Source organism: Nitrobacter sp. Nb-311A (genome assembly GCF_000152905.1).
Taxonomy (GTDB): domain Bacteria; phylum Pseudomonadota; class Alphaproteobacteria; order Rhizobiales; family Xanthobacteraceae; genus Nitrobacter.
Genome location: NZ_AAMY01000007.1, coordinates 1 through 56,806, shown reverse-complemented (window position 1 = coordinate 56,806; position 56,806 = coordinate 1). Strand labels below are relative to the sequence as shown.

Below are 56,806 nucleotides of genomic sequence, written 5' to 3'. Positions count from 1 at the left end.
CCTCGCTCGAGAAAGTGATGCGCGGTACGGGCAATACGGGCGCCAATATCGAGGCGGCCAAGGAGGTTGGTAAGCTGTTGGCGGAACGGGCGGTGAAGAACGGCGTCACGGAAGTTGTTTTTGATCGTGGCGGCTATCTCTATCACGGTCGCGTCAAGGCGTTGGCTGATGCCGCTCGCGAAAGCGGATTGAGCTTCTAGGCGCGTGGTCCGCAAAAGCGAATCCGGTTTTGCGACAAGACTACGCGTATTGAGATTGGTATCGAACGGATAGGACCGGGGCGAAAGCCTCACAAGGATCGGAAAAACACCATGGCAGGTGAACGCGAACGCGGCGGACGCGAACGGAGCAGGGATCGCGAGGAGCGCGACAGCGAGTTCGTCGACAAGCTGGTCCACATCAACCGCGTGGCGAAGGTCGTCAAGGGCGGCAAGCGCTTCGGTTTCGCGGCGCTTGTCGTGATCGGCGATCAGAAGGGCCGCGTCGGGTTCGGGCACGGCAAGGCGCGTGAGGTTCCGGAAGCGATCCGCAAAGCGACGGAGTCGGCGAAACGCAATCTGACCCGCGTGGCGCTCCGTGAGGGCCGGACGCTACACCACGATATCGCGGGCCGTCATGGGGCGGGACGCGTTTATCTGCGCGCCGCGCCGGCCGGTACCGGCATCATCGCCGGCGGTCCGATGCGCGCGGTGTTCGAGACGCTCGGTATCCAGGACGTGGTGGCGAAGTCGATCGGCTCGTCCAATCCCTACAATATGGTTCGCGCGACGTTCGACGCGCTGAAGCATCAGGATTCACCGCGCTCGGTTTCCGCGCGCCGCAACATCAAGGTATCGACCCTGCAATCGCGTCGTGTGGGCGGTGATGCGGAGGCTGTTGCCGAATAAGCGGATCCGGGTTGGGCCGAATGGTTGCTGCCTGCCCATTCAACCCGCCAGGCGAGACAGGATTTGGAGTGACGACGATGGCCAAGGCCGCAAAAACAATCAAGGTCGAGCAGACCGGCAGCGCAATCCGCCGCCATCACTCGCAGCGCTCGACGTTGGTCGGGCTCAAGCTCAACAAGATCGGCCGAACTGCGGAGTTGCAGGATACGCCTGAAATTCGCGGCATGATCGCGAAGGTTCGGCATATCGTCCGGGTGATCGACGAGACGTAACATTTTGCTATTTATGTCCGGCCTGTGCCGGGGGCCATGGTCTGGAAAACGCCGGTTTCGGCACAAGACGTGGAAGGCCGGAACAATGCTGGCACGACGAATACGATGAGGACGCGACCATGAAACTTTGCGATATCGCCGACAACGCAGGCTCGCGCAAAAAGCGCATGCGGATCGGCCGGGGTATCGGCTCCGGTAAGGGCAAGACCGGTGGCCGTGGCGGCAAGGGACAGACCGCGCGCTCGGGTGTACGCATCAAAGGCTTCGAGGGAGGTCAGATGCCGCTGCACCGGCGGTTGCCGAAGCGGGGCTTCAATAATATTTTCCGGGTGGAGTTCGCCGAAATCAACCTTGACCGGCTTCAGGCGGCGGTCGACGCCGGGTCGATCGATCCCAAGGATACCATCAACTCCGAGTTGCTGGTGAAATCTGGCGTCGTGCGCCGCAGTAAGGGTGGCGTTCGCCTGCTTGGTCGTGGGGAGATCAAGGCGAAACTGACGATTGAGGTTCACGGTGCTTCGAAGTCCGCGATCGCGGCGATCGAGAAGGCGGGCGGCACAGTGAAAATCCTTGCGCCGAAGAAAGATGAAGGTGAGGCAGCTTAACATCTGTGTCATCGCCCGCTTTGGTGCATGACAGGGACTTGCGGATGTTGGATTTATCAAAATCGAGCATCATGAGAGGTCTGGCGTCTGCTGCTGGCCCGTTCTGGCGGAGCGTGACGGCACCATTGGCGCGGGAGAAAGCTGAATATGGTCTCAGCAGCGGAACAACTGGCGGCTAACCTTAACTTCTCGGCGTTTGCAAAAGCGGACGAGCTGAAAAAGCGCATCTGGTTCACGCTCGGCGCCCTGCTTGTCTATCGGCTGGGTACCTATATCCCGCTGCCGGGCATTGACCCGACGGTCTGGCAAAAAGTGTTCAATTCCCAGGCTGGCGGCATCCTCGGGATGTTCAATATGTTCTCCGGCGGCGGTATCGACCGCATGGCGATTTTCGCCCTGAACATTATGCCGTACATTTCGGCCGCGATCATCCTGCAACTTTTGACCTCGGTATCGCCAAAGCTCGAAGCCCTCAAGAAGGAGGGCGAAGCCGGCCGCAAGGTCATCAATCAATACACCCGCTATCTCACGGTGGTGCTGGCGTTCTTCCAGTCCTATGGCATTGCCGTCGGACTTCAGGGCGCTGGCAACGTCGTCACTAATCCCGGCATGTTTTTCCTGGTCTCGACCGCGATCACATTGACCGGCGGAACCATGTTTCTGATGTGGCTTGGAGAGCAGATCACATCGCGAGGCATCGGCAACGGCATTTCCCTTATCATCATGGCCGGTATCGTCGCCGAGCTGCCATCCGCGCTCGCCAACATGCTGGAACTCGGCCGGCAAGGCGCGCTGTCCACGGGGATCATCCTGATCGTTCTGATCATGGTCGTGGCGGTGATTGCCTTTATCGTGTTCATGGAGCGCGCCCAGCGCAGGTTGCTGATCCAGTATCCGAAGCGTCAGGTCGGCAATAAGATGTTTGATGGGCAATCTTCCCATTTGCCGCTGAAGCTCAATACCTCGGGTGTGATTCCGCCGATTTTCGCTTCGTCGCTGCTGCTGCTGCCGACGACCGTCGCGAATTTCAACGCGGGTAGCGGACCGGAATGGTTCCAGTGGATCAATACCCAACTCGGTCACGGCCGGCCGCTGTTTCTGGTGCTGTATATCGCGCTGATCGTGTTCTTCACCTTTTTCTACACCGCGATTGTATTTAATCCGACCGAGACAGCCGATAATCTCAAGAAGCACGGCGGCTTCATTCCGGGCATCAGGCCAGGTGAGCGGACCGCCGAGTATATCGACTACGTGCTTTCACGCATCACGGTGCCCGGGGCCGTCTATCTCGCGGTTGTCTGCCTTATCCCTGAGATTCTGATTTCCTACGCAGCCGTCCCCTTCTATTTCGGCGGCACGTCGCTTCTGATCGTGGTCAGCGTCACGATGGATACGGTGTCGCAGGTGCAGGGATATCTGCTGGCCCACCAGTATGAGGGCCTGATCAAGAAATCCAAGCTGAGAGGCCGCCGTCGGTGACGTGAGGCGTTTTCTCGCTTGCGGAATCGGTTATCTCGGCCGTGTACCCATAAACCCAGCGGCGTGATGCGAAGGCAATGTCTGCTTTGCCCCCAAGCGGCCGGAGTTGTGCGGCAGCGGGCCATAAACTGCCGTTGAAGACGAGGGCACGATTTTTACTCGATCCTGACCTGCTTTCTTTCTGATGCCCCAAAGTCTGTCTGAAAAGACACGAGAGGCAGCGACATGCGACCGGCACCAATCGCTTATGGCTTCTACCGTTGTCGCGGGCTCTGCCTTCACACTTGGGTCGTCGCGACTTTCGCAATCATGATGGCCTCAGCTCCGCTGCAGGCTTTAGCAGCACCAAAAACGTCAGCGTGCGGATACCTCGCTGGTCTAATTGATAAGGCGCCGCCATCAGAGCAGTTGTTCCTGCCCAGCTATCCGACCGTCGAATCGGGGCCTCTGCATGGCGCCGCCTATGTCTATGACAATGCGGTAGCCGCCATCGCATTGGTCGGTTGCGGCGAGCAAGACAAAGCGTATCGGATTGGCTCGGCGATTCTATGGGCCATCGACAACGACCGCACCTGGCATGATGGACGGCTCAGGAACGCTTACGCCGCGGGTGGGGTGGCGAATGGCCCTGTCAAACTTCCAGGGTGGTGGGACAATACTCAGAACAAATGGTTAGAGGATCGATATCAGGTGGGCAGCGATGTTGGTAACATGGCATGGGCCATGTTGGCGTTGCTGTCGATTGATGATGTGAACACCGGCTCTCGGTTTCGCGACGGTGCAGCGCGGCTTGGCGCCTGGGTCGCGCAATGGGCCGATACGCGCGGTCCTGGCGGCTTCACGGGTGGTACGTTTGGGCACGAACCGACACCGGAAGTGCGGACGTGGAAATCGACTGAACATAATACGGACCTCGCCGCCGCGTTTGGCCTCCTTGCGATCCGCGCAGGCGATTCGCGCTGGCGCGAGAAGGCGACGGTTGCTGAGGCCTTCGTAAATACGATGTGGAATCCGGCATGCGCCTGTTTCGCCGCAGGGACCGCCGAAGACGGCGTCACGCACAATCCGATTTTGGCTCTGGATGCTCAGATCTGGCCTTTAACAGCGCTTCACGGAGCCGCCGGGAAATTTGCATCGGCAATGACGACCGCCGAACAGCGAATGAGTGTCGGCGGGGGCTTTTCTTATAGTGAAGACCGGGACGGTGTATGGACCGAAGGGACGGGCCAAGTGGCTCTCTTGATGAAATTGCTCGGCAGGACTGAGAGGGCCGAGTCGTTGCTCGCTGTCATCGAATCCCAGAGGTCGCCCGATGGTGGGTTCTATGCCACGACTGTCCGCGAATTACCGACCGGGTTCGTGTTGGACACCGACCCGACCAAGCCGCGAGTCTATTTCCGATTGTCACATCTTGGCGCAGCTTCGTGGGCCGCCCTTGCGGAGCATGGCTTCAACCCCTTTACGATGACAAAGGGACTTCCGTAGTGAGCCGCAGCGCTCCTCGTCTCGGCCTTTTCGGTCCTTTTTGATTTCGGTATGTCCGCAAAGGATCATTGGCGGAAAGAACTCAGGGCAAGCATATCGAGTCCGCTGCGCTCTGGAGCACTGCGGTGTCTGCCGGCTGCGCGTTAATGAGATCCGCTTTCTAGCGAGAAAAATCGTCCTCCGTCAATAACTTGTGCTATTCCGTTTGCGACGGTGTATCCGCTTTTGCGGAGTGCGTATCAGGCCTGCCAACCAGTTTTCACTCCGGGGATTCTTCGTTTGAGATTCGTATACGATATTCGCCGCCGCGATCTATCTGCCGCCCGTGATTCTTGTCTGAGGCATTGATCGCCTGCGGCGGGATGCCCTATGAGTTGCCGTGAGGGGCGCGGACCGTGTCTTGCTCTGTGCCTGATATCGAAGCTCAGGTGCACGGCTGCCCGTTCACCCGGCGATGGGGCAATTCTTTATGAGACTGATTTTTCTCGGGCCGCCGGGGGCGGGAAAAGGAACGCAGGCGCAACGTCTGGTCCGTCACTACGGAATCATTCAGCTTTCCACCGGCGACATGCTGCGCGCAGCCGTTGCCGCCGGCACACCGGTCGGCCTCAAGGCCAAGGACATCATGGCGAGCGGGGGGCTGGTCCCGGACGATGTCGTGATCGGCATCATTTCCGACCGGCTGGAGCAGGCGGACGCGAAGATGGGATTCATCCTCGACGGCTTTCCGCGTACGGTGCCGCAGGCTGAGGCGCTGGATCGTCTGCTTCAATCCAAAAATCTCGTGCTCGATGCCGTGGTCGAGCTTCGCGTCGACGAAAGTGCGCTGCTGCAGCGCGTTGAAAGCCGTGTCGCGGAAATGACGGCGCGGGGCGAGCAGGTGCGGGCCGATGATCGGCCTGAGGTGCTCGCGAAGCGGCTGGCCAGCTATCGCGCACTGACGGAGCCGCTCATTCGCTACTATTCGGAGCGCGGCAAGCTGCTGACTGTTGACGGCATGATGGCCATCGACGACGTCACGCGGGATATTCGCCGCGTCTTGAGGCGCTCGGGAGTTCCGATGTCAAAGTTCGGCGTCCGCCGATGGTAAGGCGGGGCCAGAAATCGATAGCTGGAGCCTTTCTGCCTCTGACTGAGTCAGAAGCAGGGCCCCATGATTTCGATTTGGCGCGTTTCTCTTCACGCGAACCGGTGTCCACTTCGCTCGAAAACGCCCTATAAGCCGAGAAAACCAACAAATGATGGTTGGGGGGCCGCCGTTGGATGGAAAGCGGGGCGCCTTGGAACGCGACAAGAATGGCAGCCTGAAAGTCACGAAATAGCGAACAAAAGCGGGGGAACGGTTGACGGAATGCCACCGAGTCCTTAATAAACAAGCATCCAGCGGATCGTTTCAGACGATGCCGGACCCCGCAGAGGGTCGGGCGTCGTTCTTGTGTTTGAGGATACCCGCCTGAAATAACAAGGGAAAGGCCGGCTCCCCACGAGTCGGCAAGAGGAGAGAAGTCTGTGGCCCGCATTGCCGGCGTGAATATCCCGACCAACAAGCGCGTCGTTATCGCGCTTCAGTATATCCATGGCATTGGTCAAAAGAATGCCGCTGAGATCATCGAGAAGGTCAAGATTCCGGCCGATCGCCGGGTTTCGCAGCTGACCGATCAGGAAGTGCTTCAGATTCGGGAAGTCATCGACCGCGACTACCTCGTCGAAGGCGATCTTCGTCGTGAGGTTGGTATCAACATCAAGCGGCTGATGGATCTCGGTTGCTATCGCGGCTTGCGTCATCGCCGCGGACTGCCGGTGCGCGGCCAGCGCACCCATACCAATGCGCGCACCCGCAAGGGGCCGGCCAAGTCCATCGCCGGCAAGAAAAAGTAAGAGCGCGGTCAGGATAATGACGAATAGCGAATAGATTCGGGTCGCTACTCGCTTCGTCGGTGGAGCCGCTGGCATTACGGCGGCGTTGAGATCACAGGAAAGGCTGACAATGGGTAAGGAAGCTACGACACGCGTTCGCCGCCGCGAGCGCAAGAACATCGCGTCCGGCATCGCGCATGTCAATTCGTCGTTCAACAACACCACCATCACCATCACCGATGCGCAGGGCAATACGATCGCCTGGTCATCGGCCGGGACAATGGGGTTCAAGGGATCACGCAAGTCCACTCCCTACGCGGCACAGGTGGCGGCGGAAGACGTTTCCAAGAAGGCGCAGGAGCACGGCATGCGCACCCTCGAGGTCGAAGTGGCCGGTCCGGGCTCGGGCCGCGAATCGGCCTTGCGCGCGCTGCAGGCCGCAGGCTTCACCGTTACCTCGATCCGCGATGTGACCGCGATCCCTCATAACGGTTGCCGTCCACGCAAGCGACGGCGCGTTTGATATTCGACGGCGGCATTTGTCGCCCCCGTCAGTTCGAAATCTTTATTTTCTTATTGCGCGGATTGATCCGCGTCCTCCAACGCCAATGACGTTGATGGCATGGGTGAAACAGTGACGATCCAGAAAAATTGGCAAGAGCTCATTCGGCCGAACAAGCTGCAGGTCGTTCCCGGCAGCGATCCTTCGCGCTTTGCGACCCTGGTCGCCGAGCCGCTCGAGCGCGGTTTCGGCCAGACGCTCGGTAACGCGCTGCGCCGCATCCTGCTGTCCTCGCTGCAGGGAGCTGCGGTGCAGTCGGTGCATATCGATGGCGTTCTGCACGAATTCTCCTCGATCGCGGGCGTTCGCGAGGATGTCACGGACATCGTGCTGAACATCAAGGACATTGCGATCAAGATGCAGGGCGAAGGCCCCAAGCGCATGGTCGTGAAGAAGCAGGGTCCCGGCAGCGTCACCGCAGGTGACATCCAGACCGTCGGCGACATCGTGGTGCTTAATCCGGACCTTCAGATCTGCACCCTCGACGACGGCGCCGAGATTCGCATGGAGTTCACGGTCGCCGCCGGCAAGGGCTACATTGCCGCCGAGCGCAACCGGCCCGAGGATGCGCCGATCGGACTGATACCGGTCGACAGCCTGTATTCGCCGGTGCGCAAAGTATCCTACAAGGTCGAGAATACGCGTGAGGGTCAGATCCTCGACTATGACAAACTGACCATGACCATCGAAACGAATGGCGGGGTGACACCCGAGGACGCTGTGGCCTTCGCCGCGCGCATCCTTCAGGATCAACTCAACGTCTTCGTCAACTTCGAGGAGCCGCGCAAGGAAGTCGCCACCGAGATCATTCCGGATTTGGCGTTCAATCCGGCCTTCCTCAAGAAAGTGGACGAACTGGAATTGTCGGTGCGCTCCGCGAACTGCCTGAAGAACGACAATATCGTTTACATTGGCGATCTGGTGCAGAAGTCGGAAGCAGAGATGTTGCGCACGCCGAACTTCGGACGCAAGTCGCTAAACGAAATCAAGGAAGTGCTGGCCCAGATGGGGCTGCACCTCGGCATGGAAGTGCCGGGCTGGCCGCCGGAAAATATCGACGAGCTGGCAAAGCGCTTCGAGGACCATTACTGAGCTTTTGATCTCTTCTCCGCAGCGGAGAGGACCTCAAAGCAGGGCGAACGCAGGCAGCCCACCTGAGCAACGCGACCGCCGGGTAGTCGCGACGGACAAGACTGAGGATCACATCAATGCGTCATGGTAAGGTTCACCGGAAGCTCAATCGCACCGCGGAGCATCGCAAGGCCATGTTCGCCAACATGGCGGCGTCGCTTATCAAGCATGAGCAGATTGTCACCACGCTGCCGAAGGCAAAGGAACTGCGTCCGATCGTCGAAAAATTGGTCACACTTGGCAAGAAGGGTGGTCTCGACAAGCGCCGTCAGGCGATCAGCGAGATGCGTGACGTCGGTCAAGTGAAGAAGCTGTTCGATGTGCTGGCGCCGCGCTACAAGGACCGTCATGGCGGTTATACCCGTATCATCAAGGCTGGCTTCCGTTATGGCGACAACGCCCCGATGGCGGTGATTGAGTTCGTCGATCGCGACGTCGATGCCAAGGGTCAGGACTCCGGGCCGGTGCAGGCCGAGGCTTCGGAAGCTGCGTAAACGCGATATCTTTTGAAAACTATTTGAAAACTAAAAGGGCGGCGCTGTGGAGCGCCGCTTTTTTGTTGGTTTGAGCGAGCCCTATAGAGCGTTTTCGACCGAGGGGATACCGGCTCCGCGCAAAGAAAACGCGTCAGAACAAAATTATCGAGCGTCGTTTCCAGCACGCGAATTTACTTTTTGCAGATCTCGACCTGCGCCGGGCACGGGCTGACCGCTCGCGTGTGCGGCGTCGACTGCGCCGACGAAAGCGATTGCTCCCGCGAGCAACGATAAAAACTCTTATCTTTGGTTGAGACACACCAACGCTTCCCGCGAATTTCTGTCGCAGGATCAACGCCTCGTTTTGGATTGACGCCCCTCGGGCAAGTAATTATAAGTAAACTAGATTACAGAAATATGACAGGCTCAGACTCCAATGTGAGATGATCTCAGTCCCCTTTAATCGTGATGGAGCATGGTAATGAAATACCTATTGATTGCGATTTGTGCGGGAACGATGCTAAGTACTTCGGCGCTCGCATTTTCGGGGAAAAGCGAAAGCGGCAGAGGTGATCGGGGTTATGAAGGTCGCGGCTACCTGGCCTATGACTCCGGCGGCGATTATACCCCTACACGCTATAACAACAGATATGCGCCGGCTTATAGCGGCCCTCGCTATCGCCTCGGCTTCCACGAACGCTGCTCCTTCACGAATGACCCGAGCTGTTAGAGCTTGGCTCTCGGCTCTGAGCGCACATGCTCAGAGCCGATTTTAGTGAATTGTGTTCTCCATCACGCTGGGCTGCGATTGGTATCAAGCGCTTGGTTGTCAAGGTTTAATGGACCTTGCCAGGGCTAAACATCAACGATCGCATCAGTAACGAACGTGATACTTTGCAAGGAGACCCGCGACTTAACGAAGTCGTCGCGGGGCGCGTTAGGGCCTTTCACCATTTTCGTGAAGTTGGAAAGGCCTCATGTGGGTTTCAAAATGCCCACTGGGTGCGCATCGCGAAGGCGTCATACTTGGCGCCGAGATCCTGATTGGCAAGGTTGGTTTTCGCTACTGTGCCGTGGACCCAGTTGAACATCAGGCGCATATTGTCGTTGAGATACCAGTTGAGACCGACCACGATGTTCTCCTGCTTTCCGCCGAACACCAGGTTGTCGTTGAGATCCATGTAGCTGTAGCGCGCCGCGATCTCCCAAGCGCCGATGCCGCCAGCCATATCCCAGAAGAAGGGATGGCTCGGATGCACGCCGCCGAACGCAGCGTCATGTTGGAGATATGTGCGCCTCTCGCCGGTAAGAATATAACCGGCCTGAACATAGCCCCCCTTGAAATGAAGGTCGGAACCCCCGGACCGGGAGATGCTGTAGTCGAAATATTCGCCCTGGCCATGGAAAGGGCCGATGGCGCCGCCGACTTCGCCGCTCAGCACCCGCACGTCATCGACATTAGCAATGGTATGAGTGTCGAGCACCCGGGTCGGATCGATGCGAAGTTCGATGCGTTCGCGCAATCGGATGTCATTAACGCCAGGGGCGCCTCCGGTGTCGGCAAGATAGAGCACCTCGCCGCCGAACAGGAAAGTGGCGACATCGGTGTTGATCGGCGTGAAAACCAGACGGCCAACCGCTGAATAGGGGACGCGCAGCGAATGATCATAGGCGCGCTCGGGTCCCGTCAGGTAGGCGGCGGCCCACCACCACTTGTCGTAGCTGATGACCCCGACGGCCGCGCGTTGGCCGCCGGCGCCGAGGTCGGCAGCCATCACTTGCGCGGAGGAGCGTTCCATGAATGTGATGTTGTTGGAACTGGTGGCCTGTTCGAGGCTCCACATCACTTTCATGTAGCCGAGGTCGATGCTCGTGTGCTCGAAGCCCTTGTAGGACACAAAGGCGTTGTTGATGGTCCCCGAGCCGTCCTGGGAGCCGCCGAACTCGCCGATCAACGCATAGAACCAATCGCGTGCGAATTTGCCCACGAGACCGATACGGGCGCGGCGTGCGTTGACGCCGTCCTGCAGATCCTGCGGCACGGTTGCGGCCGAGTTCGGCGTGTAGTTGTAGCCCCCGACATCGAAGTGCAGGCGGCCGGTGATGCCGACGCAGTTGAATCCATCCGCGGTGCAGATGCGGGGGGAGCCACCCTTCATCGACACCAGAACGTCCGGCGGCGCAAACGTCCCTTTTGTCGGCATATAGCCGGCGCTGGCATTCAGGAAGGTTTTCTGTCGAACGCTTTCGAGCTTCTTTTCCAGCACGCGAATTTGCTTTTGCAGATCTTCGACCTGTTCTGGAGTCACGGTCTGTCCGCTTGCCTGTGCGGTGCTGACTGCGCCGGCAAAAGCGATCGCTCCGAGAACTGCCGACAAAAATTTTTGCCTGTGATTGAGACGCGCCAACCCTTGCCGCGCCATTGCTGTCGCGGGCTTATTGGCCTTTGTTTTGGATCGACGATTGTTTTGGTTCTCGCCCCACGGCAACATCAGATACTCTCCCCGCTTCATCCTAAGCTTGGGCGGACGCTTAGTGGAGTTCCATTGCAAGGATATGACAGGCAGTCCGGCCTACGTCGTATTTCGCCGCGTCTGGTGAGGGAATCACCGCGATGCATGCGGCCGAACTGTCCCAATGGATGGTACGTTAGACGATGATGTGTGCGCCAATCCTTAGAATCCGCGCAATGGGCCTGATTGGGGAGGGCTGAAGTGGCGCAAGGGCAGAAGGCAGGCCGTGCGCACACCGGCGGCGGAGCCGCTCGGGGAAACCCGGAAACACCGTCGCGGACGTGAAAAGAGCGTCTTTTGCTTCTCTTGAAGGGTCGAGACGCCTATATCTGCGGTCCTGATCCTGGGAATCAATTCATGACGTTGTTCCGCCTGTTCGCTCCGCTATTCCTCGTTCTGACAATGATGGCGCCTGGTTATGCCCAGGACCGCCATGTGCCGGCCACCGAGGCCGAGTTGCGGCTTTCCTATGCGCCGATCGTGCAACGGGTGGTCCCGGCCGTGGTCAATGTCTATGCTGCCAAGGTGATCCAGCATCGCCATCCGCTGCTGGATGACCCGATCTTCCGCCGCTTCTTTGGCGTTCCTGGCGGGCAGCCGGAACAGATGCAGCGCTCGCTCGGCTCAGGCGTGATGGTCGATCCGTCCGGCCTTGTCGTGACAAACAATCACGTGATCGAGGGCGCCGATCAGGTCAAGATCGCGCTGCCGGACAAGCGTGAGTTCGAGGCCGAGATCGTACTCAAGGATAAACGGACGGATCTCGCGGTCCTGCGGCTGAAGGATGTACACGAGAAGTTTCCGACGCTTGATTTCGCGAATTCAGATGAGTTGCAGGTCGGAGACCTCGTGATGGCGATTGGGAACCCGTTCGGCGTCGGACAGACGGTGACGCACGGTATTGTTTCGGCGCTGGCGCGCACACAGGTGGGAATTACAGACTATCAGTTCTTCATCCAGACCGATGCGGCGATCAATCCGGGGAATTCGGGTGGGGCACTGGTTGACATGACGGGCCGTCTCGCAGGCATCAACACCGCAATCTTTTCGCGCTCCGGCGGATCGCAGGGCATCGGCTTTGCCATTCCTGCAAACATGGTTCGGGTCGTCGTGGCGTCTGCCAAGAATGGCGGCAAGGCGGTGCAGCGGCCCTGGCTTGGGGCGCGACTGCAGGCGATAACCCCCGAGATTGCCGAAACCATCGGCCTTAAGGCGCCGGCGGGTGCACTGGTGGCCAGTGTTGCGGCTGGAAGTCCGGGGGCGCGCGCCGGTCTCAAACTGTCCGACCTGATCGTGTCGATCGACGGCCAGCCAGTCGAGGACCCCAATGCGTTTGACTATCGGTTTGCGACGCGTCCGCTCGGCGGCACCGCGCAATTGGAAGTCCAGCGCAATGGGAGGCCGGTCAAGCTCACCGTTCCGCTCGAGGCTGCGCCGGACACCGGCCGCGACGAGATTGTGATCACCGCGCCATCGCCATTCCAGGGCGCTAAGGTTGCGAATGTCTCGCCGGCGCTGGCCGACGAACTTCATCTTGATTACGGCGCCGAAGGAGTCGTGGTTATCGCATTAGCTGAGGATGGCATGGCCGCGACTGTCGGCTTCAGGAAAGGCGACATCATCCTCGCGGTCAACAACAAGAAGATCGTCAAAACGACCGATCTCGAACAGGCCGTTCGCGAAGCAAGGCGGCTCTGGCGTATCACGCTGATGCGTGGCGGCCAGCAGATTCAAGTCATGCTATAGGGGGATGAGCCCGAAACGCCAGCGCGACTCAGGGAGCCTGTTCGCCGCGGCGGGCCTGGAGCGTGATGCGCCGCATCCACTGCCGGACAGGCTGCGCCCGCAGACGCTGCCGGATGTCGTCGGGCAGGATCACATTCTGGGGCCGGACGGCGCGCTGACCCGCATGCTGGAAACCCGCTCGCTGGGCTCGCTCATCTTCTGGGGGCCGCCGGGGACCGGCAAGACCACGGTGGCGAGGCTGCTGGCGGATGCGACCGCGCTGCATTTCGAGCAATTGTCGGCGGTGTTCTCCGGTGTCGCCGATCTGAAGAAGGTGTTCGACGCCGCCCGCGCGCGCCGCGAGTCGGGGACGGGAACGCTCCTGTTCGTCGACGAGGTGCATCGTTTCAATCGCGCGCAACAGGATTCGTTTCTGCCTGTCATGGAGGACGGAACCGTTGTTCTGGTCGGCGCGACCACTGAGAACCCGTCATTCGAACTGAACGCGGCGTTATTGTCGCGGGCGCGCGTGCTGGTGTTCCGTTCGCTCGACGCGGCGGCGATCGAGAAATTATTCGTCCGCGCCGAGCTAGTCGAGGGCAAGCCGTTGCCTCTCGACGAGGAGGCGCGCGCCGCGCTGGCGCGCATGGCCGATGGCGACGGCCGAGCGGCGCTGACGCTGGTCGAGGAAGTCTGGCGGTCGGCGCGTGAGGGCGAGGCCTTCAATGCCGGGCAGTTGCAGAGCGTTTTGCAGCGCCGCGCGCCGATCTACGACAAATCCGCCGACGGCCACTACAACCTGATTTCTGCCTTGCACAAGTCGGTGCGGGGCTCCGATCCCGATGCGGCGCTGTACTATCTGGCGCGGATGCTTGAGGCCGGCGAGGATCCGTTGTTTCTCGCGCGCCGCGTGATGCGGATGGCGGTGGAGGACATCGGGCTTGCGGATCCGCAGGCGCTGGTGATCTGCAACGCGGCCAAGGATGCCTATGATTTCCTCGGCTCGCCGGAAGGCGAACTCGCGATCGCGCAGGCGGTGATCTATCTCGCGACCGCGCCGAAGTCCAACGCCGCCTACAAGGCGTTCGGCGCGGCGATGCGCATCGCGAAGGACGCCGGCTCTCTCTTGCCGCCGAAGCACATCCTCAACGCGCCGACCGGGCTGATGAAATCCGAAGGTTACGGCGGCGGCTATCAATACGATCACGACATGCCGGACGCGTTTTCCGGACAGGATTACTTTCCGGAGACGCTCGGCCGTCAGACCTTCTATAATCCGCCGGATCGCGGGTTCGAGCGCGAAATCCGCAAGCGCATGGATTACTGGGCGAAACTGCGGCGGGAGCGCTCGTCGTGACGGGCCGGATCGGCGCCAGTATCGGGCTGCCGTTCCATGACCCTGACATATTCGCGCGACGGTGCACGTTCAAAGACTGTTTCAGAACGGAGCGGCTTATGATGCTCCGACAAGAAGGTGCGAGGCGCAAACAGGTGCAGACGATGCGAAGACATATGACCCGATGGCTGTTGGCGCTGGCGCTGCTTGGCATGACGAACGCCGCGCGCGCCGAGATGGTGGAAGTTGCTCCCGGCGTGACGGTCACGAAGAAGACGTTCCCGGCGCGGATGGATGAACAGCCGTTCTACGGTTTCGCGGAGAAAACGGCCGAACAGCAAAAGACCGATGCCGACTTTCTGGCGGAGTCGGATAAGATGGGCTCGCGCGAGGCGGTTTCCGCTGCCGCCATTGAGCGTGGATGGGGGCATCTGGATCGCGGTAACTTTCCGGAAGCGACCAAACGGTTCAATCAGGCGTGGCTGCTAGCCCCCGAGCGGAGCGCGATCTACCAGGGTTTCGCGGTGATCAGCGCGGCGCGCTTCGGCGATCTCGAATATGCCGACGAACTGTTCAAGGTTGCGTTGCGGCAGCCGAAGCAGCGGCGAACGCTGAAAGCTGATTACGGACGCCTGCTGCTGAAAGCCAAGCGTCCGGCCGCGGCAAAGGCGATCCTGGAAGAGGGTGTGCGTGACGCGCCGGACTTCGCCGATGGATGGGTCAGCCTCGGACTTGCGCGGCTGCAAACGGGCGACGCCGCGGGCGCATGTGCGGCTGCAGGCGAAGCCAACAAGCTCAAGCTCTCACGCGGGGCGATGATCGACCTGTTGTTGCTAAAGAGGCAGGGGGCTTGCCATTAGCGGTCGGATGCCCGGCAAGTGACTTGATTCACCGTGACGCTGCCTGGCTTCTACGCTACCCACGCTGTTGCTGATGAGCCCGAACCTGAAAGGGTGCGGTTTCGGACAGGATCCGTGCTTGCTCAGATGAATAGGACCAGGGCTTAAGGTTGATTCTATAGCGTTTTCGAGCGAAGTGGAATCCGGTTCACGTGAAGAAAACGCGTCAAAGCATAAAGATAGAGACTTTCACCGTTTCCATGAAGCGGTGAAAGTCTCTGGAGCCGAAAAGTTGAGGAAACGATGAGCCGGCGCGTCAGGCGACCTTTTGCGAAATCCGGCAGTCGCGGGAGCGAACGCCCTAAAGGTGCTCCGGCCAGAGTTGCCCGTCCGGAAAAAGGGATGCGCCCGAAAGGCCGCGGCATGGCTGAGCGATTGCCGGGTGAGCAGTGGCAGGAGGCTCGGACTGGCCGGCCGCAGCGCGCCGGCGCGCCGCGCGACTCCGCCCATTCCGCCGCCGAAAAGCCGGCCAAGCCCGCGCCGGCGCCGCTGCCGACGAGGGTCCAGACCGTTGCGGTGACGGCCGATGAAGCCAACATGCGCGTCGATCGCTTTCTTGAAGCACGCTTTCCCGGCCTGTCGTTCTCCCACATTCAGCGCATCGTCCGCAAAGGCGAGTTGCGCGTGAACGGCAGGCGCGCCGACAGCAAGGATCGCGTCAGCGAAGGCGACAAGGTCCGCATCCCGCCGCTCAGGCTCGACACGCCGAAGGCCGCGGTTGGCCTATCGGACGCCGAGACAAAGATTCGCGACGAACTGCGGAAGATGGTGCTGTTCGAGGATGCGGACGTCATGGTGCTGAACAAGCCGGCGGGCCTTGCGGTGCAGGGCGGCTCCGGCCTGTCACGGCACATCGACGGGATGCTGGAAACGATGCGCGACGCCAAAGGGCAGCGACCGCGCCTCGTGCACCGGCTGGATCGCGAGACGGCTGGCTGTCTGCTGATCGCCAGAACGCGTTTCGCGGCTACGGCGCTGACCGGCGCGTTCCGCCATCGCTCGGCGCGCAAGATTTACTGGGCGCTGGTTGCGGGCGTGCCGAAGCCGAAGCAGGGCCGCATTTCGACCTATCTCGCCAAGGAAGAGAATGAAGAGGAGTCAATCATGCGGGTCGCCGCGCATGGCGACGAGGGGGCCAGTCACGCCGTGACCTACTACGCGGTGGTGGAGACCTCCGCCCAGAAGCTGGCGTGGGTGTCGCTGAAGCCGGTGACGGGACGGACCCATCAACTGCGCGCGCACATGGCGCATGTCGGTCATGCCATCATTGGCGATCCCAAATATTTCAATAAGGAAAACTGGCAGTTGCCGGGAGGTCTTCAGAATCGGCTGCATCTGCTGGCGCGCCGCATCGTGATACCGCATCCGCGCGGCGGCGTTATCGATGTGAGCGCGCCGCTGCCGCCGCATATGCTGCAATCCTGGAATCTGCTCGGCCTCGAAGCAAACCGCTTTGACCCTATCGAAAATGCGCCGGAAGAGTAGGTTGTCGCCATGACATCAGAAATTGCTGCGGGGTTGAGCCGCTATAGGCGGCTATAGGCGAATGTGACATGCGTGAACTAGATGAAGGCTCCGGCAAGGCGGCGCCGGACAGGGAGGGAACGGCGCGCAACTCCGCGCGGTCCGGGCAGCGCCAGCGCTTCTATGCCTGCGCAAGCGTCAAGGAGACGCCGGAAGGATTTGCCATTCTGCTCGACGACAAGCCGGTTCGCACGCCGTCCCGAAACGTACTGGCGGCGCCCGCGCGCGCGATTGCCGAAGCCATTGCCGTGGAATGGGACGCGCAACGTGACGTCATCAACCCCATGACCATGCCGCTGACGCGGCTCGCCAACAGCGTCATCGATGGTGTGGCTGGTCGCGTCGACGTTGTGGTTGAGGATATCGCGAAATATCTCGAAACAGACCTCCTGTTCTACCGCGCCGGCCACCCCGATGGGCTGGTGGCTCGTGAATCCGTCCATTGGGATCCCGTGCTGTTATGGGCAGCCGAAGCGTTGGAAGCGCGTTTCATTCTGTCCGAGGGCATCGTGCATGTCTGTCAGCCGGATCAGGCCGTCGCGGCCGCCCGCAAGGCGCTGCCGTCAGATCCCTGGATGGTCGGGGCGCTGCATGTCGTGACGACGTTGACCGGCTCGGCGCTGCTTGCGATCGCCTTGATGCGGGGACGGCTGGACGCGGGCGAGGTCTGGGCTGCCGCCCATGTCGATGAGGACTGGAATAGCGAACAATGGGGGGTCGATGAGGAGGCGGCTGTCCGGAGGGCCTCTCGCCTGGTCGATTTCCAGGCCGCCGCGACCGTTCTTCGGGCGCGCATTGAACTAACCGGTTAAGGAGGGGTTTAGACACCGAAGTTAGCCTGACGGGTGAAACGAGGCTTCATGGCGATCTCGATCAACCCGATTTTCCCGGTCATCGCGACGCAAGGCGCAGCGTCCGAAACCATGCTGCAGCCCGGCATGGTGGTGGATGCGAAGGTCCAGGGAATCCTTGCCGACAATCTCGTCCGTATCGCCATCGCCAATCTGACGATCGAGGTACTGTCGGAAATTCCGGTTCAGGTCGGCCAGAGCCTGCGGCTTGTGGTCTCGCAGACTGAGCAGGGGCTTCGGCTCGCGGTTGTGGGGCAGGGCGGGTCATCAAATCCGACGAGCGCCGCCACGGCGACGGCAATGGATGCCGTGACGCTCACAACTGACGTTGCTACCGCAAAACCTGATGTATCGATCCCGGCCTCAAAACCCACGCTGACCGCGCTTGAAGCCCTTGCCATATCGGCCGCGGCGCAAGCGGCGGCGACAAGGCAAGGCAGTTTGTCGCCGCTCTACGCCAATCTGCTGGTCGCCGCCGGGGCCGGCACTCTGCCCCCTCACGTGCGACAGGTCCTGGACCGGCTGCTCGCTATGCGCGTCGGTCTCGATCCGAATCTAACCGGTAATGACATCAAGACGGCGCTCCGGAATTCCGGCCTTTTTCTCGAAGCATCGCTGGCGTCCGGTCTGAAGACGGGACAGCCTGCGGCCTCGGCCAATACCCAACTTCCCGATATGAAGGCCGTGTTGCTCGTGCTTCGCGAGGCGCTCTCGGTCGTGGTCGGGGACGGGTCTCACGGGGTGCCGCCCGTCGTGAGGGCAGGATCGCAGCAGGCGCAGCAGACGGCTCCGCCGATGGCATCGACCGCGCCGCCGTTATCGCCGGATATCGACGCGCAGGATGTGTATCTGCCGCAGGCACGCCTGGCCGTAACCGATGATCCGGAAACCCTCGCGAGCCAGATATTGTTGCCTCGAGGATCGGATCCAGGTCTTCGCGCCGCCGTCACCGGCGCAGCCCTGAATGCTTTGCAGGAGGTGCTTCAGAACAGAGGCATTAATGGTCTCGGCGCAGAACCCGGACAAGGCGGCGATCCCGAGGCCGCTCCGCCGCTCAGGACCGGACCGGCGAGCGGATTCACCGAGAACAATGTTTTTGTCGTGCGCACGAGCACACCGCCGCCGCCCTTTGGCGGCGCGTTGCCAACCGCGCAGCCCGTCGCATTGCCGGGACTGTCATCGGCTGCACCGCCGGAAGAGATCGCGCGACGACTGCTTGATGATACCGATGCGGCGATTTCTCGTCAGATGCTGCTGCAGATCGCCTCGCTGCCGGATCGGGTCGATACAGCGGGAGCGCGGCTCGATCAGATCACGCCGCGCTGGAATTTCGAGATTCCATTTGTCGTTCCGGCCGGTACGGCCATCGCACAGTTTGAGATTTCGCGCGATGCGGCCGATCACAATACAGAGACAGCGATGCGGGTCTGGCGCGCGCGATTCTCGGTCGATGTCGAACCCGCGGGGCCGGTTCACGCGCTGGTGTCGCTGGCCGGTGATGCTACGACGGTGCGGCTCTGGGCTGAGCGTCCTTCCACCGTGAGCCGGTTGCGCGCAGGCGCGTTGCAGCTCACTCAGGCATTGAGCCGCGCCGAGTTGCAGCCGGGAGATATCATCATCGGCGAAGGCGCGCCGCCGCAGCCGAGTCCCGCGCCTGCCGGCCACTTTCTGGATCGCGCCCTATGAGTGCGGAGCCCAAGAAACAGGTCGCCGTCGCGCTTCACTATGACAAAGGCAGCGGCGCGCCGCGCGTGGTCGCCAAGGGCAGCGGATCGCTCGGCGCGAAGATCATCGAGGTGGCCAAGGAGCACGATATCCCGATCGAGGAAAATGAGGTGCTGGCCGGCGCGCTCTCGCATGTCGAACTCGGCGACGAGATTCCGGCCGAATTGTACAAGGCGGTCGCGGAAGTCCTGGTGTTCGTGCTGCGGATGTCGGGGCGCGCACCTTGATCGACGTTGGCTCTTCGCCGCGCCTGTCGGTGGCAGCCCTACAAGCCGCGTGCTAAAATCGCATCATGATGCAGCGGACCTCGCATATTCTTCAGGCCGACCGGAGCCGTTTCGCTGCACGCCAAAGCCCGGGCGGCAGATCATGAAGGACATTCGCGAAACGCTCGATGCCCGGCGGGCGGCTGCAAAACTCGGCGGCGGCGAAAAACGCATCGCGGCGCAGCACGCGCGCGGCAAATTGACGGCCCGCGAACGCATCGAGATCCTGCTCGACAAGGGTTCGTTCGAGGAGTTCGACATGTTCGTCGAACATCGTTCAATTGAATTCGGCATGGAGAAGTCGAAGGTGCCGGGCGACGGCGTCGTCACCGGCTGGGGCACCGTCAACGGCCGCAAGATTTTCTTATTCGCGAAGGATTTCACGGTGTTCGGCGGCTCGCTGTCGGAAACCCATGCGTTGAAGATCACAAAAATCCAGGACATGGCGTTGAAAGCGAGAGCGCCGATCATCGGTCTCTATGACGCCGGCGGCGCGCGCATCCAGGAAGGCGTCGCCGCACTCGCAGGCTACTCCTATGTCTTCCGCCGAAACGTGCAGGCCTCGGGCGTGATCCCGCAGATCAGCGTCATCATGGGGCCCTGCGCAGGCGGCGATGTCTATTCGCCTGCCATGACAGACTTCATCTTCATGGTGAAGAACACGAGCTACATGTTCGTCACCGGTCCCGAGGTGGTGAAGACCGTCACCAACGAGGTGGTGACGTCGGAAGAACTCGGCGGCGCGAGCGTACATACGACGAAATCGTCGATTGCCGACGGCGCGTTCGAAAACGATGTCGAGGCGCTCTTGCAGATGCGCCGCCTGATCGACTTCCTGCCGGGCAACAACGCGGATGGCGTGCCGGAATGGCCGAGCTTCGATGACGTCGAGCGCACCGACGACTCGCTCGATACGCTGGTGCCGGACAATCCCAACAAGCCCTACGACATCAAGGAGCTGATCCTGAAGGTCGTGGACGAAGGTGATTTTTTCGAGATTGCGGAGACGTTTGCGAAAAACATCATTATCGGTTTCGGCCGCATCGCCGGGCGCACCGCCGGCTTCGTCGCCAACCAGCCGATGGTGCTGGCGGGTGTGCTCGACTCGGATGCATCACGCAAGGCCGCGCGCTTTGTTCGCTTCTGCGATGCCTTCAATATTCCGATCGTGACCTTCGTGGACGTGCCGGGCTTTCTGCCGGGCACCGCGCAGGAAAGCGGCGGGCTGATCAAGCACGGCGCGAAACTCCTGTTCGCCTATTCGCAATGCACGGTGCCGCTCGTCACCGTCATCACGCGCAAGGCCTATGGCGGCGCGTTCGATGTGATGGCTTCCAAGGAGATCGGCGCGGACATCAACTACGCCTGGCCGACGGCGCAGATCGCGGTGATGGGCGCGAAGGGCGCGGTGGAGATCATCTTTCGCAGCGACATAGGCGACGCCGAGAAGATCGCCGCGCGCACCAGGGAATACGAGGATCGCTTCCTGTCGCCGTTCGTCGCCGCCGAGCGCGGCTACATCGACGACGTCATCATGCCATCCTCGACGCGCAGGCGCATCGCACGCGCGCTGGCGATGCTGCGGGACAAGAAAGTGGATGTGCCCACCAAGAAGCATGACAATATTCCGTTGTGAGGCGTCGATGAAATCCCGAAGGCGCCGGCGCAACATACGCGGCCATGTCTGCCTGGGATTGAGCGCTGACAGCGCCGGCCATGAGCGTGAACAGCATCGCCAATAAGATGGAAAGAGCGTGCATCATTCCTGATTCAATCAGAAGCGAGTCCCTAGAGTCTGTTTCAACCGCTTTGAATCAGACTCGTCGCTTATCTTTTTGTGTGAGCATGATCTTTTCCGAAAACCGGTTTCCACTTTTCGGGATCATGCTCTAGCCGCCACATGCGCGGACTCATCTTTCAGCGGTTCCACCAAATCACGCCACCACCAAATCACCCGAATGGGTATCACCAGGAACGGGAGCGGATCACGTATGTCTATGTCTGGATGTATGGGCGCCCTTGATCATCATGATGCGTCCTTAACATAGCCAGTTGCCGGGTCCGAACGCATCCGGCCAGCTCGAGACGGATGCGACCCGTCGTCACAGATCATTGCGCCGCACCCGCCACCTGAAGGTCTCCGCTGCCACCGACATCTGCGACGAAGAGAAGCAGCGAGGGCGCCTGTCCGGCACTCGCCAGACCGCGCAAAGCGCTGGTTGAACTCCGGTTGCTGGAGTTCAGCTAATCGTTGTCGTCCAGTTCAGCGTCCCAGCCCAGCGACCTTGCACGGGCTATGGCCTCGGCATAGACGCGCTTGTGACGATCGGCCAACTCCGGCGGCAACGCGCTGGGAACGTTGCCATATTGATCCCAAAGTTGCTCTACCTTGCTCATCAGAGCCTGCATCTGGCCGGCGTCCCAATTCGCGCAATCCTGTGTCTCGGGAATGAGACCGAACACGCGCGCATCGAGCACGGTTCGCCCGAGCGGGGTCATCCCATGTCTGTCTTGGTCGAGTCCGACGTATTTGGCCATGAGGGTTCTCTTGCATGAAAAACGATTCGCCGAGTGCTAACGGCAAGCGTTGTTATCAGCTCGCCTTGGGGACTGAATAAGAAAATCAAATTTGCTAATTCAATCGATCCTTTGATGATGTTGCGGTCGGCCCACTCGGCCAGCCGGAGCAACGGGGGTTCTCGACTGCTTCGGCATCGCGCTATCCCGATCGAACAAGGAGTGTTTGCCGTGGACCAGTGGGTCTCTTGGTGTCTCGTGTTGTTGCCGGCGCTACCGGCACTATCGGCGATCGTCGCCCCGCTAGGCGGAGCCGGTCGGCCGGCACGGGCGGCGCGCATCAGCGTGACGATGACCGCTGTCACCTGTGCGGTTGCACTGGCGTTGCTGGTGGCAGTGCTGCAAGTGCCAAAGAGCGTCGTAGCGCTCGCGCAGCTTGGACCGGCCACTCTGTTGCTTGACCATCTGGCCGTGGCTATGGCGGTGCTGGTAGCGGCTATCAGCCTGGTGGTGCACGTCTACTCGGTGCGCTACATGGCCGACGAGCCCGGCTACGTGCGTTTCTTTGCCAAGTTGGACCTGATGACGGCCGTGATCCTGCTGATGGTGACCGCCGCCGATCTGGTCACGCTGATGGTCGCCTGGTTCCTGATCGGGGTGTTGTTGTTCTTTCTGCTGGGCTTCGACACCAGCCGCAAGGCAAGCGGCCGCTATGCCTTGTGGACGTTTCTGACCTATCGCATCGGCGATCTGCCGCTGGTAGTTGCGGCGTTACTGTTGTGGCATGGCTATGGCACCGCCCAGTTGCCGGAACTGTTCGCGCGGGTCAACGCCGATCCGGGCATGCAGCTCGGCGGGATGGCGGTGGTCCCGACGGCGGCGCTGCTGCTGGCGCTGGCGGCGTTTGCCCGTTCGGCGCAGTTTCTGCTGCATACCTGGTTGCCTTACACAATGGATGGTCCCACGCCGGTGTCGGCGCTGATGCATGCGGGCATCGTCAACGCCGGGGGATTTTTGTTCAATCGCTTCGCGCCGGTCTTCGTTCACGCGCCCGACGCACTGCACCTGGCCTTTATCGTCGGGCTGGTGACGGCGCTGATCGGCTCGGCGCTGATGCTCACGCAGAATGACGTCAAGAAATCCCTGGGCTATTCCACCATGGGGCAGATGGGCTTCATGATCATGGAATGCGGGTTGGGCGCATTTTCGCTCGCTGTCTATCATCTCATCGCACATGGGTTGTTCAAAGCCACGCTGTTTCTCAACGCGGGCAACGTGATCGGCGACAGCCGCCGTGAAGATGGCGTGCCGCCCGACGATATCTACAGCTTCGTGGTCGAGCGTCGTCCCCTGCGCGCAGTCAAGAAAGTGCCCTGGCTGCTCACCGCGCTCGCCACCGTATTGGTGCCGGCGCTGGTGTTGGGCCTGTCACATGGAATGGTGGCGGCGGATTTCTTCCACAAGCAGGGCTCGGTGGTGCTTCTGTTCTTCGGTTGGGTCACCGGCGCACAATTGTTCTTCTCCATTCACAAGATGCCCAGCGAGAGTCCCTTGCGCACGCTGACCATGGTGCTTTTGTCCTTCTTCATCGTGGTGGTGGGCTACACGCTGATCGCGCATACGTTCGAGGCCTTCCTCTACCCGGATGAAGAGCTGCGCGACGCCATCTATGCGGCGGCGAGTATCAATGTCCTGGCTTTCGACACTCTCGTGGTGCTCCTTACCATGGTGCTGGTCGGTGCCTGGCTGGCTACTTTTTATGCGCAAACGCTCGAATTTGTGGGAAAGCCCGGCACTCTCTGGAATGCCGTTTATCTCAATCTCTACGCCCTGTTTTCACGCGAGTTCTATGTGTCCGTCATTTACACTCAACTGGCGCGGGCCACACTGAGCGCGACCAAGCGGGTGAACATTTGGCTACGGTGGGTGTGAACGCCATGATCACTCTGCTCCTTGCCTTGATCCTGCTGCCGCTGTTTCCCCTGAGCATGTTGTTCAACGCCGGGCTCCAGGTACTGCCCGTGTGGCTGCGTGTTCCGGCGCTTCTGGCGTTCCCCATTGCAGGCGCGCTGCTGCTCAACCGGGCGGCCATGCCGCCCGAGCAATATGTCACCGCGCTGCAGCTATTGGCGGCGTTCACCGCGCTGCTCTATGCTTGGCGGCTGCTTGCGGTGCAGGAGGTATTCATCTGGGCCCGGTTGCAGGCCACTTCGGCTTGGCCGCTGGTGTGGCTTGCGTGGCTGCACGGCCTGCACGGCAAGACCCTCGTGTTCGTGGCTCTGGCGGTGACAGTCCCCGCTGCGGTGCTGATGCTTCTCGGCTCCAGCCTGTGCCACCGCCTCGGAGGAGCGTATCTCGGCCTGCGTGGACGGATCGGTCCGGCCTTTCCCCGCCTGACCGGCGCCTTGGTGATAACTCTGCTTGCGGCTTTGGCGGCGCCTCCGTTCCCCGGGTTCTTCGCCATGCTTGCGGTGCTGCAGCAGATTCCCGCTGGTCTGGCGGCAGTGGTGCTGGCGGTTTGGCTGCTGTGGAGTTGGGCGGCCGCGATATTGTGGCAGCATGGCCTGTTCGGGAGCGAATGGCCGCGTCCGGCGGGCGCAGTCGATTTGTCGCACAGCGCCGCCGGGTTGCTGATGCTCGCTGCCGCTGCCGCAGTGCTGGGTTCGATCGGAGGATGGTCATGGTGGATGCATTGAACCTCGGCCGGCGCCTGCGGGTGCGCTCGACCGCCTACGTGGCGGGTGAGCCGGTCCCGTTTTTCTGGCCGATGCGCACCTTCATTCACCACAACCCGCTTTACGGCCTCGAGGACATGCCGTTCGAGCAGGCGGTGCGCCGCGGCGCGGAGCTGTTCCACGCACGCATGTTCCTGCCGCGCAGTAATTACCAGCACTGGCAGCGCGAAGGCAAAGTGCGGCAGGAAACCCTGACCGAGGAGATCGTGCGACGCTCGCAGGACTTGCCGCCGGTCCCCGGCATCGACTGGCCGCGCTGGCTGCAGGCGCTGATGCAGGCGGCGCACGACCGCGATGTAGTGGTGCGGGGCGTACGGGCGAAGGATGTCCACGCCGCACTGCACGGCCAGCCGCATTCCAAGGAGGCTGTAGACGTTGCCGCGCTGCTGCCGGATCTTGAACAGCGCTTGCACGCGCGCACATTGCCTGAGGCGATCGATGCATTGTGGGGCACCGGCCTCGCCGACGAACTCGACGAGCTGGTGATCAAGAACTGCCTGGATTTCTTCGACGAAGATCAATCCGCCTGGCGGATGCCCGGGCGCGAGCGCGGCCTGTTCGTCGCCTGGAGCGAAGTCACGCGGCGCAATGCGCGCATGTTCCTGCGCGGACTCCACATGCCACGCATTCTCGACCGGGTGCAGGACGCCGAGAGCGCGGTGGTGTACGTCATGGAGGAGATGGGCATCGGCGCCGACACCTGGCCGATCTATTTCACCCGCGTGCTCACCCGGCTGCATGGCTGGACCGGCTTCGTGCGTTGGCGCGCGTCGGCCAAGCACTATTATTGGGCGCAGCAGTACCCGGCCGATATCGTCGATCTGCTGGCGATCCGGCTCGTGATGGGCCTGGCGTTGCTACAGGAAAGCGCGCGTCATCGCGGTACGCCGATGCGGCGGGACGAGCTCAGTACCGTGCTGCGCGAACGCGGCGCAGAATGCGTGCTGCGCAATGCGCTGCATAGCGGCGAGGTGTTGCCCGATTGGGCGCAGCGCATCGACGATACGCTGTCGCGCGGCAATGGCGCCCGCTGCAATGATCTCCTGCAGCGCTACTGGCCGCTGTGGCATGCCCGGCTCGGGCAGGAACAAGCCGCCGCGTTGCGCGAACTGGCCGCCGCCGCGAATGCCACCGCGGCGCTCGAGGCGCTGACGCCGGAAGACGTCGCGGGTCTGTTGCAGGGCTTGCGGGAATTCGCGCCGCAGGAGGGCATGGTGTGGACCCTGGCGATGGAAGCGCAGTCCATCGACCGGTTGCTCGCGCAGGTGCAGGTGCCGCAGGATCCGCCATCGGACAAGCGGCCGTTCGCGCAGGCCTGGTTCTGTATCGACGTGCGGGCCGAGCCTATCCGCCGGCACCTGGAGCGCGTGGGGAATTACCAGACCTTCGGCATCGCCGGCTTCTTCGGCGTGCCCGTGGGTTTCCTCGGTTATGGCAAGGGCAGCGAGAGTCACTACTGTCCAGCGGTGATCACGCCCAAGAATCTGGTGCTGGAACTGCCCGCCGCCCTTGACCACAACAACGAAGATTTTTTCAGTACCGTCGGCCACGTGCTGCACGATCTCAAGAAATCGGTGCTCTCGCCCTACGTCACGGTGGAGGCGGTGGGCATGCTGTTCGGACTGGACCTGTTCGGCAAAACCCTGGCGCCTTTGGGCTACAGCCGTTGGCGCAGCCGCATCGATAGCGAAAAGCCGGTCACCCGCCTGTTGGTGGACAAGCTCACTCGCGAGCAGGCTGACTCCATCATCCGCACGTTGCAGCGGGCGATGATCGTCAAGGCACTGCATGACGAACTGAAGATCGACCGCGAGCGGGTGGATGACGACATGATCCGCGAACTACGCGAAATTGCGTTGTGCCGCCGCGATGGGCCGACGCGGCTGCGCACGGAGTTCGGTGTGCCCCAGACGCAGGAGACCGAGTTCATCGACAAGCTGCGCGAGGCCTACGGTGTCGATGCCGACTACGCCAATCATCAGCTCGAGCGGCTGGGACGCATTGGTTACTCGCTCGACGAACAGGTCAACTATGTGCACACGGCCCTGACCATGATTGGGCTGACCAAAGCCTTCTCGCGCTTCGTGCTCGTTGTCGGCCACGGCGGGAAGACCGAGAACAATCCCTATGAGTCGGCGCTGGACTGCGGCGCCTGCGGCGGTGCCAGCGGTGTGGTCAATGCCCGGGTGTTCGCGCAGATGGCCAACAAGCCCGCGGTGCGCGAGCGGCTGGCCGCCATGGGCGTCACCATCCCGGAAGACACCTGGTTCATGCCCGCGCTTCACGTCACCACGACAGATGCCATCGAGCTGTTCGACCTCGACCTGCTGCCGCCGCGCCATCTGGTGTATTTGGACCGCCTGCGCGAAGGCCTGCGCGCAGCCTCGCGCCTGACGGCGGCCGAGCGCATGCCCAAGCTGTTGCCGGAGGCGAAGGCGATCGAGCCGGCGGATGCCTGGCGCCTGGCGAACCGCCTGGCGGTGGATTGGGCGCAGGTCCGGCCGGAGTGGGGGCTGTCGGGGAACGTGTACGGTATCGTCGGCCGGCGCGCGCTCACCGAGAACTCGGATCTGAAGGGCAGCGCCTTTCTATTATCTTACGACTGGCGCTGCGACCCCAAGGGCCGGCTGCTGGAAAATCTGCTGGCTGCGCCGGTGGTGGTGGGCCAGTGGATCAACCTCGAACACTTCTTTTCCACCGTGGACAATGCCCATCTGGGCAGCGGCAGCAAGGTCTACCATAACGTGTCCGGGCGCTTCGGCGTGATGACCGGCAACCTGAGCGATCTGCGGACCGGCCTGCCAATGCAGACCGTGATGCGCGAGGGACGTCCCTACCACGAGCCGATGCGTCTGATTGCGCTGATCGAGGCGCCGCTGGACTTTGCCGGTCGCGTGCTGCAAAGCGTGGTCAAGGTCAAGAGCCTGGTGCTCGGCGGGTGGATTCGCGCCATCGTCATCGACCCTACCCAAGGCTACAAGCCTTTTGTTTTCAACAACGGCCAGTGGGAGGAGCGTCCGCCTCTGATAGCTCCTGCCGAGAAGGATCATTCAGCATGAACGAGATCAAACTGCATCCGCTGAAGAAGCTGGAAATCATTCTCCAGGGTGAGCACAAGGAATTTGCCACCGACTTGCTCGATCGTGCTGGAGTCAAGGGCTACACCATCATCGGCAACCTGTCCGGGAAGGGCGCCCACGGCATGTATGAAGGGCACCTGATGTTCAATGAGGATGACGTTCTCATCATGATCATCGCTGCCGTGCCGCAAAACCTGTTCGATCCGCTCCTCGAAGGTTTTCAGCCATTTTTCGAGGCCCATTCAGGAGTGCTCTTTGTCAGCGACATCCAGGTCGGCCGCCTGGTCAAGTTCGTGGCGTGAGGGGAATTGCTGCGGATGCTTAGGCGAGGCCAGCGGCCGCGCCTGCTGGGTGATGAAAGCCAGGAAGGACTGCGCCACCGCCGATAGCCTTTTACCCTTGCGGTGCACGACGAACCATTGCCGCACGATGGGAAAACTCTCGACGTCGAGGGTGACCAGGCGGCGTATCGCCAGCTCCAGTTCCAGGGTATGCAGCGACATGACGCCCAGACCCAGCCCGGCTTCGACAGCCTGCTTGATGGCCTCGTTGCTGCTCATCTCCATCACCGAGTGGAATTCCACGCCAAGCCGGGAAAAATGTCGCTCCGCGGCATTGCGTGTGCCCGAGCCGGGCTCGCGTGTAATGAACGGCTGGTGACCCAATTCCACCAGCGGAATCTTGCGGCGTCCGGCCAGCGGATGCTCGGGCGAGGCGATGACCATGAGCGGATTGTCAAGGAACGCGCGCGCGACGAGCTCACTGTCCTCCGGCGGCTGTCCCATGATGGCAAGGTCCTGATTCGCCGCCGAGAGCGTTTCGAGGATGTGCGTCTGGTTGGACACCTGCAGCCGCACCTGCACCCTGGAATGACAGGCGCAAAACGCCGCGATGAGCTTAGGCATGAAGTAGTTGGCCGTGCTTGCCACGGTAAGGTCGAGTTCTCCGCGATGGACGCCACGGAACTCCTCCATCGCCGACTCGAGGTCGCGCATCTTGGCGCCGATAAGCGTGGTATGACGGTGCAGCTCGCGACCCGCGTCGGTCGGCTGGATCTTTTTCCCGACATGGTCGAACAGCGGTACTCCGATCTGCTCTTCCAGCTGCCGCATCTGCATCGAGACCGCTGGCTGGGTGAGGTGCAGTGCGTCGGCCGCGCGCGTAAAGCTCTGCTGTTGCACCACGGCATCGAAGATCTGGAGCTGTCTGAGGGTCAGGTGCATGGCCGATACATAAGGGACACTAATGTATTCGATCAAAAATATCAATTAGTGTTTATGCCAATCCTCTTCTATGTTCCATGCTCGTGAATCGCTGGGCCGGCTGAATCACAGGCCCTTGCTGAGACCCACGAACGTCATCCCCGGGCCGGGTGGGGGGATGGCCACCGCACAGCGGTAGGTCCTCGCCCGTCGTTCGCTTACCGCAAAAGCGCGCATGAAGGAGTCTTCGAATATGGCAGTCAAATCGTACCAGGCCGGCGTCACGCAATATCGGCAGAGCTACTGGCAGCCGGATTACATGCCTCTCGACACCGATATCTTGGCGTGTTTCAAGATCACGCCGCAGCCTGGGGTGGATCGCGAAGAAGCGGCGGCGGCGGTTGCTGCCGAATCGTCCTGCGGCACGTGGACCACGGTGTGGACCGATCTGCTGACCGACCTCGATTACTACAAGGGACGCGCCTACCGCCTCGAAGACGTGCCGGGCGACGATACCTGCTATTACGCTTTCATTGCCTATCCCATCGACCTTTTCGAAGAAGGCTCGGTCGTCAACGTGTTCACCTCGCTGGTGGGCAACGTGTTCGGGTTCAAGGCTGTCCGGGCGCTGCGTCTGGAAGATTTGCGCTTTCCCATCGCTTACGTGAAGACCTGCGGCGGCCCTCCGCACGGCATCCAGGTCGAGCGCGACAAGCTCAACAAGTACGGCCGCCCGCTGCTGGGTTGCACCATCAAGCCGAAGCTCGGTCTGTCCGCGAAGAACTACGGTCGCGCCTGCTATGAAGCGCTGCGTGGCGGTCTGGACTTCACCAAGGACGACGAGAACATCAACAGCCAGCCCTTCATGCGCTGGCGCGACCGTTTCGACTTCGTGATGGAAGCGGTTCAGAAAGCCGAACAGGAGACCGGCGAGCGGAAGGGTCACTATCTCAACGTGACCGCGCCGACGCCTGAGGAAATGTACAAGCGCGCGGAATACGCCAAGGAAATCCGCGCTCCGATCATCATGCACGATTACCTCGCCGGCGGACTTTGCGCCAACGCGGGCCTGGCGAACTGGTGCCGCAACAACGGCATGTTGCTGCACATCCACCGCGCCATGCATGCGGTGATCGACCGCAACCCGCACCACGGCATCCACTTCCGCGTGTTGACCAAGATCCTGCGCCTGTCGGGCGGCGACCATCTGCACACCGGCACCGTCGTCGGCAAGCTTGAGGGCGACCGCGCGTCCACACTGGGCTGGATCGATCTGCTGCGTGAATCCTTCGTTCCCGAGGACCGCTCGCGCGGCATCTTCTTCGACCAGGATTGGGGCTCGATGCCGGGCGGCTTCGCCGTGGCGTCCGGCGGTATTCACGTTTGGCATATGCCTGCGCTGGTCACCATCTTCGGCGACGATTCGGTGCTGCAGTTCGGTGGCGGCACGCTGGGCCATCCCTGGGGTAATGCCGCCGGTGCGCACGCCAACCGCGTGGCGCTTGAAGCCTGCGTCCAGGCGCGCGGCGAGGGCCGTCATCTGGAGAAGGAAGGCAAGGATATCCTCACCGCTGCCGCTGCTCACTCGCCCGAACTGAAGATCGCGATGGAAACGTGGAAAGAGATCAAGTTCGAGTTCGAAACCATGGACAAGCTCGCTGTCGCCAACAAGTAAACCGGTCGCCGGCTACGGTCGGCAGCGCCCCATGGGGCGCGCCGCCGCCCGGCAAAATCGAAAGGATTAAGTCATGGCCGTTCAAGCCTACCGTTCGCTCAAGAAGTACGAAACCTTCTCCTATCTGCCGCAGATGACGCCCGATCAGGTGCGCCGTCAGATCGCCCACGCCATTGCGCAGGGTTGGAATCCGGCGGTCGAGCATACCGAAAAGGGCACGCCCGCCAAGGCGAGCTACTGGTACATGTGGAAGCTGCCGCTGTTCGGCGAGCAGTCCGTCGACGCCGTGGTGGCCGAAATCGAGGCCTGCCACCGCGAGTTTCCGGATCAGATGGTGCGTTTCGTCGCGTACGACAATTACGCCCAGAGCCAGGGCATGGCGTTCGTGGTGTATCGCTGATGAAGTGGGCGCTGAAACCGACTCGATTCGGCGCCCATGATTTGAACGCGGAGCGGCGCTTTGGCGCCGCCCCTTCATCGGGTTCTTTGTGCTGAGGTCCGAATGACAAACGTCGCCCCCGGTCATGCCACTGCAACTCTATCCGGCCGTGAACTGGCGCTCCAGCGCCGGCAGGCTATGGCGCGTCACGGCAAGGCGGGGATCGTCTCGACGGCGCAAGCCGTCAAGCGCACCGCCGCCGGCTTGCAGTTGAATGCGGCGCATGTCGCCGGCGCGCGCCACGTCGGTGCTGCTGCGGCAGCGTCTACATCGGCCGCGTTTACCCAGCCGGTGATATTGAAATCTGCGGCGCGAGCCCGGCGGCAGGCGCTGTCCACGATTGGTAAAGCCGCGTTGAAGGGCGCCGGGCAGGGCGCGGCATCCCGTCCGGCGGCGCATCTGCGCCCGAGCCGTTCGGCTCAGGTTGAGGTGCAAGACTCGGATTGCGGTTGCGGCTGCGGCGGGCAATGCAGTTGCGGTGGACAGTGCGGTTGCAGCCACGGCGCGCAGCGGAAGCAGGCGGCGCAGATCGAAGCGGTGCAGATCGAGACTCCGGCGACCGCGCGTGCAGCCGTGAGCTCGCCGGAGGCGTCCGGTCGCGCGCTCGCCAAGATGCGCCGAGCTGCGCTGAACCAGGACGGCAAGAAGGGCCTCAAGCGCGTCGCCCAAGCGACGCGGATCGCCGCCTCGATGCCGGCGCAGGATTGGCAGAGCGCCATGCTGAAAGGCGCGACCGGCCGTCAGGTCGCGATGCAGCATCGGATGGTGCGGGCGCTGGCGGGCCGGGTCGATAAGACCTCGGGTGCCGGCAGTCGCCCGACCGGTCGGATGCGTGCCCGCAACGTGGTCGAAGCGCCGGCTAAGGTCGAGGAAGGACACACCCTCGCCGGGCAGACCGTCACCGGCACTCAGGTCGAACGAATCTCCAAGGTGACCGGCAATGAACCGGGCTCCTGCCGCGCGATTACGGGCACCGAATATATCGGCTTCGAGCAATTCCAGACGCTCTGCGGCATCCGGCCCGAGCCGACGGTACCCAAGGTTGCGGTCAGCAGCACGCTGCGCGAACAGCGCATCACCGGCACCGCGCTGGGGCGCTCCACCAGGACCACCGGCGATGAGGCGGGTGCGTGCCGTCCCATCACCGGCACGGAATATCTCTCGAGCGAGCGCTTTGAACAATTCTGTTCGACGCGGCCGGATGCGCGGCCCCAGAAGGTGGCGCTCACCCATACCGACAAGGGCAAGGCCGTCACTGGGGCGCTGGTCGATCGTCCGCGCCGCGTCACAGGCGTTGAGCACGGCGCCGACCGGACCATCACCGGTACCCGTTACAGCCAAGGAGAAACCGACGACGCGCCTCCGAAAGTCGCGGTTACCCATACAGCTACGGGCCAACCCGTCACCGGTACCGTCGTCGGCCGCAGCGAACGGCAGACCGGCGACGAGGCTGGAAGCTGCCGTCCGATTACCGGCACCGAATATCACACTGTTGAACAGTTTCGCGATTTTTGTCGAACGCCGCCGCCGGGAGGAGGCCCGCGAAAGGTCAGCGTGATGTCCACCCGTGACGAACAGATCGTCTCCGGGACCGCGGTCGATCGGTCGGCCAAGGTAACCGGCAACGAAGTGGGCTCCTGCCGCAGCATCACAGGCAGCCAATACTACACCACTGCCGATTTCGCCGGGTTGTGCCAGACACCGAGCCCTAAAAAGGTTGCTGAAATGCAGACGCTGCGCGGTCGGACCGTGACCGGTTCGGAGGTTGCGCCCAGCCCAAAATTGTCCGGTGACGAGTCTTACGGGTGCGAACCCGTCACCGGCACGGACTACATCGGCACCCGCCAGTTAGCCGCCGTCTGTCCGTCCGGGGCGGTGCCGACCGTCTCGCCGGTCAGCAAGGTCGTGGTCGACACGACGCTGCGCGGACAAACGATCACGGGCATTGCCCCTGGACGTGCGGAACACGTTACCGGAAACGAGGCTGGGACCTGTGCGCCGATCAGCGGCACCTCATACATCGGGCAGGGCCAATACGCTGGATTCTGCCAGGCGCCGCAGCGCGAGCAGCAGGCTGCGCGGGTCCGTGAGAGCGCGGTGATTCCGGCTACCGTAGTCACCGGCGATCGACCGGGCGCCGGTGGGTCGCAGGTCACCGGCGACGAGCGCGGCGCTTGCGAGCCGATTTCGGGAACGCCTTATCTCGGGTTGGACAATATCGCTTCCGGGCAATGTGCGATGAGTGATCGCTTCCGCGCGCGGGATGTGGATCAGCGTCCGCCCGCTCCCCGGGATTTCAGCATCAGTATTCCGGCGCGTCAGGCGCGCGAGGAGCGGCAGATCGAGGTCATCACCGGCAGCGGTCTGAGCAGTTCGCGCATCACCGGCCCGATCAACAAGGCCGACGGCCTGATCACCGGCACACCGGAGTTTCGGCACGGCGACCAATCGCGTCGTCCGCGCGACGAAGAGCATTCGCTTCCTGCCGCACGTCGTTTGAGCGGCGAAGGCAGCCAGCAGGGGCGGCGCGTCTCGGGGGACGCTTGGGACGGTAACAGCCGTGTCACCGGCACCGAGGGGTCGTCCAGCCTGGCGCGCAATCCTTCCATGCGGGGCCAGCCGCGTGGAGCCGGGATGAGCGCCATGGCGTTTCGCAATATCGAGCGGCCTGAAGTGCCTGATTCGGTGATTACGGGCTCGGCGGGCAATACCCGGCGTGGCGCCACGGTGACCGTCTCCGGCGGGGCGCGCGGCTAAGGATCGCGGATATGAACACGCGTAAACGCCGTCACGCCCTGCGACGAGAAGCCAGCCCGGTTGCCGCGGCGACGCCCGAAGTGTCGGTCACGCCAGATCATCCGGCGTGCATGATCGGCGGCGGGCAGATGTGTGAGCACGCGCTGGTCGATCGCGATCTCAACCGCCTGCTATTCGATTACGAACGGACCGTGCGCTCGCGTTTTATCCGCATCGTCGATGTGCTCAAGCGTATCTCGACGTATCAGCACGACGAGAATTTTATCGAACGGGCGCAGCAGCTGGCCCGCGAGCAACTCGGTTTCGACCTGCCGACGCAGGTGCTCGAGGATGCCTGGGTATGCGGGCTGGATTTGTCCACGCTGCATTCACGCTGCATATTCAGCTCTCTGAAGTTGAGCGTCGATAACGCGCAGACCGAGCAGATCGGTTGGCGCCAACGCCTGCCGCTCGATGAGAATTTTCTGCGTTCGTGCGGCTACCACACCGTGGACATCAGTCCGTGTTCCGACGGCCGGTTGCAAGGCGTCGGCGCCTATGTGCTGCGCTTTTTGCCTGGGCCGAATGTGCGGGTGAAGGGATATGCCGGCGCACTGTTTGATGTCGAAGCCAATGTATCGGACTGGGCCGAGCGTGAAGTCACGCGACTGTCGGGCGCCATGGTCGATGGGGACCGCCTGAACTTCCTCAAGATCGCCGTTTATCATTTCAGCAGTTCTTCGCCCAATAATGACGGTTGCGCTGCTCACGGTAGCAACGACCGTCAGGCCACAGAGGCTGCGCTGCAGCGCTTGTACGAGTTGCGGGCGGCGATCGACCGGACTTTTGGCGCCGGCGCGGCGCCGGATGTCCTGCTTATCGGTGTTGATACGGATCTGGATGCGTTGCGCGTCCACCTGCCCGACGGCTTCGGCGAGCTTAGCGCGCACCGCTACTTCGAGACCGCGCAGATCTACCGCGACACCCTTGGTCTTTCGCCCGAAGCGGCGCGGGCTCATATCGCCGAGACTGTCGCCGTCGCCGAGGGCATGGATGCCGGGAGCCGGGGCACTGGCCGAATGCACGAGGGTATGCGCCGCCTGGTGCTGGCGCTGGCCGAGGCGAATCTGTCGCAAATCGAATACGTCATCAAGCACCACACCGGCCGCTATAAGACCATCGGGCACGACGAGGAGTACATCATCGCCGGTGAGAAGCTGCGGCCGCTGCAGCTGCGCAATCTGTTTTATCTCGCTCACCTCAACACCATGGAGGAAGGCGCGCCGGACATGGATGTCGGGATTAATATCTTCACCAAGCTCAACGTCGCGCACGGTTTGCCGGTGCCGGTGCTGGTGCATTTCGAATACGACGCACGAGTTCCCAAGTCGCGCGAGCGGGCGATCGCGCGGGGTCGACGGGTGCGTGACGCGATCGAAACGCGTTACTCCGATCTGACCTCAAAAGGACTGCTCAATTGCGCGGTTGCGGTGAGCGAACGTGGCGGCGACGAACGTTGCACCTTCATCGCCGACGACGTAGCCGACGATCATTGAGGGCGTATGCGCGATGAAAATCATGCGTGTAAGAACCACTCTCGTGTCGACCAATCGCATCGATGCCATGGGCCATCGTCCGCTGCTTGTCGTGCAGGAAACGCCGAATGGACCGCGCAGCGTCGCAGTCGACGCCGTCGGCTGCATCCCGGGCGATTGGGTGATTTGCGTCGGGTCCTCCGCGGCGCGCGATGCGGCAGGGGCCAAGGATTATCCGTCCGATCTGACCATCGTCGGCATCATCGACCACTGGAATCCGGAGGTGGCGTGATGGAAGTCTGGCGCGTGGTCGACGAACTGGTCTGCACCCGGCGTGTGCCGGGGATGAGCTCAGCGTCGCTGCGCATTCTGAAAGGCCAGAAGGGAGAAATATCGGTGGCGACCGACCCGGTCGGAGCGCCACCTGGCAAGTGGGTATTCACCGCCGCCGGCACAGCCGCGCGTATGGCCATGCCTGATCGAACAGTGGCCACCGACCTGACCATCTGCGGCATCATTGATGGCTGGGAGGAGGAGTGATGGCGTGGTGAGCAAAGAGCAAAACGGCGCGCGCGCAGCGGGCGTCAGGCTGCAGTGACTGGCTTGAGATTCTTTTATTTCGACAACAAGGAGCGAACAAATGGCTGAAACGATGGGTATTGCCCTGGGCATGATTGAAACTCGCGGACTGGTTCCGGCGATCGAGGCGGCGGACGCGATGACCAAAGCCGCCGAGGTGCGCTTGATCTCGCGTCAGTTCGTCGGAGGCGGCTACGTCACCGTGCTGGTGCGCGGCGAGACCGGTGCGGTCAACGCGGCAGTGCGTGCAGGAGCTGACGCCTGCGAGCGCGTGGGCGATGGCCTGGTGGCCGCGCACATCATTGCCCGCGTGCATAGCGAGGTTGAGGGCATCCTGCCGAAATCGCCGAGCGCCTAAGCTCGGCTTTTTCTCCCGCTAGTAATTGGAAGGACAACGACATGGCAACACACGTGAATGGCATTGCCCTGGGCATGATTGAAACTCGCGGACTGGTTCCGGCGATCGAGGCGGCCGACGCGATGACCAAGGCCTCTGAAGTGCGGCTGATCGGTCGGCAATTTGTGGGCGGCGGCTACGTCACCGTTCTGGTGCGCGGTGAGACCGGCGCGGTCAATGCGGCGGTACGTGCCGGGGCGGATGCCTGCGAGCGCGTGGGTGATGGCCTGGTGGCCGCGCACATCATTGCCCGCGTGCACAGCGAGGTCGAGGGTATCTTGCCGACCCAACCCGAGGTCAACGGCGGTGGCCGCGGCGGTCGAGACGCCGAGATTACGTCTACTCGCAGTTGATCCTGCGCGGAGGACGTCATGGCGGTCGATCGGCGAACCCTGGGCTGGCCCGCACGCGCGCTTAACCAGGAGTTGGCGGCGGGCAGCAGCATCTCCTGCAAGCGTGCTCGCACGCCCCTGGGGCGATGCCGAAAAATGGGCACGCAAGCCGCGCGCCGAGCCGGAGCGAACGGGTCATGCCGAGCGTTTAATGGCGCCGCGGCAGATCCTGCCGTGTACGACACCATGCGGCGGGCGGTTGCCCGCGCTGTGGTTGGGCCGGATAACGGCTTGAGGCTGGAGCCTCGCGGTTTGTCGACGCGTTGACGTACGCGCCGTTGGCTGCGCGGTAACGACACCGCGTCGCTATTCGAAGTCGCTATTCGAAGCCTTGCTACAGGAGGCGCTGGCACATCTCGATCATGTAACCCAGATCGAACCGGGGGTAGGACGCCCATGACTGATGATTTTCAAGGTTGGGAGCGCCGCGACAAGCCGCCGACGTTGTTTCGTCGCTTTGCGTTTGCGCAATATGCGCAGACCCGTGCCTTCCTCGACGCGCTTTCCGCACTGTCCGAGGAGATTCAGCGCCATCCGCAGAACATCAACTTCGGCACCACCTACGTCAACATCACGATCGGGGCGGCCGACGGCGCTGCGTTGAGCGTCGAGGACGAACAGTTCGCTGGGCGTATAGCTGCTCTAGCCGACCGCGGGGAGTGAGCGATGGGCGGCCCACTGGTCATCGCGGTGATCAACCAGAAAGGCGGCGCCGGCAAAACGACCGTGGCCATGCATCTCGGCGCGGGGCTGGCGCGGCGTGCATCAGCGGTTGTGGTCGATCTGGATCCGCAGGGCTCTGCCACGCAATGGGCCGCGGCAGGCACGCAATCCTTTCCCGCCACGGTCAAACACCTGCGCGTGGGCGCGGGGCCGGTCGATCTCCGGCGGGACTTTAGAGCCTATCCGTTCGTCGTGTTGGATTGCCCGCCGGCGGTCGAGAGCCGAGCGGCGGCGCTGGCGCTGCAAAGCTGCGACGTGGCTGTCATCCCGGTGCTGCCTTCGCCGATGGATCTGTGGGCCAGCCTGCGGTTGCCGCAGGACATTGATGAGGCCCGGCGTCTCAATCCCCGGCTGCGCGCTTACCTGCTGCCGAACCAGATCGAGGCGCGTAGCGCGCTATCGGCGGCGATGCAGGAGGCGCTGGCCGAGTTCGGCCTGCCGGTGCTGCGGACGCCGGTCCGCCGTCGCGGCATCTACAAGACTGCTGCGCTTGAGGGCGTATCAGCCTACCAACTAGGGGCGCGCGGCCAAAGTGCGGTCGCGGAGATCGAAGGCCTCATAGAGGAGATTCTTGCATGACCAGCATCAAAGACAAACTTGCCAGCAGCGTCCGTCAGGCCAAGGCCGGCGCGGAGCCTGCCCCCGCCGAGAAGGACGAGAAGGAAAAGGCTGAGACCCGCAAGACGCCGCGTTCCGCTTCGGCCACGGCCAAGACGGCTGCCGCCAAGCCTGCGCCTCCACAATCATTGGCGGCCGCGCCGCCGGATAGTGCGCAGGAACTGTTTCCCGACCGCATTTGGCCGGATTGAGATTTCCAGGAACCCGATCATGAGTAGCGATCTCACCAAACGCGGCTACCTTCCGCGACGTAACCCAGCCTTCCACGTTCCGGTGGATTCCACTGCGCCGAGCGGCGCGGCCCCGCGCATGCTAACGGATACGACAGGCGCTGCGGCCGGGCTGGAAGCCTACCGCGTCGCCAAGGAGCCCTATTACCGCGCCGTCACCGATGAAGTCGCGCTTTATGAAGCCGCCTATTCGGTCCGCATGCCGATGATGCTGAAGGGTCCGACAGGTTGCGGCAAGACGCGGTTCGTTGAATACATGGCTTGGAAGCTCGGCAAGCCGCTGGTCACCGTCGCGTGCAACGAAGACATGACCGCCAGCGATCTTGTCGGCCGCTTCTTGCTCGACGCCAACGGCACCCGCTGGCAGGACGGGCCTTTGACCATGGCGGCCCGTTTCGGCGGGATTTGCTATCTCGACGAAGTGGTCGAGGCGCGTCAGGACACCACGGTCGTGATTCACTCCCTGACCGACGCGCGGCGCATTCTGCCGCTGGAGAAGAAGGGCGAGATCGTCGAGGCGCATCCGGATTTCCAGGTCGTCATCTCTTACAACCCCGGCTACCAGTCGCTGATGAAGGATCTGAAGCAGTCGACCAAGCAGCGGTTCGGCGCGCTGGACTTCAACTACCCTGAACATGAAGTCGAGGCCGAGATCGTCGTACACGAGAGCGGCGTCGGTTTGGACGCGGCGAAAAAGCTGGTCCATATCGCCGAACATGCGCGCAACCTCAAAGGTCATGGGCTGGATGAGGGCATTTCGACCCGCATGCTGATCTACGCCGGCTCGCTGATTTCCCGCGGCGTCGCGCCGCTGGCCGCCTGCCGCGTGGCGTTAGTGCGTCCCATCACCGACGATCCCGATATGCGCAACGCGCTCGATTCCGCGGTGACGACATATTTCTGAGGGTCTCCGACGATCTGCGGGCGCGAGGTGAGAAAGGAAACTAGAGATCGGCCGGGGCCCGGCGCTGCCAGGGCGCTCCGAACTTACACATCATGGCTATCCACCTAAACGAGTTCCAAGAGCTTCTCGACGAGCTGCCCGGCCGCGCGCAGGAGTTGCTGCGCGCCTCCTGGAACGAGGCTGCGCGGGCCATCAGCCCGCGCGGGCTGGATGGCTATCTGAAAGGCGCGGTGGCGCTGCATGAGCTAGGTCGCGGCGAGGACCTGGTGGTGAGTTTCATCCAGTCCATGCCGGAGGTCGGGCGCGCCATCGGCGAGGAGGTGCTGCCCGATCTGGTCAACTTCCTGCTGAGCATGGCGTCCAAAACCTCAGGCCAGGTTCTGGCGCTGATCGCCAGCACCGCGCCGTTGGCGGCGCACCGGGTGGGCGATGCCGGGCTGTTTCGCCAGTATCTCAATGTGCTGGAAATCATGCTGGCGCAGGCTCCGCGCGGCCTGCGGCCGATGCTGGAAAATCTCGACCGCTTGCTCAGCCAACTCACCCTGGGCGGCCTGCGCCGCTGGGTGCAGTGGGGAGTGCAGGCTTACAAGACCGATTTCGAAGGGCAGGCGGCCTATTTCGGACTGCAGAGCGCCGATGCAATGGCGGTGCTGCAGCAAGAGCGCAAAGGCACGCTGTTCGTCGATATCCAGCGGCGGCTCAACATCTACATGCGCGCGATCTGGGGCCGCGATTTTTTTCTGCGTCCAACCGCCGGCGATTACGAGAGCCGCGAGGGGCTCAGGCCGTACATCGAGCACTATGTCATCCACATCGCAGACGCCTATGACGACTATAAACCCGAGGGCGATGCGACCGCACCCGAACGGATCGTCAGCGCGCTTGAAATTTACCGCGCCGCCATCAACCACTGCGCTGCGCATCTTGTATTCACCCAGACGCCGCTTTCGATGCAGCAGCTGTTGCCGGTCCAGATGGCGCTGATCGAATTGTTCGAAGATGCGCGCGTGGAGGAACTGGCGATCCGCAAATTCCCCGGGATGCGCCAGGCCTGGTTGGCGTTGCATCCGGTGTTTGACTATTCGGTCCAGCCGCAGACCGTGGGGGAGTTGCTTGATCGTCTCACCCGCGCCTTGCTCGATCCCGACGCGAACGATCCGCATCCGTTCGTGCAGCAGGGCGTGGCCGCATTTCGCGCCCAGTCCGATCTGGACAGCAATCAGGTGAGCTGGAATCTGGGCGTGGATTTATCGCACCGCCTGTTCGAACTCGACCTGCCTACCTACAACAAGCTCACCGATGCGCTCAGCGCCATCTACCGCGATGACAATCGTGCCGTCTGGTTTCTTGAGGAATACGACGAGGCGCAGGTGATGGCCGCCACCTGGGAGACTCGCCAGCAGGTGCGCAAAAAAGTCAACGTGATGGAAATGGTCAACGAGGTGGACGTCGAGTTCGCCGGCGACGATGCGCAGGAGGTGTGGGAGCTTCCGACCGAGTTCTATCTCGACCAGGAGAACGTGAGCATCAACTCGCTCGAAGGTCGCCCGCCGGTCTCCGAGCCTTTCCACTATCCGGAGTGGGACTATCAGATCCAGCTTGAGCGTCCAAACTGGGTGACGTTGCTTGAGTACCACTCGGCGATGGGCGAGCTGGAGGTGATCGAGGGCATCATCCTTGAGCACAAGCCGATCATTTCGCGGCTCAAGTTCTTGATCGAGTCGATGGTGCCGCAAGGCATGCAGCGCATCCGTCATGTGGAGGATGGCGACGAAGTCGACATCAACGCCGCGGTGCGCGCGATGATCGACATCCGCATCGGCCAGCAGCACGATCCGCGCATCATGATGCGTTACAAGCGTACGCTGCGCGATCTGGCGGTGTTGGTGTTGCTGGACATGTCCGAGTCGTCAAACGACAAGGTGCGCGGTCACGACTACACGGTGATGGATCTCACGCGCGCCGCCACCGTGTTGCTGGCAGGTGCGCTGGATCGCATCGGCGACCCGTTCGCCATTCATGGCTTTTGTTCTGACGGCCGGCACGATGTGCACTACCACCGCTTCAAGGATTTCGACCAGCCGTATGATGATGTGGTCAAGGCGCGGTTGGCGGGGATGAAAGGGCGGCTCTCCACCCGCATGGGCGCAGCGCTGCGCCATGCCGCCCACTATCTGGCGCTGCAGCCGAGGAGCAAACGCGTCGTGTTCGTTGTCACCGACGGCGAGCCCGCCGACAACGACGTCACCGATCCGAAATACCTGCGCCATGACACCAAGGCCGCGGTGGAAGAACTCAGCCGCCAAGGCATTACGGTATACGCTCTTTCGCTCGATCCGCATGCCGACCAGTACGTGTCGCGCATTTTCGGCATAAAGAACTTCACCGTCATCGATCAGGCCGAGCGCCTGCCGGAAAAGCTGCCCATGCTCTACATGAGCCTGACGCGGTGAGGGTGGGGCGAGGATGAAGATCACCCTGCGAACCTACGTGTTCATGGACGCGCTGCAGCCGCAGCTGGCGTCCTATATCGCGACGTCTTCGCAGGGTTTTTTGCCGGTGCCTGGCGATGCCTGCATGTGGATCGAGGTCGCCCCCGGCATGGCGGTGCATAATCTCTCGGATATCGCGCTGAAGAAAACCAACGTGCGTATGGGCGAGCAAGTCGTCGAGCGTGCTTTCGGTTCGATGGAACTCCACTTCCGCAACCAGAGCGAGGTGCTTGCCGCTGGCGAGCTGATCCTGCGTCAGCTCAACACCACCATGGAGTCGCGGCTGCGCTGCAAGGTGGCATGGAACGAGATCATCCGCGCCATCACGCCTGACCATGCCACGCTGATCAACCGCCAATTGCGCAAGGGCTCGATGATCCTGCCTGGCAAGAGCATGTTCATCCTGGAGGTCGAGCCGGCGGGCTATATCGTCTATGCCGCCAACGAAGCTGAAAAGGCCGCGCACATTACCTTGGTTGATGTCAAAGCCTTCGGTTCTTTTGGCCGTCTGACCATGATGGGCAATGAGGCCGAGGCCGAGGAAGCACAGCGCGCGGCGATAGCCGCGATCGAGCGCTTGAATCAGCGCGCCGTCTCGCACGGGTGAGCCCATGGAAATCGACTCCATAGCAAAGAAACTGCTGTTCTCCACGGTGCGAGTGGATACCGAACTCGAGGACGGCAGCGCCGGCTCGGGCACAGCCTTCATTCTCAGTCACGCCCACGCCAAAGGCAGTACGCCGTTTGTCGTCACCAACCGGCACCTGGTTGAGGGCGTGCGCCGCGGCGGCCTGGTGTTCACGCAGACGAGCGAGGGCAAGCCGGCATTCGGCCGGCGCTTTCAGCTCAACATCGACGACTTCCCCGCGGCATGGTTCGTCCATCCCGATCCTGCTGTCGATCTCGCCATCGTGCCGCTGCGGCCTCTTGAGCGCGCGGCGCGCGATCTCGGCGTGCAACTCTATTACCATGCGATCGACAGCCAGCGCATTCCCGATGCGGCCACAGTGCGGGGCTTCGACGCGCTGGAGGACGTGCTGTTCGTCGGCTATCCCAGCGGGGTTTGGGATCAGGTCAACCTCATGCCAATCCTGCGCCGCGGCACCACCGCCACGCCGCTGGAACTCGACTTCGAGGGGCACAAGCAATTCCTGATCGACGCCGCTGTGTATCCCGGATCGAGCGGCAGCCCGGTATTCGTGATGCGCGACGATCCGCTGCGTCCGCGTGGCGACGCGGCGCGTACGATATGGTTCGCCGGGGTGGTGGCGGAGGTGTTCTTCCGCGAAGAGGCCAACCAGCTCGTGCCCGGGCCGGTGCCGACACAGACCGCGGACGGGTTTATCGGCGCGGAAATGATCGACCTCGGCTTGGTGATCAAGTCTGAATCCGTCCGTGAGCACATTGATGCATACGTACGGAAATGGCTGGCTGACTGAAACGATCCGCGCGGGAGCTGCTCTCAGCTGATCGAATAAGATTGTCCCAGAATGATATCGTCCCAAGACAACCCTAACTCGATCCGTTTGGCTTCCGCTTTTTTTGCGGCCGCCAGGACCTCTCCGTCTTGAGACGACCCTAGCATTCCAAGAATCTTCGAGATCAATTTCAAACGTTCGTTCTTCTGCTGCGCAGGCGACTCAGGCCTTCTGTGCTTATAGCTTCGGGCCTCTCTTTGTCGTGATGCGAGCGCCCACCTCCCATCGAGACGAACGACTTTGCCCACGGCTTCCAAGGTTCGAAGCGCACGATGAACCGATGCGATCATCGACCTGCTGCGCACTCCGCCGTTCACGATGTGGGCGAGGTCGAGTGTCGAGAGAGTGATGATCAATTTGTCCGATAACGCATCGAGTATCGCACGTTGAATCGCGCCAAAGCCCCGGGACATTTGAAATCTCCACTGTCGAGCAACCTAAACGTTACTTCGATGCAACGCTTAAAATCAAGAAAGGTTTGATCTCGACGAGCCACATCAGAGCAACGGGCGGCACGCTAATCGTGGACAAGTGGGTCAACGTTCGGGTTGCCGATTGGCGACGGATTCTCTCCAAATACAGCTTTGCAGAAGTTGATCCGGCCAGGAGCACGAAGGGACCGCCGTGCTATTGGCGGCAACTGCGCCAACTGCGGGTAGCGGTTCTGCGATGGAAAATGCAAGAAACCCGCATAAACATTGATTGGCGGAGCCGGAGGGATTCGAACCCTCGATAGGGCTTTACAACCCTATAACGGTTTAGCAAACCGCCGCCTTCAGCCACTCGGCCACAGCTCCGTTGATGACCGATATGCCTGACACGCTCGCCAGCCGCAAGCGCCGGATCGCAAGATTACGCGTCGTACTGGAACCCATGAGGCTATGTGCCGCAGACCGGTGACGCCAATGCCGACAAGCTTCACCGGTTGTGCGTTCGCGTTGCAGTTTTATAGACCGTGGCTTTGCGTTATCCGCCATATAGCATTGAATTCTTTATAAATTTTTCAATTTAGAAACGGTGGCCCCCGATCGAATCAGTGTTGATGACTTGCAAAGTTTGAATTGCAGGCACCGAACTGCGTTCCATGAGGGGCGGATTCGCCGTCCAGGAGGCTCAAAGCAGGCCTAGAACGAAAATTACATATAAAACAATGCCTTACGCAAGAAAATGCGGGTCGTTGGCGTGTGCCATTTGTGCAACAAGCCACCAAAATCGTTTTCAACTTATTCCATTTCGAAGCTTCCTTCATTGCGTGTGCAAGGCGGTTCGGTAATTCTAATCGCACGACGGAGGGGGGCATCCCAAAGTCGTTCTGGTTTAGATGGTTCGCTGTTTGGTCGCCTTGCGTCCACCTCGCGTTTGACGGGGTCCGCAAGCACGAACGCTATCGGTTAGTCCGCAACGTGGGGAAACACTCTCTGAGTGTTGCGCTTCGCGGATCCGATCGCCCTGCAGAACAACTTGGAGGTTTGACGATGAATTTGATGAAGAGCCTTTACCTCGGCTCGGCGGCAGGGCTGGTCGTCATGAGCGGGGCTCACGCTGCCGATCTTCCGTTAAAAGCCAAAGCGGTCGAATATGTGAAGGTCTGCTCCCTGTATGGTGCGGGCTTCTATTACATCCCCGGAACCGACACCTGCATTAAGCTCGGCGGCTATATGCGCGCCGATCTGGGCGTCAATACGAATACGATCTTCCAAGGCAACACTGGGCTTCAGGCCGGTGCGCAGAACCGTTCCGGCAACGCTTTTACCTGGCGCGCGCGATCGGACCTGACCATCGACACCCGCACCGCGACAGATTACGGCGTGGTTCGCACGTTTTTCGAGGGGGTTTTCACCTGGACCTCGGGCGGCTACCGAGGTGTGCGCGTCGGCGGGTCTGCGTATGACGGAAATCCGAACGGAGGCGTCCTCGGCGGCCAGCTTGGCGTGTTCCACGCCTTCATCCAGTTCGCCGGCTTCACGATCGGTAAAGCTGCCTCTCAGTTCAGCGCTCCCTGGGGGCAATATCCCGGAAACATCTATGACGGTCTTGTCGGCGGCGGCGGTGCGCTCACGGGCGTGAACCAGTTCACCTACACCACCGAGTTCGGCAACGGCGTATCGGCTTCGATCGGCGTGCAGGATCCAAGCGCATACTACCAGCCCGGCATTCAAAACCTCTCGGTATACCCGGGCTTCAACGCGCTCGACGCTGGTGGATTCGGATCTGCCCAACCCTTCTTCGGCCCCGTCGCTCTTGGCACCCTTTTCTTCGGCTACGGCCTCAGCGCCTATGGTGGAACCACCTTTCCGGATATCGTCGGCCAACTCCGCGTCGATCAGGCCTGGGGCATGTTCCAGGCCTCGTTCGCAGCGCATCACAACAACCCTGCCTACTACACTGGCCTTGAAACCAGCGGCGGTCCTGGAGGTAAGTGGGGCTGGGCCGGTCAAGGCGCTCTGTCGATCAAGAACATTCCGACTGGTCCGGGTGACGTGATCAATATTTCGGGCGTCTACACCAACGGTGCGACCCGCTACAATATCCAGGACATGACCGCTTTGGCGGGTGCTAACACCATCTATGGCGGCAGCGGTGTTGGCAGCATTGGTTTCGGCTATGCGCCCGATTCTGTCTATTTTCCCAACAGCCAGCTTCAACTGGTCTCGACCTGGGGCATGCGCGGCGCCTACACCCACCACTGGAATCCGTACTGGAGCAGTTCGGTATTCGGGGCTTACGCATCGATCAGCTACACCGGCGAAGCCAAATCCTATATGTGTGGTGTCTCCATTCCGAGGGCTCTTGGTGCGGGTTTCACCGCCTGTAACCCTGATTTCAACATCGCGCAGGTCGGTGCGAACCTTCGCTGGACGCCGGTCAAGAACCTGACCTTCACGACGGAAGGCGTTTACACCATGTTGGATCAGAAGCACGCCGGCGTAGCGAATGTTCCAAACAATTTCGCTGTCTACAAGCCGACAGGCAACTATCAGCTGAGGGATCAGGACATCTGGACCGTCATGTTCCGGGCTCAGCGCACCTGGTAACCACGTCGTCTGACGATTCTCTCAGGGGTCTGTTACCGTTTCATGGAACGGTGACAGACCCCTGGCTTTTTGTGGTTTGCCGCGTTTTTTCGCGCGAACCGGGACCCATTTCGCTCGAACGCTATAGACTGGGTGTTTTCCGGCACGAACGCACAGCGCCGCGCGGCGGAATATGCTCGCCGGCGGCGCTGGCTTATACGCACTGGGCCCTGAAATCCCCAGCAACAATGAGTCGCTCGAACCCGCTCAAAGGTTCAGATCAGCTGTTCGTCTGTCCCTCATGACGAGGCGGTAGAGACGATTAGAGCTGTTTCCGGCGAAGTGGATGACTTGTTCGCCGCAAAAAAGCGACCAGACGATAACATCCAAAGCATGATCTCATTCAATTTGATCGGATCATGCTTTAATCATTTGCGCCATAGCATGATGCTGGCGATTCTGACGAAGACTATGAAAGGCTATGAAAGTCTTTGCGAGTTTGTCGTAGCGAGCGGCGACGCGTGGCCGTTACTTGAGTTTTGCGAAGCAGCCTTCGATGCCCCGGCGTTGCCCCAAGGCGATACAGTCGATAATGATAATGGTGGTGGTGCCTGCGATGACGGCGACTGGATGACTGGTTTGCAACCTTCGACGATCGCCTCGTGAGACTGTCGGCATCATAGGCGCGATCAGCGATGACCGCTCCTGAGGCCAGGCTAAAGCATGATCCCGAAAAGTGGAAACCGGTTTTCGGACAAGATCATGCTCAAACAAAAAGAGAAGCGGCGAGTCTGGTTCAGCGCAGTTGATACAGACTTCAGCGACGAGACCGCAAGCGGGAACCATGTCGTTTTGCTGGCTGGACGTTCCTCCGCGTGGAGTGCGCCCCGCGCAAGGCGTTATCTGCTTCTCCAACGTTACTGGATAGAGCCGCGATGCAAGTCCGCCTCGATCTGTAACTTTGAGCCGCCGCCAAAGCGGGCGCGATAGACTTGCAGGTTCTCCATGATCCGCTGCACGTAGTTGCGGGTTTCCGAGAACGGAATCAGTTCGACCCAGTCCACCGCATCGACTCCCGGATCCCGCGGATCGCCGTAGCGCGCGATCCATTTATGGACGCTGCCGCGTCCGGCATTGTAGGCCGCGAAGGTCATGATGTAAGAGCCGCGGTAGTCTTCAAGAAGGCCGCCGAGTTCCGCTGCGCCGAGTGCAGCATTGTAGGCGGGCTCGGTCTTCAGGCGATGAAGGTCGAAGCTGGCGCCGTATTTCTTGCAGACATACCGTCCGGCATCCGGTGTCACTTGCATCAGCCCGTAGGCGTGCGCCGGCGAGACCACCGACGGATTGAAGGCGCTCTCCTGTCGGGCAATCGCATAGACGATGCTGCGTTCGACATCCGGTCCGATTGATCTGAACGGCGGCATCCCGCTGACGGGGTAGGCATAGAAATCGAATGGCAGTCCGCGATTTAGCGCGGCCTTGCCGACGAGCAACATTCCCTGCGCGTCGCCATGACGTGCGGCGAGTTCGCCAAGCCCCAACACTGCATCAGGGTCGCCGTTGGCGCCTATATCGGCAAGGATCGGAATCGCGAGGTCATCTTTGCCGAGAGCATAGAGAAGCTGCGCCGCGCGGACGATCTCGAGGCGCTCGATTCCGCGTGACCGGCTGCCTGGAACGCTGTGTAGTTCGATCTGCGGAAGCCCGAGCTTGGCGCGTGCGAGTTGGCCATAATAACTGGTGGATTGCGCCGCCGCCGCGGCGTAGGCGCGCCGAGCTTCCTGAGTCCGGCCTGCCGCTTCGGCGGCGCGACCCTGCCAGTAGCCGGCCCGCGCCAGCGCGGTCGGGTTGACACTGCCGACGCCGATGCGCGCAAAATGCCGGGCGGCGGTATTGGCGTCATTCAGGAACCGGAGGGCGATCCAGCCGGCGGTAAACTCCTGTTCGGTCTTGTAGATATCGCGCGCGGGGAGCGCCGCGTCGCGGGCGATGAGATACGCGGTGCGATATTGCCCGATGTCGATCATCTTGCGCGCGAGCAGCCGCCGCTCGATCCACCATTGATCGACATTGTAAAGCCGGTTGGGATCCCGCGGCGCGCTCTGCATCAGCCGCGCAGCTTCCGCGAACTTCTCTTCACGACGCAGTAGCTGAATGTAGGCCAAGACATAGCCAGGGTCGTTGTGTAGTTCGCGGGGTACTTTCTCGAGCAGTGCACGCAGGCTGGACGACTTGCGATCGGCCGCAATCCGCGCTTTGGCGAGGGCCTCTTGCGATCTTCCGAGTCGCTGCGCCGCACGCATTCCGGCATCACGGTCCTCGCCGTAAAGCATATAATCCATGCGCGCCTTGTGGTCGCTCGGCGTAATCAGCGCTCCGAACATCTCCAGCGCTTTCCTCTCGACCGCTGCCGACATTGTATCGGTTCGCCAGGCCTCGCGGACCAACTGCTCCGCGCGGGCGCGGTCTCCGCGCGCGAGCAGCGCGCTTGCCAGTACGAGCCGTCCCTTGGCGGATAGCGGTCGTTCATTCTCGAACCAGGCCAGTACGGCGCCGCTGTCGCGATGATCGTTCCACAGCGCAGCTTCCGCGCGCCGGCGCAGGAATGTCTGCGAAGGCCAACTTGGATTGGCATCGATGAAAGCGCGGTAGCGCTCGGTCGGCGCGCCGTTGTCGTTGCTGCGCAGGATGATCCATTCGGCGAGCTTGCGAGCGACCGGGTCTGTTATGCTGGCCTGGACCTGCGTGGCGTCCGAATATTTATTCTTCCGGGTCAGGTCTATGACATTCTCAAGCGCAGCGAGGTCGGTGCGCGAGGTCGATGACGTCGCGGCCATTGCAGCTCTTGGAACGGGATTGCGAGCCGATGGCGCGGGAAGCGTGGTGTGCCGACGTGTGGCTGGTTGGATTATCGAGGCTGCGGGAGCTTTGCCTTTGCTCGGTTTGCCTTTGCTCGGAGCGATGGTCTTGCCGTGCCCATGGCCTGAGACGGTCTTTGAAACGACGTGGCCTGAAGGTTTCGACTTCGGCGCGGGAACTTTCGCGGCTTTCTCCGCATGGGCGATCCCGGCCCAGAGCGCGGCCGTCACCAGACTCGCGCCTAAAGCCGCAGTTCGTAGCTTTGATGCACGGGCGGGCAATGTCACGATAAAATCCTTTTCAGCGAATCGAGCAGGCCCCTAATATCTCGTTACTATTTCATTGAATGTGTGGACAAAGCACTAAAATCCCCGATGTCGCGCTCATATGCCCCGACAACGGCGAAATCGCGGCCACGGCTTCAGGCGCGGACCTTTCGTAGCCGCGTCAGACCCGATATGACTGATGTGGCATCGAAATCAGCAGTCGGCGAAGCCGCGCAACGTGGAGCGGACTATGGCAAGCAAGGCGAAGTTCCAGGGATCCTACACGGCCCTGGTGACGCCCTTCAAAAACGGCTCCGTCGATGAGGCTGCCTTTCGCAGGCTGGTAAGCTGGCAGATCGACGAAGGAGTCCACGGACTCGTGCCGGTCGGCACAACCGGCGAGAGTCCGACACTGAGCCACGAAGAACACCGCAAGGTCGTGGAATGGTGCATCGAAGAGGCGAGGGGGCGGGTTCCGGTGATTGCGGGCGCGGGCTCAAATTCAACCCGCGAGGCGGTCGATCTGGCCTTACATGCCGAGAAGGCTGGCGCCGACGCAGTGCTGGTGGTGACCCCGTATTACAACAAGCCGACCCAGGAAGGTCTGTATCAGCACTTCAAGACGGTGAACGACGCGATCGGTATTCCCATCATCATCTACAACATTCCCTCGCGTTCGGTCGTCGACCTTTCCGTCGAGACGATGGCGCGATTATTCGAATTGAAGAACATCGCCGGCGTCAAGGATGCTACCGCCAATCTGGCGCGGGTTTCGCTGCAGCGCCGGGCAATGGGCCCCGAATTCATCCAGTTGTCGGGCGAGGATATGACGGCGCTCGCCTTCATGGCGGCGGGCGGACATGGTTGCATCTCCGTCGTCGCCAACGTCGCGCCGAAACTATGTGCGAGCCTGATGTCCGCTGTACTGAAAGGCGACTACGCTACCGGACTCGATATTCAGGATCGCCTGGTGCCGCTGCACGACGCTATTTTCAAGGAACCTGGTCTCGCCGGAGCAAAGCATGCCCTCAAACTCCTCGACCGGATTGAAGAAGTCGTGCGATTGCCGCTGATGCCGGTGACGCCGCCGACCGGAAAGCTTATCCGCGAGGCTATGGTACATGCCGGTTTGATGAACTGACTTGGGTTAATTGCTGCACCGTGCGCGTTGGCGAAATACGGTTGGGGATTGCGATGTGGAAAGAGTTTCGTGAATTCGCGATGAAGGGAAATGTCGTCGACCTTGCTGTCGGCGTCATCATCGGCGCAGCCTTCGGAGGGATCGTTTCCTCGATGGTTGGCGACATCATCATGCCGATCATTGGCGCCGTTACCGGCGGCCTCGATTTCTCGAATTATTTCACGCCGCTTTCTGATGCCGTCAAAGCCTCAAATCTCGCCGACGCCAAGAAGCAGGGCGCGGTGCTGGCATGGGGTAATTTCCTGACGCTAACGTTGAACTTCCTGATCGTCGCCTTCGTGCTATTCATCGTTATCAAGGGGATGAACAAGCTGAAGCGCAAGGACGAGGCGGCATCCGCGGCGCCGCCGAAGCCGACTCGCGAGGAAGAATTGCTGACCGAGATTCGCGATCTTCTGAAAGCGAAGGGATAGCGCAACGCCGCCAGATCGGTGTTGCCGCCGTTCTGGAAAGATAGCGCCTGGAGGTTTCAGGGATATGGCCGGGAAAGGCGAGCGCGCCATCAAGGTCGTCGCGGAAAATCGCAAGGCGCGGTTCAACTATGCGATCGAGGACACCGTCGAAGCCGGCATTGCGCTGACGGGTACGGAGGTCAAGTCGATCCGTAACGGTAAGACCACGATCGCCGAATCCTACGCGGACTCGAAGAACGGCGAAATCTGGCTCATTAATTCCAACATCCCCGAATATCTGCAAGCCAATCGCTTCAATCACGAGCCGAAGCGGCCGCGTAAGCTGTTGCTGCACCGGAAGCAGATCAACAAGCTGATGGGCGCGGTCGATCGAGAGGGGATGACGCTGATTCCGCTCAAGCTCTATTTCAACGAACGCGGCCGGGCCAAGCTGTTGCTGGCGATCGCAAAGGGCAAGAAACTTCACGACAAGCGCGAGAGCGAGAAGAAGCGCGACTGGGGTCGCGAAAAAGGCCGGTTGTTGCGGGCCAGGGGATGAAAGGCGCGCGCCTGCCGGTGGTCTGTCCGGTCGTTAAATTTTGAGCGATCGCTTCAACGTAATTTTAGGTTTGAGGTGATCTCCTCTCGACATGCGCATCAAACAGAAGCGTGCCATTCGGCGGATGCGTCGCCGACATCAACGAGCCTGGATTGTACTCGACTCGGTCGAGGGGAAATCCAAGTCGGAGTGTGAGGTGATGGACATCTCCAGCGACGGCGCGCGCCTCGTGATTGCCTCCGGCTTGAGTGTGCCAAAGCATTTCGGCGTCGCGCTGGTGCCGAATTCAGCGCCGCGGGAATGCGAGCGCGTCTGGCGAAACGGCGAGATGATGGGAATCCGTTTCACGGAGCCGAGATAGGCGCGCCCGAGCTTCACCGGTGCGTCAAATCTGCGCGCACCTGCGCGAAGACGCTTTCAAACATCTGGGGCGTCAGGACGCGCGTGTTGGTATTGTAGCGCGAGCAGTGGTAGCTGTCATAGAGCTTGACCCCGCCGGCAGTATGCACCGCGCCGTGAGCGAAGGGTGCGGCCGCGGCGCGAACTCCCAACGCCTTCACCGCGGAGTCGTGTGCGATGCGGCCTAGCGCGACAATCGCTCGCAATCGGGGCATTGCCTCAAGAGTGGCGCTGAGAAATGCGCGGCAGGTATTGATCTCGGCCGGTAAAGGTTTGTTCTGTGGCGGCACGCAACGTACGGCGTTGCTGATGCGGCAATCGACCAGCTTGAGGCCATCGTCGGGGCGGGCCTGGTAACGTCCGGCGGCAAAGCCGTATTTGAGAAGCGTGGCGTAAAGCAGGTCGCCGGCGTAGTCCCCTGTAAAGGGGCGTCCGGTGCGGTTGGCGCCTTGCAGGCCTGGAGCCAGGCCGACGATCAGAACGGCCGCGTCTGAGTCGCCGAAAGAAGGCACGGGCGCGTTGAACCAATCCGGCTCGCGCGCCCGCACCGAAAGGCGATAGTCAACCAGCCGCGGGCAAAGCGGACAATCGCGGCCCGGTTCTGAACTGGCGGAGGTCGCGCTGGAACTGGCAGTTTGGACGCCCAGGCTTATTTTAGTCCTCAAAGTCGTCGTCATCGCTCCGGGATGCCATAGCGGTGGCGCGCTGCAAGAACTGCGGTGCGTGGTGGCGCGACTGACGTTCCGACGGGTCGCGGCCGAGTTTCGGCTGCAACTCGACGAGATCGGTGAAGACGTCGGCCTGACGGCGTAGCTCATCCGCGATCATCGGCGGCTGACTTGCGATTGTGGAAACAACGGTCACGCGGACGCCGCGGCGTTGCACTGCTTCGACCAGGGAACGGAAATCGCCGTCGCCCGAGAACAGCACGATCTGATCGACGTGCTCGGCAAGCTCCATCGCATCGACCGCGAGTTCAATGTCCATGTTTCCTTTGACTTTGCGGCGGCCGCTGGCGTCGATGAACTCCTTGGTAGCTTTCGTGACCACCGTGTAGCCGTTGTAGTCAAGCCAGTCGATCAACGGCCTTATCGATGAATATTCCTGATCCTCGATGATCGCCGTGTAATAGAACGCGCGAACGAGGGTGCCCCGGGACTGAAATTCCTTCAGAAGGCGCTTGTAGTCGATGTCGAAGCCGAGCGTCTTGGCTGTGGCGTAGAGGTTGGCGCCATCGATGAAAAGCGCGATCTTGTTTGAGGCAGATGGCATCGAGCGTTCTCGTGATCGTTGTTCGCGTTATTGGCGCGGCTGGAGCCAGCCCCATGGTTCAATGATGCAAATCGCCTCTTGCGGATCAGACTGAAGAAAACCACAGGCGCAATGAGGTTGAGGCAAAGGCAGCGCAAGAATACGATGGAGAAGCAATGAAGCGAATTCTTGTCCGATCGGGACTCATTACGCTTCTCCGGACGCCGACCTTCTGGCTCCAGTAAGGGGTATCAGAGTCCGGCTGTCACGCCAAATGCTAAATTCCCTGTTGCGAAACCCGCAAACGCTCTATACCTAGCGCATATATTCACTAGTTTCAGCCCTGCAACGGAGCGACAGGCGATGGCGCGCGTCACCGTGGAAGATTGTATTGATAAGGTCGATAACCGGTTCGACCTGGTTCTTTTGGCCGCACATCGCGCGCGAACGATCTCATCGGGGTCGCAACTTACGATTGACCGCGATAACGACAAGAATCCCGTCGTCGCACTTCGCGAAATAGCCGAACAGACCATCTCTCCCGAGGACATGCGCGAAGAGCTGGTTCATTCCTTGCAGAAGTTTGTCGAGGTCGACGAGCCCGAGCCCGACACCGTGCCTTTGATCGGTTCAGTCGGGGCAAGCGTCGATGCGGATGATACCGAGGTTGCCGTCGAGCGCATGACGGAGGAAGAGTTGCTGAAGGGTCTGGAGGGACTCGCACCTCCCGAGGAGCAGCCCGAAGAGGACGAATAGCCCTTCACCCACGATTAAGGCTTAAATGCCCGGCCCGGGTCCCGGTTTTAACCGAGGCTGATCATCAGGTTGAGGCTTCGGATCGAGGCGCAGGACACGTCGCTGAGCGGGCAGCGACGTGTCGTGTTTTTATGAACTTGCTGATGGCCCGAATCCTTGCCCTGCACGGATCGCCCAAGCCTGGCCGGTATGGTGCGCTCGCGCAAGACGAGATAGTTGCTGCTCCGTCAAGCCTTAAGCGCAAACCGCGCCGGAGGGATCATGCTTGGCGTCGTCCACGGCGTTTTCGAGCGACGGGCTGTCAATCGGCTCGCAAATTTGACCCCGTATCGGCGTTCAATTTTGACCCCTTCGCGCGGCGTGGTTTGAGGGTAGCGCTCGACTCGTCGGAGCTGGCCGGGATTGCGGAGACGAGACGAGCGCGGGTGGCGTGATCGTCGTCGCGGCTTTTGAAGCGCCAGCTGTCGTTACCGGTTTCGACGATGTCGCAGTGGTGGGTCAACCGGTCGAGCAGCGCGGTGGTCATCTTGGCGTCGCCGAACACGCTGGGCCATTCGCCGAAGGCGAGATTGGTGGTGACGATGACGGAAGCACGCTCGTAGAGCCGGCTGACGAGATGGAACAGCAACTGGCCGCCGGATTGGGCAAAGGGCAGATATCCGAGTTCGTCGAGCACGATGAAGTCCATCCGGGTCAGATGTTCGGCAAGCCGGCCCTGACGTCCGTTACGGGTCTCGATCTCGAGGCGATTGACGAGGTCGACCACGTTGTAGAAGCGACCGCGGGCGCCGGATCGGATGCAGCTTCTGGCGATTGCGATGGCCAGGTGGGTTTTGCCTGTGCCGGTGCCGCCGACGAGCACGACGTTGCGCTGCTGGGCGATGAAGCCGCCGCCGGCGAGATCATTGACGAGCGTCTGATTGATCGGCGTGCCTTCGAACTGGAAGTCATCGAGATCCTTGGCCAATGGCAGCTTGGCGATGGTGAGCTGGTACTTGATCGACCGCGCCTGCTTCTCGTTGATCTCGGCGCTGAGCAGGTCGCCGACGATGTGCTGAGGTTCGTGCTGGCGCTTGACGGCCGTCGCCATGATCTCGTCGAAGGCAGCCCTCATTCCGTAGAGTTTGAGCTCACCCATGAGGTCGAAGATTTGGGTTCGTTCCATCAGATGGTCCTCCGGAGGTTGTCGTAACGGGCGCAATCGGCGATCGGCGCATGGCGGAGCGTCAGTGCCGCCGGCGTCATAATGTTGGCCGGTGCAGCGGGTTCGCGTTGGCGAGCCAGGATGTTGAGAACGACGTCAGCGGAATGAACGCCATGAGCGATCGCCTCGGCGCAGGCGGCTTCGACCGCCGACAAACCGTCCGTCAGCACCGCATTGAGGATGTCGACCATCTGTCGATTGCCGTCGTCGGTGCTGGCGAGCCTGCGCCGGATCCGTTCGATCGCGGCCGGCAACACCCAGTCCTTGAAGGGTGCGCCGTTACGTAAGGCCCCGGGTTTGCGCGCGAGCACCGGCACGTAGTGCCAGGGATTGTAGGTCGTCTCGCCGCGTCCGAACGATCGCGGATGCTCCGCAACGATGCGCCCGTCCTGACGGATCACGATGCGATCGGCATAGGCTTGAACTTCGACCGGGCGCCCGACGGCGCTGGCAGCGACCGAGTATTTGTTGTTGTCGAAGCGCACCAGGCAGGTCTTCGAGACCGATGCCGGCACCGCGTGGAATCCGTCGAACCGGCCAGCATAGGGAACGAGCTTGGGCCGCTCGGCTTCGAACACCTCCCAGACCGTCTGTTCGGCCAGTTCTGGATGTCGGTGCGCCTTGGCGTAGGCGATGCACTTATCCAGAAGCCACGCGTTCAACTCGTCCAGGGTTTTGAACCGCAGCCGTGGCGTGAAGAACCGTTCCCGGACCAGCCCGACCTGGTTCTCGACCTGACCCTTCTCCCAGCCCGACGCCGGCGTGCAGGCGACCGGATCGATCAGATAGTGGCTGCACATCTGCAGGAAGCGGCGATTGTAGCGGCGATCCTTGCCGACGAAGATCGTCTCTACCGCCGTCTTCATGTTGTCGTAGATGCCGCGGCTGCAGGTACCCTTGAACAGTGCGAACGCCCGGTCGTGGGCGTCGAATACCATCTCCTGCGTCTCCCGCGGATAGGCCCGCACGAACAGCATGCGGCTGTGGCACAGCCGGACATGAGCGACCTTCACGATCGCCGTCACGCCGTTGAGGAGAACGATCTCATGGCTCCAGTCGAACTGGTAGGCTTCGCCCGCCGCAAAGCTCAACGGAACATAGGCCGCCGCGGTCGATTGCCCGCGCTCCTTGCTCCAACGCCTGGCGTAACGCCGTACGGCATCGTAGCCGCCGTCATAGCCGCGTCCGCGCAACTCTTCGAAGATCCGGATCAGCGTCAGCTGTTCGCGAGCCGATTTGGCCGCGTTCGCCGCCAGCAGTTCATCAAGCTCCGCCGCCCAACGCCCGAGTTTGGGGCGCGGCTGGATCGAACGCTCATACTCGAACAAGGTCTTGCCCGACCTCAGCACCTTCCGGACCGTGTTCCGCGACACCTTCAGGTCACGGGCGATCTCCTTGATCGTCTTGCCCTTGATGAAGTGTTCGCGCCGTATCCGCGCAATCGTCTCCACGATCAGCATCCCCGACCACCTGCTTCATGACAAAGCAGGCAGCGCAACAGCCAACCTGTAGGGGGTCAATTTTGGACGCCGATCCCCCGGCTTACGGGGTCAATTTTGCATGCCGAATGACAAAGAAGG

At 61.5% G+C, this 56,806-nt stretch carries 53 protein-coding genes, 1 tRNA gene and 1 pseudogene (1 of these 55 cut by a window edge); 45 read left to right on the top strand and 10 right to left on the bottom strand.

The window, feature by feature from the left end; all coding sequences use genetic code 11:
- From rplR to rplQ, 11 genes and pseudogenes are all read left to right on the top strand, one after another.
- Window positions 1–200, top strand: the 3' portion of a protein-coding gene (gene rplR, locus NB311A_RS03745; RefSeq protein ID WP_009797122.1) for a 50S ribosomal protein L18. The gene continues 163 nt to the left of window position 1, outside the view; 200 of the gene's 363 nt are visible here — the last part of the coding sequence; the start codon falls outside the window, past its left edge; it ends in the stop codon at window positions 198–200.
- A gap of 111 nt (window positions 201–311) precedes the next feature.
- Window positions 312–887, top strand: a complete 576-nt coding sequence (gene rpsE / locus NB311A_RS03740; RefSeq protein WP_009797121.1) for a 30S ribosomal protein S5 — start codon at window positions 312–314, stop codon at window positions 885–887.
- Between the two features lie 77 nt (window positions 888–964).
- Window positions 965–1,159, top strand: coding sequence for a 50S ribosomal protein L30 (gene rpmD, locus NB311A_RS03735; RefSeq protein WP_040673879.1), 195 nt, complete (start codon window positions 965–967; stop codon window positions 1,157–1,159).
- Window positions 1,160–1,278: 119 nt separating this feature from the next.
- Window positions 1,279–1,764, top strand: coding sequence for a 50S ribosomal protein L15 (rplO, locus tag NB311A_RS03730; protein WP_009797119.1), 486 nt, complete (start codon window positions 1,279–1,281; stop codon window positions 1,762–1,764).
- Window positions 1,765–1,911: 147 nt separating this feature from the next.
- Complete coding sequence (gene secY, locus NB311A_RS03725) at window positions 1,912–3,243, top strand: preprotein translocase subunit SecY (RefSeq protein WP_009797118.1); 1,332 nt, start codon at window positions 1,912–1,914, stop codon at window positions 3,241–3,243.
- A 225-nt stretch (window positions 3,244–3,468) separates the two neighbouring features.
- Complete coding sequence (locus tag NB311A_RS03720) at window positions 3,469–4,728, top strand: hypothetical protein (protein ID WP_245256917.1); 1,260 nt, start codon at window positions 3,469–3,471, stop codon at window positions 4,726–4,728.
- A 469-nt stretch (window positions 4,729–5,197) separates the two neighbouring features.
- Window positions 5,198–5,782, top strand: a pseudogene (locus NB311A_RS03715) (adenylate kinase); the annotation flags it as partial.
- A gap of 455 nt (window positions 5,783–6,237) precedes the next feature.
- The gene (rpsM, locus tag NB311A_RS03710) at window positions 6,238–6,606 is read left to right on the top strand and encodes a 30S ribosomal protein S13 (RefSeq protein WP_009797115.1); all 369 of its coding nucleotides are present in this window, start codon (window positions 6,238–6,240) and stop codon (window positions 6,604–6,606) included.
- A 109-nt stretch (window positions 6,607–6,715) separates the two neighbouring features.
- The gene (gene rpsK / locus NB311A_RS03705; protein ID WP_009797114.1) at window positions 6,716–7,108 is read left to right on the top strand and encodes a 30S ribosomal protein S11; all 393 of its coding nucleotides are present in this window, start codon (window positions 6,716–6,718) and stop codon (window positions 7,106–7,108) included.
- A gap of 99 nt (window positions 7,109–7,207) precedes the next feature.
- Window positions 7,208–8,239 carry a DNA-directed RNA polymerase subunit alpha gene (locus NB311A_RS03700; RefSeq protein WP_009797113.1) on the top strand — a complete coding sequence of 344 codons (1,032 nt, stop codon included), beginning with the start codon at window positions 7,208–7,210 and terminating at the stop codon, window positions 8,237–8,239.
- 116 nt (window positions 8,240–8,355) lie between these two features.
- Window positions 8,356–8,772 (top strand): 50S ribosomal protein L17, encoded by a 417-nt coding sequence (rplQ, locus tag NB311A_RS03695; protein WP_009797112.1) that lies wholly within the window; start codon window positions 8,356–8,358, stop codon window positions 8,770–8,772.
- Between the two features lie 968 nt (window positions 8,773–9,740).
- Here the strand turns inward: rplQ and NB311A_RS03690 are convergent.
- Window positions 9,741–11,132: a porin gene (locus NB311A_RS03690; protein WP_040673909.1), complete on the bottom strand. Its 1,392-nt coding sequence runs from the start codon at window positions 11,130–11,132 to the stop codon at window positions 9,741–9,743.
- A 492-nt stretch (window positions 11,133–11,624) separates the two neighbouring features.
- On the opposite strand from NB311A_RS03690, the gene NB311A_RS03685 reads away from it, so the two are divergent.
- From NB311A_RS03685 to NB311A_RS03650, 8 genes are all read left to right on the top strand, one after another.
- On the top strand, window positions 11,625–13,013 hold the full coding sequence (locus tag NB311A_RS03685; RefSeq protein ID WP_040673877.1) for a DegQ family serine endoprotease: 1,389 nt from the start codon (window positions 11,625–11,627) through the stop codon (window positions 13,011–13,013).
- A 4-nt stretch (window positions 13,014–13,017) separates the two neighbouring features.
- Complete coding sequence (locus NB311A_RS03680) at window positions 13,018–14,349, top strand: replication-associated recombination protein A (RefSeq protein ID WP_009797109.1); 1,332 nt, start codon at window positions 13,018–13,020, stop codon at window positions 14,347–14,349.
- 98 nt (window positions 14,350–14,447) lie between these two features.
- Window positions 14,448–15,188 (top strand): M48 family metallopeptidase, encoded by a 741-nt coding sequence (locus tag NB311A_RS03675; RefSeq protein ID WP_009797108.1) that lies wholly within the window; start codon window positions 14,448–14,450, stop codon window positions 15,186–15,188.
- Window positions 15,189–15,470: 282 nt separating this feature from the next.
- On the top strand, window positions 15,471–16,712 hold the full coding sequence (locus NB311A_RS03670; RefSeq protein ID WP_040673875.1) for an RluA family pseudouridine synthase: 1,242 nt from the start codon (window positions 15,471–15,473) through the stop codon (window positions 16,710–16,712).
- Window positions 16,713–16,780: 68 nt separating this feature from the next.
- Complete coding sequence (locus NB311A_RS03665) at window positions 16,781–17,563, top strand: ATP12 family chaperone protein (protein WP_009797106.1); 783 nt, start codon at window positions 16,781–16,783, stop codon at window positions 17,561–17,563.
- Between the two features lie 48 nt (window positions 17,564–17,611).
- Window positions 17,612–19,288 (top strand): flagellar hook-length control protein FliK, encoded by a 1,677-nt coding sequence (locus NB311A_RS03660; protein WP_009797105.1) that lies wholly within the window; start codon window positions 17,612–17,614, stop codon window positions 19,286–19,288.
- On the top strand, window positions 19,285–19,554 hold the full coding sequence (locus NB311A_RS03655; protein WP_009797104.1) for an EscU/YscU/HrcU family type III secretion system export apparatus switch protein: 270 nt from the start codon (window positions 19,285–19,287) through the stop codon (window positions 19,552–19,554). The genes NB311A_RS03660 and NB311A_RS03655 overlap by 4 nt, the downstream gene beginning before the upstream one ends.
- A 142-nt stretch (window positions 19,555–19,696) precedes the next feature.
- Entirely contained in the window at window positions 19,697–21,229 is a 1,533-nt protein-coding gene (locus NB311A_RS03650) for an acyl-CoA carboxylase subunit beta (protein ID WP_009797103.1), read from the top strand.
- Between the two features lie 608 nt (window positions 21,230–21,837).
- Here the strand turns inward: NB311A_RS03650 and NB311A_RS03645 are convergent.
- Window positions 21,838–22,131 carry a hypothetical protein gene (locus tag NB311A_RS03645; RefSeq protein ID WP_009797102.1) on the bottom strand — a complete coding sequence of 98 codons (294 nt, stop codon included), beginning with the start codon at window positions 22,129–22,131 and terminating at the stop codon, window positions 21,838–21,840.
- Window positions 22,132–22,341: 210 nt separating this feature from the next.
- Between NB311A_RS03645 and NB311A_RS03640 the strand changes: the two genes are divergently transcribed.
- Genes NB311A_RS03640 through NB311A_RS03625 form a run of 4 tightly spaced genes read left to right on the top strand, consistent with a single transcriptional unit; the run spans window position 22,342 to window position 28,227 of the window.
- The gene (locus tag NB311A_RS03640; RefSeq protein ID WP_040673908.1) at window positions 22,342–24,042 is read left to right on the top strand and encodes a proton-conducting transporter membrane subunit; all 1,701 of its coding nucleotides are present in this window, start codon (window positions 22,342–22,344) and stop codon (window positions 24,040–24,042) included.
- A 5-nt stretch (window positions 24,043–24,047) separates the two neighbouring features.
- The gene (locus tag NB311A_RS03635) at window positions 24,048–24,806 is read left to right on the top strand and encodes a hypothetical protein (RefSeq protein WP_040673907.1); all 759 of its coding nucleotides are present in this window, start codon (window positions 24,048–24,050) and stop codon (window positions 24,804–24,806) included.
- The gene (locus NB311A_RS03630; protein ID WP_040673906.1) at window positions 24,791–27,904 is read left to right on the top strand and encodes a DUF2309 domain-containing protein; all 3,114 of its coding nucleotides are present in this window, start codon (window positions 24,791–24,793) and stop codon (window positions 27,902–27,904) included. The genes NB311A_RS03635 and NB311A_RS03630 overlap by 16 nt, the downstream gene beginning before the upstream one ends.
- Complete coding sequence (locus tag NB311A_RS03625; RefSeq protein ID WP_009797098.1) at window positions 27,901–28,227, top strand: P-II family nitrogen regulator; 327 nt, start codon at window positions 27,901–27,903, stop codon at window positions 28,225–28,227. The genes NB311A_RS03630 and NB311A_RS03625 overlap by 4 nt, the downstream gene beginning before the upstream one ends.
- Here the strand turns inward: NB311A_RS03625 and NB311A_RS03620 are convergent.
- On the bottom strand, window positions 28,168–29,148 hold the full coding sequence (locus NB311A_RS03620; protein WP_009797097.1) for a LysR family transcriptional regulator: 981 nt from the start codon (window positions 29,146–29,148) through the stop codon (window positions 28,168–28,170). The two genes, NB311A_RS03625 and NB311A_RS03620, sit on opposite strands and share 60 nt — an antisense overlap.
- A gap of 232 nt (window positions 29,149–29,380) precedes the next feature.
- On the opposite strand from NB311A_RS03620, the gene NB311A_RS03615 reads away from it, so the two are divergent.
- From NB311A_RS03615 to NB311A_RS03545, 15 genes are all read left to right on the top strand, one after another.
- Window positions 29,381–30,802 (top strand): form I ribulose bisphosphate carboxylase large subunit, encoded by a 1,422-nt coding sequence (locus tag NB311A_RS03615; RefSeq protein WP_040673904.1) that lies wholly within the window; start codon window positions 29,381–29,383, stop codon window positions 30,800–30,802.
- Between the two features lie 73 nt (window positions 30,803–30,875).
- Window positions 30,876–31,202: a ribulose bisphosphate carboxylase small subunit gene (locus NB311A_RS03610; protein WP_009797095.1), complete on the top strand. Its 327-nt coding sequence runs from the start codon at window positions 30,876–30,878 to the stop codon at window positions 31,200–31,202.
- Between the two features lie 102 nt (window positions 31,203–31,304).
- Window positions 31,305–33,998, top strand: a complete 2,694-nt coding sequence (locus NB311A_RS03605; protein WP_009797094.1) for a CsoS2 family carboxysome shell protein — start codon at window positions 31,305–31,307, stop codon at window positions 33,996–33,998.
- 11 nt (window positions 33,999–34,009) lie between these two features.
- Window positions 34,010–35,533, top strand: a complete 1,524-nt coding sequence (locus NB311A_RS03600) for a carboxysome shell carbonic anhydrase (protein ID WP_009797093.1) — start codon at window positions 34,010–34,012, stop codon at window positions 35,531–35,533.
- A gap of 22 nt (window positions 35,534–35,555) precedes the next feature.
- Entirely contained in the window at window positions 35,556–35,804 is a 249-nt protein-coding gene (locus NB311A_RS03595; RefSeq protein ID WP_245256916.1) for a carboxysome peptide A, read from the top strand.
- Window positions 35,804–36,052, top strand: a complete 249-nt coding sequence (locus NB311A_RS03590) for a carboxysome peptide B (protein WP_009797090.1) — start codon at window positions 35,804–35,806, stop codon at window positions 36,050–36,052. Before NB311A_RS03595 ends, NB311A_RS03590 begins: the two co-directional genes overlap by 1 nt.
- 100 nt (window positions 36,053–36,152) lie before the next feature.
- Window positions 36,153–36,449 (top strand): BMC domain-containing protein, encoded by a 297-nt coding sequence (locus NB311A_RS03585; RefSeq protein WP_009797089.1) that lies wholly within the window; start codon window positions 36,153–36,155, stop codon window positions 36,447–36,449.
- 74 nt (window positions 36,450–36,523) lie between these two features.
- Entirely contained in the window at window positions 36,524–36,841 is a 318-nt protein-coding gene (locus NB311A_RS03580; protein WP_292962649.1) for a BMC domain-containing protein, read from the top strand.
- Between the two features lie 435 nt (window positions 36,842–37,276).
- Entirely contained in the window at window positions 37,277–37,543 is a 267-nt protein-coding gene (locus NB311A_RS03575; protein ID WP_009797087.1) for a 4a-hydroxytetrahydrobiopterin dehydratase, read from the top strand.
- Window positions 37,544–37,546: 3 nt separating this feature from the next.
- On the top strand, window positions 37,547–38,182 hold the full coding sequence (gene parA, locus NB311A_RS03570) for a ParA family partition ATPase (RefSeq protein ID WP_009797086.1): 636 nt from the start codon (window positions 37,547–37,549) through the stop codon (window positions 38,180–38,182).
- Window positions 38,179–38,412 (top strand): hypothetical protein, encoded by a 234-nt coding sequence (locus tag NB311A_RS03565; RefSeq protein WP_009797085.1) that lies wholly within the window; start codon window positions 38,179–38,181, stop codon window positions 38,410–38,412. The genes parA and NB311A_RS03565 overlap by 4 nt, the downstream gene beginning before the upstream one ends.
- Window positions 38,413–38,431: 19 nt before the next feature.
- The gene (locus NB311A_RS03560; protein ID WP_009797084.1) at window positions 38,432–39,355 is read left to right on the top strand and encodes a CbbQ/NirQ/NorQ/GpvN family protein; all 924 of its coding nucleotides are present in this window, start codon (window positions 38,432–38,434) and stop codon (window positions 39,353–39,355) included.
- A gap of 92 nt (window positions 39,356–39,447) precedes the next feature.
- A complete protein-coding gene (locus NB311A_RS03555; protein WP_009797083.1) occupies window positions 39,448–41,808 on the top strand; it encodes a nitric oxide reductase activation protein NorD in 2,361 nt (786 codons plus the stop codon).
- Window positions 41,809–41,821: 13 nt separating this feature from the next.
- A complete protein-coding gene (locus NB311A_RS03550; RefSeq protein WP_009797082.1) occupies window positions 41,822–42,454 on the top strand; it encodes a hypothetical protein in 633 nt (210 codons plus the stop codon).
- Between the two features lie 4 nt (window positions 42,455–42,458).
- A complete protein-coding gene (locus NB311A_RS03545; protein ID WP_009797081.1) occupies window positions 42,459–43,286 on the top strand; it encodes a serine protease in 828 nt (275 codons plus the stop codon).
- A gap of 23 nt (window positions 43,287–43,309) precedes the next feature.
- On the opposite strand, the gene NB311A_RS03540 is transcribed toward NB311A_RS03545, so the two are convergent.
- Window positions 43,310–43,738, bottom strand: coding sequence for a hypothetical protein (locus NB311A_RS03540; RefSeq protein ID WP_009797080.1), 429 nt, complete (start codon window positions 43,736–43,738; stop codon window positions 43,310–43,312).
- 290 nt (window positions 43,739–44,028) lie between these two features.
- Window positions 44,029–44,122: transfer RNA gene (locus tag NB311A_RS03535), tRNA-Ser, on the bottom strand.
- A gap of 678 nt (window positions 44,123–44,800) precedes the next feature.
- Here NB311A_RS03535 and NB311A_RS03530 point away from each other — a divergent pair.
- Together NB311A_RS03530 and NB311A_RS03525 are read left to right on the top strand one after the other, a co-directional pair.
- Window positions 44,801–46,360 carry a porin gene (locus NB311A_RS03530; protein ID WP_009797078.1) on the top strand — a complete coding sequence of 520 codons (1,560 nt, stop codon included), beginning with the start codon at window positions 44,801–44,803 and terminating at the stop codon, window positions 46,358–46,360.
- A 330-nt stretch (window positions 46,361–46,690) separates the two neighbouring features.
- Window positions 46,691–47,005, top strand: coding sequence for a hypothetical protein (locus NB311A_RS03525; RefSeq protein ID WP_131522875.1), 315 nt, complete (start codon window positions 46,691–46,693; stop codon window positions 47,003–47,005).
- A gap of 251 nt (window positions 47,006–47,256) precedes the next feature.
- On the opposite strand, the gene NB311A_RS03520 is transcribed toward NB311A_RS03525, so the two are convergent.
- The gene (locus tag NB311A_RS03520) at window positions 47,257–49,485 is read right to left on the bottom strand and encodes a lytic transglycosylase domain-containing protein (RefSeq protein WP_040673872.1); all 2,229 of its coding nucleotides are present in this window, start codon (window positions 49,483–49,485) and stop codon (window positions 47,257–47,259) included.
- 229 nt (window positions 49,486–49,714) lie between these two features.
- Here NB311A_RS03520 and dapA point away from each other — a divergent pair, with 229 nt between their 5' ends.
- The 4 genes from dapA to NB311A_RS22395 all read left to right on the top strand — a co-directional run bounded on the left by dapA (window position 49,715) and on the right by NB311A_RS22395 (window position 51,977).
- Window positions 49,715–50,605: a 4-hydroxy-tetrahydrodipicolinate synthase gene (gene dapA / locus NB311A_RS03515; protein WP_040673901.1), complete on the top strand. Its 891-nt coding sequence runs from the start codon at window positions 49,715–49,717 to the stop codon at window positions 50,603–50,605.
- Between the two features lie 53 nt (window positions 50,606–50,658).
- Window positions 50,659–51,078 (top strand): large conductance mechanosensitive channel protein MscL, encoded by a 420-nt coding sequence (mscL, locus tag NB311A_RS03510; RefSeq protein ID WP_009797074.1) that lies wholly within the window; start codon window positions 50,659–50,661, stop codon window positions 51,076–51,078.
- A 64-nt stretch (window positions 51,079–51,142) separates the two neighbouring features.
- Window positions 51,143–51,616 carry an SsrA-binding protein SmpB gene (smpB, locus tag NB311A_RS03505; protein ID WP_009797073.1) on the top strand — a complete coding sequence of 158 codons (474 nt, stop codon included), beginning with the start codon at window positions 51,143–51,145 and terminating at the stop codon, window positions 51,614–51,616.
- 199 nt (window positions 51,617–51,815) lie between these two features.
- The gene (locus NB311A_RS22395; protein WP_245256915.1) at window positions 51,816–51,977 is read left to right on the top strand and encodes a hypothetical protein; all 162 of its coding nucleotides are present in this window, start codon (window positions 51,816–51,818) and stop codon (window positions 51,975–51,977) included.
- 13 nt (window positions 51,978–51,990) lie between these two features.
- Here NB311A_RS22395 and NB311A_RS03495 read toward each other — a convergent pair whose 3' ends face one another.
- Both NB311A_RS03495 and NB311A_RS03490 read right to left on the bottom strand, forming a co-directional pair.
- Window positions 51,991–52,692 (bottom strand): uracil-DNA glycosylase, encoded by a 702-nt coding sequence (locus tag NB311A_RS03495; RefSeq protein WP_083780368.1) that lies wholly within the window; start codon window positions 52,690–52,692, stop codon window positions 51,991–51,993.
- Window positions 52,670–53,287 carry an NYN domain-containing protein gene (locus NB311A_RS03490; protein ID WP_009797070.1) on the bottom strand — a complete coding sequence of 206 codons (618 nt, stop codon included), beginning with the start codon at window positions 53,285–53,287 and terminating at the stop codon, window positions 52,670–52,672. Before NB311A_RS03490 ends, NB311A_RS03495 begins: the two co-directional genes overlap by 23 nt.
- Before the next feature lie 342 nt (window positions 53,288–53,629).
- Between NB311A_RS03490 and rpoZ the strand changes: the two genes are divergently transcribed.
- Window positions 53,630–54,022, top strand: coding sequence for a DNA-directed RNA polymerase subunit omega (gene rpoZ / locus NB311A_RS03485; protein WP_009797069.1), 393 nt, complete (start codon window positions 53,630–53,632; stop codon window positions 54,020–54,022).
- A 301-nt stretch (window positions 54,023–54,323) separates the two neighbouring features.
- On the opposite strand, the gene istB is transcribed toward rpoZ, so the two are convergent.
- Window positions 54,324–55,187: an IS21-like element helper ATPase IstB gene (istB, locus tag NB311A_RS03480; RefSeq protein ID WP_009796681.1), complete on the bottom strand. Its 864-nt coding sequence runs from the start codon at window positions 55,185–55,187 to the stop codon at window positions 54,324–54,326.
- Window positions 55,187–56,686, bottom strand: a complete 1,500-nt coding sequence (istA, locus tag NB311A_RS03475; RefSeq protein ID WP_009796680.1) for an IS21 family transposase — start codon at window positions 56,684–56,686, stop codon at window positions 55,187–55,189. Before istA ends, istB begins: the two co-directional genes overlap by 1 nt.
- Window positions 56,687–56,806: the final 120 nt, after the last annotated feature.

Coding starts and splice junctions, on each gene's coding strand:
- rpsE (WP_009797121.1), top strand. CDS start 312: ATGGCAGGTGAACGCGAACGCGGCGGACGCGAACGGAGCAGGGATCGC.
- rpmD (WP_040673879.1), top strand. CDS start 965: ATGGCCAAGGCCGCAAAAACAATCAAGGTCGAGCAGACCGGCAGCGCA.
- rplO (WP_009797119.1), top strand. CDS start 1,279: ATGAAACTTTGCGATATCGCCGACAACGCAGGCTCGCGCAAAAAGCGC.
- secY (WP_009797118.1), top strand. CDS start 1,912: ATGGTCTCAGCAGCGGAACAACTGGCGGCTAACCTTAACTTCTCGGCG.
- NB311A_RS03720 (WP_245256917.1), top strand. CDS start 3,469: ATGCGACCGGCACCAATCGCTTATGGCTTCTACCGTTGTCGCGGGCTC.
- rpsK (WP_009797114.1), top strand. CDS start 6,716: ATGGGTAAGGAAGCTACGACACGCGTTCGCCGCCGCGAGCGCAAGAAC.
- NB311A_RS03700 (WP_009797113.1), top strand. CDS start 7,208: ATGGGTGAAACAGTGACGATCCAGAAAAATTGGCAAGAGCTCATTCGG.
- rplQ (WP_009797112.1), top strand. CDS start 8,356: ATGCGTCATGGTAAGGTTCACCGGAAGCTCAATCGCACCGCGGAGCAT.
- NB311A_RS03685 (WP_040673877.1), top strand. CDS start 11,625: ATGACGTTGTTCCGCCTGTTCGCTCCGCTATTCCTCGTTCTGACAATG.
- NB311A_RS03680 (WP_009797109.1), top strand. CDS start 13,018: ATGAGCCCGAAACGCCAGCGCGACTCAGGGAGCCTGTTCGCCGCGGCG.
- NB311A_RS03675 (WP_009797108.1), top strand. CDS start 14,448: ATGATGCTCCGACAAGAAGGTGCGAGGCGCAAACAGGTGCAGACGATG.
- NB311A_RS03670 (WP_040673875.1), top strand. CDS start 15,471: ATGAGCCGGCGCGTCAGGCGACCTTTTGCGAAATCCGGCAGTCGCGGG.
- NB311A_RS03665 (WP_009797106.1), top strand. CDS start 16,781: ATGCGTGAACTAGATGAAGGCTCCGGCAAGGCGGCGCCGGACAGGGAG.
- NB311A_RS03660 (WP_009797105.1), top strand. CDS start 17,612: ATGGCGATCTCGATCAACCCGATTTTCCCGGTCATCGCGACGCAAGGC.
- NB311A_RS03655 (WP_009797104.1), top strand. CDS start 19,285: ATGAGTGCGGAGCCCAAGAAACAGGTCGCCGTCGCGCTTCACTATGAC.
- NB311A_RS03650 (WP_009797103.1), top strand. CDS start 19,697: ATGAAGGACATTCGCGAAACGCTCGATGCCCGGCGGGCGGCTGCAAAA.
- NB311A_RS03645 (WP_009797102.1), bottom strand. CDS start 22,131: ATGGCCAAATACGTCGGACTCGACCAAGACAGACATGGGATGACCCCG.
- NB311A_RS03635 (WP_040673907.1), top strand. CDS start 24,048: ATGATCACTCTGCTCCTTGCCTTGATCCTGCTGCCGCTGTTTCCCCTG.
- NB311A_RS03630 (WP_040673906.1), top strand. CDS start 24,791: ATGGTGGATGCATTGAACCTCGGCCGGCGCCTGCGGGTGCGCTCGACC.
- NB311A_RS03625 (WP_009797098.1), top strand. CDS start 27,901: ATGAACGAGATCAAACTGCATCCGCTGAAGAAGCTGGAAATCATTCTC.
- NB311A_RS03620 (WP_009797097.1), bottom strand. CDS start 29,148: ATGCACCTGACCCTCAGACAGCTCCAGATCTTCGATGCCGTGGTGCAA.
- NB311A_RS03615 (WP_040673904.1), top strand. CDS start 29,381: ATGGCAGTCAAATCGTACCAGGCCGGCGTCACGCAATATCGGCAGAGC.
- NB311A_RS03610 (WP_009797095.1), top strand. CDS start 30,876: ATGGCCGTTCAAGCCTACCGTTCGCTCAAGAAGTACGAAACCTTCTCC.
- NB311A_RS03605 (WP_009797094.1), top strand. CDS start 31,305: ATGACAAACGTCGCCCCCGGTCATGCCACTGCAACTCTATCCGGCCGT.
- NB311A_RS03600 (WP_009797093.1), top strand. CDS start 34,010: ATGAACACGCGTAAACGCCGTCACGCCCTGCGACGAGAAGCCAGCCCG.
- NB311A_RS03595 (WP_245256916.1), top strand. CDS start 35,556: ATGCGTGTAAGAACCACTCTCGTGTCGACCAATCGCATCGATGCCATG.
- NB311A_RS03590 (WP_009797090.1), top strand. CDS start 35,804: ATGGAAGTCTGGCGCGTGGTCGACGAACTGGTCTGCACCCGGCGTGTG.
- NB311A_RS03585 (WP_009797089.1), top strand. CDS start 36,153: ATGGCTGAAACGATGGGTATTGCCCTGGGCATGATTGAAACTCGCGGA.
- NB311A_RS03580 (WP_292962649.1), top strand. CDS start 36,524: ATGATTGAAACTCGCGGACTGGTTCCGGCGATCGAGGCGGCCGACGCG.
- NB311A_RS03575 (WP_009797087.1), top strand. CDS start 37,277: ATGACTGATGATTTTCAAGGTTGGGAGCGCCGCGACAAGCCGCCGACG.
- parA (WP_009797086.1), top strand. CDS start 37,547: ATGGGCGGCCCACTGGTCATCGCGGTGATCAACCAGAAAGGCGGCGCC.
- NB311A_RS03565 (WP_009797085.1), top strand. CDS start 38,179: ATGACCAGCATCAAAGACAAACTTGCCAGCAGCGTCCGTCAGGCCAAG.
- NB311A_RS03560 (WP_009797084.1), top strand. CDS start 38,432: ATGAGTAGCGATCTCACCAAACGCGGCTACCTTCCGCGACGTAACCCA.
- NB311A_RS03555 (WP_009797083.1), top strand. CDS start 39,448: ATGGCTATCCACCTAAACGAGTTCCAAGAGCTTCTCGACGAGCTGCCC.
- NB311A_RS03550 (WP_009797082.1), top strand. CDS start 41,822: ATGAAGATCACCCTGCGAACCTACGTGTTCATGGACGCGCTGCAGCCG.
- NB311A_RS03545 (WP_009797081.1), top strand. CDS start 42,459: ATGGAAATCGACTCCATAGCAAAGAAACTGCTGTTCTCCACGGTGCGA.
- NB311A_RS03540 (WP_009797080.1), bottom strand. CDS start 43,738: ATGTCCCGGGGCTTTGGCGCGATTCAACGTGCGATACTCGATGCGTTA.
- NB311A_RS03530 (WP_009797078.1), top strand. CDS start 44,801: ATGAATTTGATGAAGAGCCTTTACCTCGGCTCGGCGGCAGGGCTGGTC.
- dapA (WP_040673901.1), top strand. CDS start 49,715: ATGGCAAGCAAGGCGAAGTTCCAGGGATCCTACACGGCCCTGGTGACG.
- mscL (WP_009797074.1), top strand. CDS start 50,659: ATGTGGAAAGAGTTTCGTGAATTCGCGATGAAGGGAAATGTCGTCGAC.
- smpB (WP_009797073.1), top strand. CDS start 51,143: ATGGCCGGGAAAGGCGAGCGCGCCATCAAGGTCGTCGCGGAAAATCGC.
- NB311A_RS22395 (WP_245256915.1), top strand. CDS start 51,816: ATGGACATCTCCAGCGACGGCGCGCGCCTCGTGATTGCCTCCGGCTTG.
- NB311A_RS03495 (WP_083780368.1), bottom strand. CDS start 52,692: ATGACGACGACTTTGAGGACTAAAATAAGCCTGGGCGTCCAAACTGCC.
- NB311A_RS03490 (WP_009797070.1), bottom strand. CDS start 53,287: ATGCCATCTGCCTCAAACAAGATCGCGCTTTTCATCGATGGCGCCAAC.
- rpoZ (WP_009797069.1), top strand. CDS start 53,630: ATGGCGCGCGTCACCGTGGAAGATTGTATTGATAAGGTCGATAACCGG.
- istB (WP_009796681.1), bottom strand. CDS start 55,187: ATGGAACGAACCCAAATCTTCGACCTCATGGGTGAGCTCAAACTCTAC.
- istA (WP_009796680.1), bottom strand. CDS start 56,686: ATGCTGATCGTGGAGACGATTGCGCGGATACGGCGCGAACACTTCATC.